This window comes from Delftia sp. Lp-1, from assembly GCF_020523835.1.
In the GTDB taxonomy this organism is placed as follows: domain Bacteria; phylum Pseudomonadota; class Gammaproteobacteria; order Burkholderiales; family Burkholderiaceae_C; genus Comamonas; species Comamonas acidovorans.
In genome coordinates this window covers 3627304-3681670 of sequence record NZ_JAJALJ010000001.1, presented here as the reverse complement: position 1 = coordinate 3681670, position 54367 = coordinate 3627304, and the positions used below count along the sequence as shown (strand labels likewise).

57 protein-coding genes and 1 pseudogene (2 of these 58 running past the window's edge) are annotated in these 54367 nt (G+C 66.4%); 33 read left to right on the top strand and 25 right to left on the bottom strand.

Translation table 11 applies throughout. The annotated features are described in order from the left end of the window. On the top strand, positions 1-586 hold the final stretch of the coding sequence (locus tag LGR64_RS16690; protein ID WP_230356138.1) for a uracil-xanthine permease family protein. Its footprint begins 788 nt before the window's first position; only the last 586 of its 1374 coding nucleotides appear in the window; the start codon falls outside the window, past its left edge; it ends in the stop codon at positions 584-586. Positions 587-691: 105 nt separating this feature from the next. On the opposite strand, the gene LGR64_RS16685 is transcribed toward LGR64_RS16690, so the two are convergent. From LGR64_RS16685 to LGR64_RS16675, 3 genes are read right to left on the bottom strand one after another with little or no spacing between them, the layout of a single operon-like run. Then, positions 692-1141, bottom strand: a complete 450-nt coding sequence (locus LGR64_RS16685; RefSeq protein ID WP_013803367.1) for an RNA-binding S4 domain-containing protein — start codon at positions 1139-1141, stop codon at positions 692-694. Between the two features lie 4 nt (positions 1142-1145). Continuing rightward, on the bottom strand, positions 1146-2633 hold the full coding sequence (locus LGR64_RS16680) for a sensor histidine kinase (protein WP_013803366.1): 1488 nt from the start codon (positions 2631-2633) through the stop codon (positions 1146-1148). Positions 2634-2663: 30 nt separating this feature from the next. Beyond that, on the bottom strand, positions 2664-3386 hold the full coding sequence (locus LGR64_RS16675) for a response regulator transcription factor (protein WP_043819580.1): 723 nt from the start codon (positions 3384-3386) through the stop codon (positions 2664-2666). 100 nt (positions 3387-3486) lie between these two features. Here LGR64_RS16675 and LGR64_RS16670 point away from each other — a divergent pair, with 100 nt between their 5' ends. The 7 genes from LGR64_RS16670 (at position 3487) to LGR64_RS16640 (ending at position 11756) form a co-directional block, all read left to right on the top strand. Then, on the top strand, positions 3487-4446 hold the full coding sequence (locus LGR64_RS16670) for a Bug family tripartite tricarboxylate transporter substrate binding protein (protein WP_013803365.1): 960 nt from the start codon (positions 3487-3489) through the stop codon (positions 4444-4446). 216 nt (positions 4447-4662) lie between these two features. Further along, positions 4663-5232, top strand: coding sequence for a tripartite tricarboxylate transporter TctB family protein (locus LGR64_RS16665; RefSeq protein ID WP_063326714.1), 570 nt, complete (start codon positions 4663-4665; stop codon positions 5230-5232). Continuing rightward, the gene (locus LGR64_RS16660; protein WP_141834074.1) at positions 5232-6746 is read left to right on the top strand and encodes a tripartite tricarboxylate transporter permease; all 1515 of its coding nucleotides are present in this window, start codon (positions 5232-5234) and stop codon (positions 6744-6746) included. Before LGR64_RS16665 ends, LGR64_RS16660 begins: the two co-directional genes overlap by 1 nt. Before the next feature lie 201 nt (positions 6747-6947). Beyond that, positions 6948-8261, top strand: coding sequence for an SGNH/GDSL hydrolase family protein (locus LGR64_RS16655; RefSeq protein ID WP_230356136.1), 1314 nt, complete (start codon positions 6948-6950; stop codon positions 8259-8261). Between the two features lie 271 nt (positions 8262-8532). Further along, positions 8533-8853 (top strand): ArsR/SmtB family transcription factor, encoded by a 321-nt coding sequence (locus tag LGR64_RS16650; RefSeq protein ID WP_013803351.1) that lies wholly within the window; start codon positions 8533-8535, stop codon positions 8851-8853. Positions 8854-8924: 71 nt separating this feature from the next. Further along, a complete protein-coding gene (locus LGR64_RS16645) occupies positions 8925-10457 on the top strand; it encodes a sigma-54 interaction domain-containing protein (RefSeq protein WP_071954838.1) in 1533 nt (510 codons plus the stop codon). A 120-nt stretch (positions 10458-10577) separates the two neighbouring features. Further along, positions 10578-11756, top strand: a complete 1179-nt coding sequence (locus tag LGR64_RS16640) for a DUF4272 domain-containing protein (protein WP_230356133.1) — start codon at positions 10578-10580, stop codon at positions 11754-11756. Positions 11757-11795: 39 nt separating this feature from the next. Here LGR64_RS16640 and LGR64_RS16635 read toward each other — a convergent pair whose 3' ends face one another. From LGR64_RS16635 to LGR64_RS16620, 4 genes are all read right to left on the bottom strand, one after another. After that, positions 11796-12476, bottom strand: coding sequence for a hypothetical protein (locus LGR64_RS16635; RefSeq protein ID WP_230356131.1), 681 nt, complete (start codon positions 12474-12476; stop codon positions 11796-11798). Positions 12477-12504: 28 nt separating this feature from the next. Continuing rightward, the gene (locus LGR64_RS16630; protein WP_141834063.1) at positions 12505-13248 is read right to left on the bottom strand and encodes a hypothetical protein; all 744 of its coding nucleotides are present in this window, start codon (positions 13246-13248) and stop codon (positions 12505-12507) included. A gap of 36 nt (positions 13249-13284) precedes the next feature. After that, positions 13285-13851 carry a hypothetical protein gene (locus LGR64_RS16625; RefSeq protein ID WP_230356129.1) on the bottom strand — a complete coding sequence of 189 codons (567 nt, stop codon included), beginning with the start codon at positions 13849-13851 and terminating at the stop codon, positions 13285-13287. 124 nt (positions 13852-13975) lie between these two features. Beyond that, positions 13976-14209, bottom strand: a complete 234-nt coding sequence (locus LGR64_RS16620) for a hypothetical protein (protein WP_096915757.1) — start codon at positions 14207-14209, stop codon at positions 13976-13978. Between the two features lie 73 nt (positions 14210-14282). Here LGR64_RS16620 and LGR64_RS16615 point away from each other — a divergent pair, with 73 nt between their 5' ends. Next, positions 14283-14948, top strand: coding sequence for a LexA family protein (locus LGR64_RS16615; protein WP_141834057.1), 666 nt, complete (start codon positions 14283-14285; stop codon positions 14946-14948). 119 nt (positions 14949-15067) lie between these two features. Here LGR64_RS16615 and LGR64_RS16610 read toward each other — a convergent pair whose 3' ends face one another. Continuing rightward, positions 15068-15811, bottom strand: a complete 744-nt coding sequence (locus LGR64_RS16610) for a hypothetical protein (RefSeq protein WP_230356128.1) — start codon at positions 15809-15811, stop codon at positions 15068-15070. A 184-nt stretch (positions 15812-15995) separates the two neighbouring features. Between LGR64_RS16610 and LGR64_RS16605 the strand changes: the two genes are divergently transcribed. The 3 genes from LGR64_RS16605 (at position 15996) to LGR64_RS16595 (ending at position 18284) form a co-directional block, all read left to right on the top strand. Further along, positions 15996-16655, top strand: a complete 660-nt coding sequence (locus LGR64_RS16605) for a S24 family peptidase (protein ID WP_034391612.1) — start codon at positions 15996-15998, stop codon at positions 16653-16655. Positions 16656-16979: 324 nt separating this feature from the next. After that, positions 16980-17603 carry an immunity protein Imm33 domain-containing protein gene (locus LGR64_RS16600; protein WP_141834054.1) on the top strand — a complete coding sequence of 208 codons (624 nt, stop codon included), beginning with the start codon at positions 16980-16982 and terminating at the stop codon, positions 17601-17603. Positions 17604-17999: 396 nt separating this feature from the next. Then, a complete protein-coding gene (locus LGR64_RS16595) occupies positions 18000-18284 on the top strand; it encodes a hypothetical protein (RefSeq protein WP_080736823.1) in 285 nt (94 codons plus the stop codon). Positions 18285-18379: 95 nt separating this feature from the next. On the opposite strand, the gene LGR64_RS16590 is transcribed toward LGR64_RS16595, so the two are convergent. The 3 genes from LGR64_RS16590 to LGR64_RS16580 all read right to left on the bottom strand — a co-directional run bounded on the left by LGR64_RS16590 (position 18380) and on the right by LGR64_RS16580 (position 21174). Then, complete coding sequence (locus LGR64_RS16590; protein ID WP_051940594.1) at positions 18380-19438, bottom strand: NAD-dependent epimerase/dehydratase family protein; 1059 nt, start codon at positions 19436-19438, stop codon at positions 18380-18382. A gap of 83 nt (positions 19439-19521) precedes the next feature. Beyond that, entirely contained in the window at positions 19522-20109 is a 588-nt protein-coding gene (locus tag LGR64_RS16585; protein WP_034391616.1) for a TetR/AcrR family transcriptional regulator, read from the bottom strand. Positions 20110-20190: 81 nt separating this feature from the next. Beyond that, positions 20191-21174, bottom strand: coding sequence for an aldo/keto reductase (locus tag LGR64_RS16580; RefSeq protein ID WP_034391617.1), 984 nt, complete (start codon positions 21172-21174; stop codon positions 20191-20193). 68 nt (positions 21175-21242) lie between these two features. Between LGR64_RS16580 and LGR64_RS16575 the strand changes: the two genes are divergently transcribed. Together LGR64_RS16575 and LGR64_RS16570 are read left to right on the top strand one after the other, a co-directional pair. Further along, the gene (locus LGR64_RS16575; protein WP_034391618.1) at positions 21243-21629 is read left to right on the top strand and encodes a MerR family transcriptional regulator; all 387 of its coding nucleotides are present in this window, start codon (positions 21243-21245) and stop codon (positions 21627-21629) included. A 336-nt stretch (positions 21630-21965) separates the two neighbouring features. Continuing rightward, positions 21966-22244, top strand: coding sequence for a hypothetical protein (locus LGR64_RS16570; protein ID WP_141834049.1), 279 nt, complete (start codon positions 21966-21968; stop codon positions 22242-22244). A 32-nt stretch (positions 22245-22276) separates the two neighbouring features. Here LGR64_RS16570 and LGR64_RS16565 read toward each other — a convergent pair whose 3' ends face one another. The 3 genes from LGR64_RS16565 to LGR64_RS16555 form a co-directional block, all read right to left on the bottom strand. Beyond that, entirely contained in the window at positions 22277-23380 is a 1104-nt protein-coding gene (locus LGR64_RS16565; protein ID WP_230356121.1) for a porin, read from the bottom strand. A gap of 118 nt (positions 23381-23498) precedes the next feature. Then, positions 23499-24344 (bottom strand): substrate-binding domain-containing protein, encoded by an 846-nt coding sequence (locus LGR64_RS16560; RefSeq protein WP_096915762.1) that lies wholly within the window; start codon positions 24342-24344, stop codon positions 23499-23501. Positions 24345-24398: 54 nt separating this feature from the next. Beyond that, positions 24399-25373 carry a Bug family tripartite tricarboxylate transporter substrate binding protein gene (locus LGR64_RS16555; RefSeq protein WP_034391632.1) on the bottom strand — a complete coding sequence of 325 codons (975 nt, stop codon included), beginning with the start codon at positions 25371-25373 and terminating at the stop codon, positions 24399-24401. A gap of 111 nt (positions 25374-25484) precedes the next feature. Between LGR64_RS16555 and LGR64_RS16550 the strand changes: the two genes are divergently transcribed. The 14 genes and pseudogenes from LGR64_RS16550 to LGR64_RS16485 all read left to right on the top strand — a co-directional run bounded on the left by LGR64_RS16550 (position 25485) and on the right by LGR64_RS16485 (position 39973). After that, positions 25485-26387: a LysR family transcriptional regulator gene (locus LGR64_RS16550; protein ID WP_141834044.1), complete on the top strand. Its 903-nt coding sequence runs from the start codon at positions 25485-25487 to the stop codon at positions 26385-26387. 484 nt (positions 26388-26871) lie between these two features. Continuing rightward, a complete protein-coding gene (locus tag LGR64_RS16545; RefSeq protein ID WP_224986483.1) occupies positions 26872-27357 on the top strand; it encodes a hypothetical protein in 486 nt (161 codons plus the stop codon). A gap of 35 nt (positions 27358-27392) precedes the next feature. Continuing rightward, a pseudogene (locus LGR64_RS16540) lies at positions 27393-27584 on the top strand (ABC transporter permease); the annotation flags it as partial. A gap of 213 nt (positions 27585-27797) precedes the next feature. Continuing rightward, positions 27798-28379, top strand: coding sequence for an FMN reductase (gene msuE, locus LGR64_RS16535; protein WP_230356119.1), 582 nt, complete (start codon positions 27798-27800; stop codon positions 28377-28379). Positions 28380-28424: 45 nt separating this feature from the next. Next, a complete protein-coding gene (locus LGR64_RS16530) occupies positions 28425-29408 on the top strand; it encodes a DUF1852 domain-containing protein (protein ID WP_141834038.1) in 984 nt (327 codons plus the stop codon). Between the two features lie 136 nt (positions 29409-29544). Beyond that, positions 29545-30570, top strand: coding sequence for a methionine synthase (locus LGR64_RS16525; protein ID WP_141834035.1), 1026 nt, complete (start codon positions 29545-29547; stop codon positions 30568-30570). A gap of 267 nt (positions 30571-30837) precedes the next feature. Further along, on the top strand, positions 30838-32031 hold the full coding sequence (locus tag LGR64_RS16520) for a substrate-binding domain-containing protein (RefSeq protein WP_141834032.1): 1194 nt from the start codon (positions 30838-30840) through the stop codon (positions 32029-32031). Positions 32032-32034: 3 nt separating this feature from the next. Further along, positions 32035-32817, top strand: coding sequence for an ABC transporter ATP-binding protein (locus tag LGR64_RS16515; RefSeq protein WP_099734193.1), 783 nt, complete (start codon positions 32035-32037; stop codon positions 32815-32817). Continuing rightward, complete coding sequence (locus LGR64_RS16510) at positions 32814-33563, top strand: branched-chain amino acid ABC transporter ATP-binding protein (protein ID WP_016454051.1); 750 nt, start codon at positions 32814-32816, stop codon at positions 33561-33563. Before LGR64_RS16515 ends, LGR64_RS16510 begins: the two co-directional genes overlap by 4 nt. Then, complete coding sequence (locus tag LGR64_RS16505; protein WP_141834029.1) at positions 33560-34543, top strand: branched-chain amino acid ABC transporter permease; 984 nt, start codon at positions 33560-33562, stop codon at positions 34541-34543. The genes LGR64_RS16510 and LGR64_RS16505 overlap by 4 nt, the downstream gene beginning before the upstream one ends. Positions 34544-34556: 13 nt before the next feature. Beyond that, entirely contained in the window at positions 34557-35624 is a 1068-nt protein-coding gene (locus LGR64_RS16500) for a branched-chain amino acid ABC transporter permease (RefSeq protein WP_141834026.1), read from the top strand. A gap of 77 nt (positions 35625-35701) precedes the next feature. Next, positions 35702-37894 carry a D-(-)-3-hydroxybutyrate oligomer hydrolase gene (locus LGR64_RS16495; RefSeq protein ID WP_230356206.1) on the top strand — a complete coding sequence of 731 codons (2193 nt, stop codon included), beginning with the start codon at positions 35702-35704 and terminating at the stop codon, positions 37892-37894. A gap of 65 nt (positions 37895-37959) precedes the next feature. Beyond that, on the top strand, positions 37960-38868 hold the full coding sequence (locus LGR64_RS16490) for an alpha/beta fold hydrolase (RefSeq protein ID WP_230356117.1): 909 nt from the start codon (positions 37960-37962) through the stop codon (positions 38866-38868). Positions 38869-38977: 109 nt separating this feature from the next. Next, complete coding sequence (locus LGR64_RS16485) at positions 38978-39973, top strand: rhodanese-like domain-containing protein (protein WP_012204475.1); 996 nt, start codon at positions 38978-38980, stop codon at positions 39971-39973. A gap of 24 nt (positions 39974-39997) precedes the next feature. On the opposite strand, the gene LGR64_RS16480 is transcribed toward LGR64_RS16485, so the two are convergent. From LGR64_RS16480 to hemH, 4 genes are all read right to left on the bottom strand, one after another. Next, a complete protein-coding gene (locus LGR64_RS16480; protein ID WP_012204476.1) occupies positions 39998-40171 on the bottom strand; it encodes a hypothetical protein in 174 nt (57 codons plus the stop codon). Positions 40172-40182: 11 nt separating this feature from the next. Next, positions 40183-41280: a YeeE/YedE thiosulfate transporter family protein gene (locus LGR64_RS16475; RefSeq protein ID WP_016454056.1), complete on the bottom strand. Its 1098-nt coding sequence runs from the start codon at positions 41278-41280 to the stop codon at positions 40183-40185. Between the two features lie 146 nt (positions 41281-41426). Then, positions 41427-42401, bottom strand: a complete 975-nt coding sequence (locus tag LGR64_RS16470; protein WP_230356116.1) for a sulfurtransferase — start codon at positions 42399-42401, stop codon at positions 41427-41429. Between the two features lie 146 nt (positions 42402-42547). Continuing rightward, positions 42548-43645, bottom strand: coding sequence for a ferrochelatase (gene hemH, locus LGR64_RS16465; protein WP_141834017.1), 1098 nt, complete (start codon positions 43643-43645; stop codon positions 42548-42550). Between the two features lie 91 nt (positions 43646-43736). On the opposite strand from hemH, the gene LGR64_RS16460 reads away from it, so the two are divergent. Genes LGR64_RS16460 through LGR64_RS16450 form a run of 3 tightly spaced genes read left to right on the top strand, consistent with a single transcriptional unit; the run spans position 43737 to position 45640 of the window. Beyond that, the gene (locus LGR64_RS16460; protein ID WP_141834014.1) at positions 43737-44507 is read left to right on the top strand and encodes an HAD family hydrolase; all 771 of its coding nucleotides are present in this window, start codon (positions 43737-43739) and stop codon (positions 44505-44507) included. Positions 44508-44537: 30 nt separating this feature from the next. Beyond that, entirely contained in the window at positions 44538-45371 is an 834-nt protein-coding gene (locus LGR64_RS16455) for a DUF2189 domain-containing protein (protein WP_141834011.1), read from the top strand. A 56-nt stretch (positions 45372-45427) separates the two neighbouring features. Beyond that, positions 45428-45640: a DUF2788 domain-containing protein gene (locus LGR64_RS16450; protein ID WP_046240878.1), complete on the top strand. Its 213-nt coding sequence runs from the start codon at positions 45428-45430 to the stop codon at positions 45638-45640. Positions 45641-45814: 174 nt separating this feature from the next. Here the strand turns inward: LGR64_RS16450 and LGR64_RS16445 are convergent, their stop codons facing one another. The 3 genes from LGR64_RS16445 to LGR64_RS16435 form a co-directional block, all read right to left on the bottom strand. Beyond that, positions 45815-46798: a tripartite tricarboxylate transporter substrate binding protein BugD gene (locus LGR64_RS16445; RefSeq protein ID WP_016454061.1), complete on the bottom strand. Its 984-nt coding sequence runs from the start codon at positions 46796-46798 to the stop codon at positions 45815-45817. A 132-nt stretch (positions 46799-46930) separates the two neighbouring features. Continuing rightward, a complete protein-coding gene (locus LGR64_RS16440) occupies positions 46931-47794 on the bottom strand; it encodes an NAD(P)-dependent oxidoreductase (protein ID WP_141834008.1) in 864 nt (287 codons plus the stop codon). A gap of 10 nt (positions 47795-47804) precedes the next feature. Then, a complete protein-coding gene (locus LGR64_RS16435; RefSeq protein ID WP_012204485.1) occupies positions 47805-48203 on the bottom strand; it encodes a carboxymuconolactone decarboxylase family protein in 399 nt (132 codons plus the stop codon). A 167-nt stretch (positions 48204-48370) separates the two neighbouring features. Here LGR64_RS16435 and LGR64_RS16430 point away from each other — a divergent pair, with 167 nt between their 5' ends. After that, entirely contained in the window at positions 48371-49054 is a 684-nt protein-coding gene (locus LGR64_RS16430; protein ID WP_012204486.1) for a GntR family transcriptional regulator, read from the top strand. 33 nt (positions 49055-49087) lie between these two features. On the opposite strand, the gene LGR64_RS16425 is transcribed toward LGR64_RS16430, so the two are convergent. The 4 genes from LGR64_RS16425 to hpnC form a co-directional block, all read right to left on the bottom strand. Continuing rightward, the gene (locus LGR64_RS16425) at positions 49088-50107 is read right to left on the bottom strand and encodes a Bug family tripartite tricarboxylate transporter substrate binding protein (RefSeq protein ID WP_097202878.1); all 1020 of its coding nucleotides are present in this window, start codon (positions 50105-50107) and stop codon (positions 49088-49090) included. A 123-nt stretch (positions 50108-50230) separates the two neighbouring features. Further along, on the bottom strand, positions 50231-51604 hold the full coding sequence (gene hpnE, locus LGR64_RS16420; RefSeq protein ID WP_141834005.1) for a hydroxysqualene dehydroxylase HpnE: 1374 nt from the start codon (positions 51602-51604) through the stop codon (positions 50231-50233). Continuing rightward, positions 51601-52446 carry a presqualene diphosphate synthase HpnD gene (hpnD, locus tag LGR64_RS16415; protein WP_012204489.1) on the bottom strand — a complete coding sequence of 282 codons (846 nt, stop codon included), beginning with the start codon at positions 52444-52446 and terminating at the stop codon, positions 51601-51603. The genes hpnE and hpnD overlap by 4 nt, the downstream gene beginning before the upstream one ends. A gap of 67 nt (positions 52447-52513) precedes the next feature. Next, on the bottom strand, positions 52514-53398 hold the full coding sequence (gene hpnC / locus LGR64_RS16410; protein WP_141834002.1) for a squalene synthase HpnC: 885 nt from the start codon (positions 53396-53398) through the stop codon (positions 52514-52516). Between the two features lie 174 nt (positions 53399-53572). On the opposite strand from hpnC, the gene LGR64_RS16405 reads away from it, so the two are divergent. Then, positions 53573-54367 carry the 5' portion of an efflux RND transporter periplasmic adaptor subunit gene (locus LGR64_RS16405; protein WP_141833999.1) on the top strand. The gene runs 438 nt beyond the window's last position, so 795 of the gene's 1233 nt are visible here — the first part of the coding sequence; it begins with the start codon at positions 53573-53575; the stop codon falls past the right edge of the window.

The window sequence follows — 54367 nt, the reverse complement described above, 5'->3', positions numbered from 1 at the left end:
GATCTATCTGGTGGTCATGGCGGAAACCACGGGCACCTGGTTTGCGGTCTCGGCCGTGATCAACCAGCCCATCACCAGCCGCCAGCTCGACCGTGGCGCCGTGGGCGAGGGCCTGAGCTGCAGCGTGGCCGCCCTGATAGGCGCCACGCCCGTCACCGGCTACTCCACCAATGCGGGCGTGATCTCGATCACCGGCGTGGCCAGCCGCATGGTTTTCATTGCAGCCGGCCTGGTGCTGGCCTGCCTGGGCTTCCTGGGCAAGTTCTCGGCGCTGATTGCGGCCATTCCCTCGCCCGTGATCGGCGGCATGTTCGCCGTGGTCTGCGTGACCATTGCCATGGCGGGCATCCGCATCCTGCGCCATGTGCGCCTGGACGAGCGCGCCATGCTGGTGGTGGGCGTGCCCATCATCTGCTCCTTCTTCGCCACGCTGGCTCCCAAGGACTGGGTCCAGACCCTGCCGGACATGCTGCAGTACCTGCTGGGCTCGGCCGTGACCGTGGGGGCCATGGCCGCCATGGTGATGAACCTCATCCTGCCGCGTGCGCAGGGGGACGACGCACCGGCCAAGGACCAGGTGGTCTGAACGCCGCAGGGGGCTGCGGCCGCAAACCCATGAGAAAAGGCCATGCGCAGTTGTTGCGCATGGCCTTTTTGCTGGAAGAGGCGTGAGGCGGCAGGGCCGCGGGATTCAGCGCCGGTCCAGGTCGTCGATGGATGCGCTCCAGCGGCTGTCCCAGTTGCCGCGCTCGCGCACCTGGTCGATCTGGCGGCGGTCGCGCTTGGTGGGGCGGCCGTCGTGCTGGTCGGCAATGCTGCTGGCGGGCTCGGGCGCCAGCCGGCGCTGCTCGGCCAGGCGCTCCCGCTCGGCCAGGCTTGCGGCGGTTTCTTCGTACAGGGCCTGGGCCACAGGCGCGGGGCCGCGCATGCCTGACAGGCCACGAATGACCACGGTGCGCGGAATCTGGCCCTGGCGCAGCACCACGGTGTCGCCGCAGCGCACCTCGCGCGCGGGCTTGACCAGGGCTCCGTTGACGGTGATGCGGCCCTTGCCGATCTCTTCTACCGCCAGGCTGCGCGTCTTGTAGAAACGCGCGCACCACAGCCATTTGTCCAGACGCATGGATTCGATATCGGTCATGGCGTTATTGTGCGCGCGGCGCGGGGTGCTTGCCAGTGGCCGGTTGCAGCGGAATCGCCACGTGCGCATGCAATCCGCAGACCAGGCCTTGCCGGTAGATGTTGCGCAGTTCGATGGCGCCGCCCAGCGTCTGCACGATCTCGTGGCAGATGGCCAGCCCCAGGCCCGAGCCGCTGCGCGCATTGCCGGCCGAGAACGGCTGGAACAGCCGCTGGGCCAGGTCGCTGTCTATGCCCGGCCCGCTGTCGCGCAGGCTGAGCACGGCCTGGCTGCCGGCCTGGTGCACGCTGATGTGCAGGCTGCCGGCCGCAGGCATATGGCGTATGGCGTTGTGCAGCAGGTTGCGCGTGAGCTCGCGCAGCATCCATTCATGGGCCGGCACGGGGCAGGGTTCGGTGTCTATGGAGAAGTCGATGTCCTGCTCGGCAATCAGCGGCGACAGTTCGATGGCCACGTCGCGCACCACTTCGTCCAGCAGGCTGGGGGCGGGCGATGCCGGCTCGGCGCTGTCTTCCTGCCGTAGCTGCTCGACCTTGGCCAGCGCCAGCATCTGGTTGGCCAGCCGCGTGGCGCGGTCCACGGTGGCGCCGATTTCCTCGAAGGCCTGCTCGGCCGGCACATCGCCGCGTTGGGCCGACTGCAGCTGGGCCTTGAGCACGGCCAGCGGTGTGCGCAATTGGTGCGATGCATCGCGCACAAAGCGCTTCTGGTCCGACAGCAGCTGGCGCAGCCGCAGCATGAGCTGGTTGATGGCCTCCAGCAGGGGCTGCAGTTCGCGCGGCGCAGCGGGGGCCGACAGCGGGCTCAGGTCGCCGCGCGGGCGCGAGCGCAGGTCGCTGCTGAGCTGTCGCACGGGCTGGGTGGCCCGTTGCACCACAAAGATCACGATCAGCGCCACGGCAGCCACCAGCAGGGCCTGGCGCGCCAGCGTGGTGCGCAGGATCTGCAGGGCCAGGGTCTCGCGCAGCTCCAGCGTCTCGGCCACCTGGATCACGGCCATGCCGCGCCCCTTGGCGCTGGCCACGGGCTGCAGCAGCACGGCCATGCGCACGGGCCGGCCGCGGAACTGGGCGTCATAGAAATCGACCAGGGCCGCGTAGGGCGGGCGCTGGGGGATGACGCCGTGCCACATGGGCAGCTCGCCAAAGCCCGACACCATTTCCCCGTCCAGCGTGGAGACGCGGTAGAACATGCGGCTCTGGTTGTCGGCCTCGAAGATCTCCAGCGCCGAGTAGGGAACGATGGCATGCAACTGGGCGGACTCGTCATAGCCCGTCACATCCAGCTGCTCGCTGATGCTCTTGGCCGAGGCCAGCAGCGTGCGGTCATAGGCCGTGTTCAGCGCAGCCAGCGTCTGGTGGTACAGGCTCCAGGTATTGAAGCCAATGAACAGAATGACGGGGACGAGAATGCCCGTCAGCAACTGGCGGCGCAGCGACCAGGGCTGGCGCGCGCGGGCGGGGGCGGGAAGGGGAAGACCGGGGTCGCGCATGGGCTTGCGGTGCAGGAATGCGGCAATGCGTCAGGCCGACTCGGCCTTGAGCAGATAGCCCAGGCCGCGCAGCGTGACCAGTTGCACGCCCGTGCCCGACAGCTTCTTGCGCAGCCGGTAGGCGACGACTTCCACGGCCTCGTACTGCACATCGGACTCGCCGGGAAACACCAGCGCGAACAGCCGCTCCTTGGCCACGGCATGGCCGGGGCGTGCCAGCAGGGCGTGCATCAGGGCCAGCTCGCGGGGCGTCAGCTCCATGATCTCGCCATCGCGGTGGATGGCGCCGCTGGCCTTGTCGTAGCGCAGCGCGCCCATGGCAATGGTCTCGGGCGGCGGCTTGGGCGCGAAGCTGTCGCTGCTGCGGCGCAGCAGGGCGCGCAGCCGGGCCTCCAGCTCGTCGAGGTCGAAGGGCTTGGCCAGGTAGTCGTCCGCGCCGGCGTTCAGGCCCAGCACGCGGTCGCCCACGGTGCCGCGCGCAGTCAGGATGAGCACGGGCGTGCGCAGGCCCTGGCCGCGCGCACGCTCCAGCACCTGCAGGCCGTCCAGGCCGGGCAGGCTCAAATCCAGCACCACGGCGTCGGGCTCGCGCACCAGCCACTGCGCCAGGGCCGAGGGGCCGTCGGCCGCCGTCTCCACCTGGATGCCGCGCCGGATCAGCGTGCGCTGCAGCGTGGTGCGCATGGCGTTGTCATCTTCTACGAGCAGCAATTGCATGGCCCGCACGTTAGCACCGGGCGCGATGCAGGCCATCGCGCCAAGAGCGATCTAGGGATTCCCCTAGGGGTTTGGACAGCCATTTGACAGGTAGCGAACCGATCATCGACAGCCTTACAACACAAGGAGTCAAACCATGCGTCGTGATACTTTTCTGAAGTCGCTGGCCGCACTGGCCGCCGCAGGCAGCCTGCCGCTGTCTGCTCAGGCTGCGGTCGCCGTCAAGATGATGCTGCCGGCCAACCCCGGCGGCGGCTGGGACACCACGGGCCGTGCCCTGGGCAAGGCTTTGCAGGACGCTGGTCAGGCTGCTTCCGTCACCTATGACAACAAGGGCGGCGCCGCCGGCGCCATCGGTCTCGCGCAGTTCGTCAACGGCAGCAAGGGAGATCCCAACGCCATGATGGTCATGGGCGCCGTCATGCTGGGCGGCATCATCACGGGCAAGCCGCCCGTGAACCTGACGCAGGCCACGCCGCTGGCGCGCCTGACCAGCGAATACAACGTGTTCGTGCTGCCCGCCAACTCGCCCTTCAAGAACATGGCCGAGGTGATCGCCCAGCTCAAGAAGGACCCGGGCTCCGTCAAGTGGGGCGGTGGCTCGCGCGGCTCCACCGAGCACATTGCGGCGGCCATGATCGCGCGTGAAGTCGGCGTCGATCCCTCCAAGATCAACTACGTGGCCTTCCGTGGAGGCGGCGAGGCCATCTCCGCCATCCTGGGCGGCAACGTCACCGTGGGCGGCAGCGGCTTCAGCGAGTTCGCCGAGTACATCAGCACCGGCAAGATGAAGCCCATCGGCGTGACCTCGGGCCAGCGCCTGAAGGGCGTGGACGTGCCCACGCTCAAGGAGCAGGGCATCAACGTCGAGATCGGCAACTGGCGCGGCGTGTACGGCGCGCCCGGCATCACCAAGCCCCAGCGCGACGCGCTGGTCGCCATGCTGGAGAAGGCCACCAAGAGCAAGGCCTGGGCCGAGGCTCTGCAGAAGAACGATTGGACGCCCGCGTGGCTGGCCGGCGATGCCTTCGGCGAGTTCGTGGACCAGGAGTTCGCGAGCCTGCGCGCCACCATGGTCAAGTCCGGCATGGTGTGATCGAACGGCTGCACCGGCCTCTTGCGGGGCCGGTGCGGCCACAGGCCCGCACTCCTGCGGGCCACGGCAGGCGCCAGTCGCAGCGCCTGCTTCAAGAAGCGGAAGATGCCCGCGCGCCGCGCCAGCGGCCCGCAGGCCCCGGCGGCTTAATTTTTTCCCCACGTCTGCAGCGGTGGCCGGCCCGGTCGCCGGCTCCGCTGCGGCCAGGAACTGACCATGTCCGAGTCCTCACAACCCAATCCACTTGCCACGGATGCCGCCCAGGCCGATGAGCCCAGCGGCTTTCCCTCGGTTCGCGCGCAGACCATCGTCGGCTCTGGCGTGCTGCTCGTCGCTGCAGGCCTGGCCTTCGGCGCGCTGCAGATTCCTTCCGACTCCGGCTACGGCGGCGTCGGCCCCAATTTCCTGCCCTGGCTGTGCGCCGTGGTGCTCGCGGTCTGCGGCGCCTGGCTGGTCTGGGAGGCGCGCACGGGCGGCTACCGCGAAGCCTCTGCCCCTGGCGGCCATCCACGCGCCGACATCGGCGCCTTCGTCTGGGTGTCGGCCGGCCTGATGGTCAACGCCGCACTGATCGGCACGGCGGGCTTCATCGTCAGCTGCACCATCTGCTACGTGCTGGCCGTGCAGGGCCTGCGCCGTGCTGGCGGCCAGGCCCAGGCGGGCGCACCCATCACCTGGGTCAAGGACGTGGTCACAGGGCTGCTCATCTCGGCGCCCGTGTTCTGGGCCTTCACGCAATTCCTGGCAATCAACCTGCCGGGCCTGACTGAGACGGGGTGGCTGTAATGGAAATCTTTGACGCACTGATGGCGGGCTTCGCCACCGCCATCACACCCGCCAACCTGCTGTGGGCTCTGGTCGGCTGCGCCCTGGGTACGGCCGTGGGCGTGCTGCCCGGCATCGGCCCGGCCGTGGCCGTGGCCATGCTGTTGCCCATTACCGCCAAGGTCGAGGTCACCGCCTCGATGATCTTCTTCGCGGGCATCTACTACGGCGCCATGTATGGCGGCTCCACCACCTCCATCCTGCTGAACACGCCCGGGGAGACCGCGAGCATGGTCACGGCCATGGAGGGCAACAAGATGGCCAAGAGCGGCCGCGCGGGTGCCGCGCTGGCCACCTCCGCCATCGGCTCCTTCGTGGCCGGTACCGTGGCCACCGTGGTCGTCACGCTGTTCGCGCCTTCGGTGGCCGACTTTGCCGTCAAGCTGGGCCCGCCCGAGTACTTCATGCTGATGGTGCTGGCCTTCACCACCGTCAGTGCCGTGCTCGGCCAAAGCGCGCTGCGCGGCATGACGGCCCTGTTCCTGGGGCTGGCGCTGGGCTGCATCGGCATGGACCAGATCTCGGGCGCTGCGCGCTACACCATGGGCAAGATGGAACTGCTGGACGGCGTGGACATCGTGCTCGTGGCCGTGGGCCTGTTCGCCGTGGCCGAGGTGCTGTATGCCGCCATGTACGAAGGCAAGGTCGTCGATACGCAAAACAGGATGGGCCGCGTGCACATGACCGGCAGCGACTGGAAGCGTTCGTGGCCCGCCTGGCTGCGCGGCACCGTCATCGGCACACCCTTCGGCTGCATCCCTGCCGGCGGCACCGAGATCCCCACCTTCCTGAGCTACGCCACCGAAAAGAAGCTGGCCAAGGGCGAGAACCGTACCGAGTTCGGCACCAAGGGCGCCATCGAAGGCGTGGCCGGCCCAGAGGCCGCCAACAACGCCACCGTGACCGCCGCGCTGATCCCGCTGCTGACCCTGGGCATTCCCACCAGCAACACCACGGCCGTGCTGCTGGGTGCATTCCAGAACTACGGCATCAACCCCGGCCCGCAGCTGTTCAGCTCGTCCGCCGCCCTGGTCTGGGCGCTGATCGCCTCGCTGTACATCGGCAACCTGATGCTGCTGGTGCTCAACCTGCCCATGGTGGGCCTGTGGGTCAAGCTGCTCAAGATCCCGCGTCCTCAGCTGTACGCAGGCATCCTGATCTTCGCCACCGTGGGTGCCTACGGCATGCGCCAGAGCGCGTTCGACCTGTTCCTGCTGTACGGCATCGGCGTGCTGGGCGTGATCATGCGCCGCTTCGACTTCCCCACCGCGCCCGTCGTGGTCGGCATGATCCTGGGCCCCCTGGCCGAGGCACAGATGCGCAATGCCGTGTCCATCGGCGAAGGCAGCTGGTGGATCTTCCTGCAGCGCCCCATGTCGCTGACGCTGATCATCATCGTGGCCTGCGTGCTCATCGTGCCGCGCGTGCTCAAGCGCCTGCAGCCCAAGCCCTCGCCGGAGGCGGCTGCAGGCTGATGCCAACCCGTTGCTAGCCGGCCCGGCGGTGTCACGCATGGCGCCCCGGGCCCCTGACAGCCCCTGCCTTCCGAGGCAGGGGCTTTTTTTTCGTCCGCTGGTTGATGCCTTCCATTCACAGATGGTGTTCCAGCAGACCGTCTAGTCCCACGCAGCCCTTGAATCCATGATCCCGCCATCGACAGACATCGGATTCCTTGCATGCAGCAACTCTTTCCATCGCTTTCCTCGGCCTCGGTCGCGGCCCTTCTGGCGCTTGTGATTTCCACGCCCGCCATGGCGGATCCGACGGTGCCGGCGGGTTCGGCTGAAGCCTCCAACTGGGCTGCCACCTGGCAGGCCAGCCCGCAGCCGGTCTGGGGGGCGGACTTCCTCTTTCCCACCAACCTGCCCGCTGTGCTGCAGGATCAGACCGTGCGCCAGGTGGCGCGCATCAGCCTGGGCGGGCCGCGCCTGCGCATCGTGCTGTCCAACGCCTATGGCGGCCAGCCTGTGACGGTGGGCAGGGCCACCGTGGTAAAGCCGTTGCCGGCGGGCGCCATTGACGCTGGCAGCCTGCAGGCCGTGACTTTTGGCGGCAGCGCGCAAGCCACCATTGCCGCAGGCGCATCCCTGGTCAGCGACCCTGTGGCATTGCCGCTGGCCTCGCTGTCGCAGGTGGCCGTGAGCCTGTACCTGCCCGGCGCCACGCCTGTGCAGAGTTTTCACTGGGATGGCCGCCAGACGGGCTGGATCGTGGCGGGCGACCAGTCCGCTGCTGCGGCGCTGCGGACTTCGGACCCTGGCGCAATCAGCAGCACGGCCCGCCCGCTGTTGGCGGGTATTCAGGTTGAGGCCAACCCCGCGTCGCCCGCGGCGCCCGTGGTAGCGGTGATGGGTGACTCCATCACCGACGGCGCCACGGCCAGCCTGGACCGGGACAGCCGCTGGCCGGACTTCCTGGCCGTGCGCCTTGCGCCGCACGGCGCGGCGGTGGTCAATGCCGGCATTTCGGGCGCGCGCCTGCTGTCGGATGGCATGGGCGAGCATGCGCTGGCGCGGCTCGAGCGTGATGTGTTGGCCCAGCCCGGTGTGCGCAGCCTCATCGTGCTGCTGGGCATCAACGATATTTCCTGGCCCGGCACGGCCTTTGCGCGGCAGGCGCCGCGTCCCACGCTGCAGGACATGGCAGAGGGCTATCGCCAATTGATTGCCAGGGCGCGCAGCCACGGCCTGCGCGTGATCGGCGCCACCTTGCCGCCCTTCGAGGGCGCCTTGCCAGGCACGCCGCTGGACGACTACTACCAGGCCGAAAAGGACGACCTGCGCCGGCAGGTGAATGCATGGATACGGTTGGGCGGTGCCTTCGATGCCGTCATCGACTTCGACGCCGTGCTGCGCGATGGCGCCCATCCTTCCCGCATGGCGGCGCGCTTCGACTCGGGCGACCGCCTGCATCCTGGCGACGAAGGCAATCGCGCCATGGCCGATGCGGTGGATCTGAACGCCATACTGCCGGGCCTGCTGCCGCGCTAGCTGTGAACCGGCAAGAGCTTGTTTGCAGATTTGAGCCTGGACATCGGAGCGATGGCTCCGATGCCGCTGTGCGGCCTGCCTTGGGCAAGTCATGCTGTCGGCCACGGTTGATTTCTGAGCGATGACACGGCGCCTTGCCGTAGATCAAGCCGAACCCGAGCCGGGCCGAGCCTGCGCTGCCGCCCTGCGGGCTATAAACTAGCCCGATGGGGCGGCGAGCATGCCGGCCCGCTCACCCGCCCACCCTCCATTACCAGGATGACAGACGCCTATGGACAGCCGCAATGACAGCATGGACCTGAGCGACGACAGCGTGTTCGAGAGCGCTGCGGAGCTGTTCCGTGCCATGGCGGCGCCCGTGCGCCTGAAGATCATCAGCGTGTTGTGCCATGGCGAGAAGAACGTGACCGAACTGCTCGCCGACATCACCACCACGCAACCCAACATGTCCCAGCACCTGAACACGCTGTACCAGGCCGGCGTGCTGGGCCGGCGTCGCGAAGGCGTCAGCATCTACTACTTCATCGCCAACGCGCAGGCGGCGCAGATGTGCCGCGCCATCTGCGCCCAGGTCGCCATCGCGCAGGGCTGAGCGCGGCAGACCCGCAAGCTGCAAAAAGGGATCTCAAGGGGACCCAAGGCGACTCCGCTAGGATGCCATCCATGCCGCCCACACCCACCCTGGTCCAGCCCCTGCCGCTCGATGCCGACGGCATCCTCGCGCTGGCAGCGCGCTCCATGTTCCAGCTGTTCTCCACCATGAGCCAGGGCATGTTCCTGGCCGACAGGGCAGGGCGCATCGTCTGGGTCAACGAGGGCTACCAGCGCTTCCTGCCCGACCTGGGCGTGGCCTCGGTGGACGACTTCCTGGGCCACATGGTCGAGGACGTCATCCCCAACACCCGCATGCGCCGCGTGCTGGAAACCGGCGAGCCCGTACTCATCGACCTGCTCACCAACCGCGCCGGCACCTTCGTGGTCAGCCGCATCCCGCTCAAGGACGATGCGGGCGCGGTCATCGGTGCCATCGGCATCGTGCTCTTCGACCAGCCGGAGACCACGCTGCAGCCCCTCATCAGCAAGTTCGCTGTTCTGCAGCGCGACCTGGACGAGGCCCGGCGCGAGCTGGCCGCCCAGCGCAACCGCAGCCTACGCGTGGCCGTGCAGGGCGAGCGCCGCGCCAAGTACAGCTTTGCCAGCTTTGTCGGCAGCAGCCCGGCGGCCGTGGAGGTCAAGCGCCAGGCGCGCCGCGCGGCCCAGTCGCTCAGCCCCGTGCTGCTGCTGGGCGAGACCGGCACCGGCAAGGAACTGCTGGCCCATGCCATCCACGCGGCATCGGCCCGCACCGGCGGCCCCTTCGTCACCGTCAACATCGCCGCCGTGCCGGACGCCTTGCTGGAGGCCGAATTCTTCGGCGTTGCCCCCGGCGCCTACACCGGCGCAGACCGCAAGCCGCGCGACGGCAAATTCAGGCTGGCCGACGGCGGCACGCTGTTCCTCGACGAAATCGGCGACATGCCCCTGAACCTGCAGGCCAAGCTGCTGCGCGCGCTGCAGGAGGGCGAGATCGAACCGCTGGGCTCCAACCAGCTCGTGCGCTTTGACGTGCGCGTGGTGGCTGCCACCTCGCGCGACCTGCCGCAGATGGTGCGCGATGGCCGCTTCAGGGAAGACCTTTTCTACCGCCTGCACGTGCTGCCCATCCGCGTGCCGCCGCTGCGCGAACGCAGGCGCGACATCCCGGCCCTGGTGGAAGTCCTCTCCGAAGAACTGGCCCTGCGCAACGACATGCCCCCGCCCGAACTCCTGCCCGACGCCCTGGCCCTGCTGGCCGGCCAGACCTGGCGCGGCAACATTCGCGAGCTGCGCAACGTGCTGGAGCAGGCCGCCATGCGCAGCGAAGACACCGCCATCAACGCAGAGCAACTGCGCGAAGTGCTGCGCTCATCCGGCGTGGAACCCGCCGCCCCCGCGCCCGGCCCCGAGACTGCACCCGCCCCGTCCCCTGCTCACAACAGCCCCGCCGACACCGACCTGCTTCGCCCCCTGGCCCAGCAGGTGGCCGAGCTGGAACGCAAGGCCATCACCGCCACCCTGGCCGCCAACAGCGGCAACAAACTGGCCACGGCGCGCCAGCTGGGCATCTCGCGGGCCACGCTGTATGACCGCATGGCGGTGCTGGAGCTGCAGGGCTGAGTCACCCGCCGCCTGCAAGCCGTACTGTGGCCAAGAGGCGGGGTGATTCCTGTCGCTCCCAATCCCGGAACTAACCCCGGAACCAAGCCCGGAACCAATCCCGGAACCAAGCCCGTGAACATGAAAAATCTCCTCACCCGCCTCAAGACCGCATTCAGCAAGCCCGCCCCCAAGCCCGCTCGCCAAGAGGAACACCCGCAAACCCAGCACCAGCCGCACGAACCCCAGTCGGATGCCGCAGAAGACGAAGTACTCATCAACGCCTACTGCACCGTCTGGGACCTTCCCGCGCTTGACTTTGCGCACACGCTGGCCGGGCGCCGCGATCTTGCGGACCCTGAGCTGGCGCCCCATCTTTCCGGCTTTGTCGGCTATGTGCTGGGGCGCGGCGATGGGCAGATGACGCGCAACCGCTACCACGCCATGCGCCACATCCAGCGTGTGCAGCAGCACCTGAGCCTGGGCATTGCGCCGGCCCAGCTCGACGCCTTTGCCGGCTGGGCGCAGCGCGCCAACGCCATCGCCTTTCTGACGGACGGCAGCATCCGCGATCCGCAGGGCCGCATACTGCTGGATGCCAACGGCGCCGAGCCTGATGACCAGGCTGCGCTGCCCTATCCGCAGCAGGCCTGGCATCGCAAGCAGCGCAGCGAGCAGGTGCTGGCGCAGCGCGGCTTCACGCCAGCGGCCAGCCTGCCACCGCTGATCTCCGAGCCCGAACTGCGCATGCGCGCACCCGACGAGATCGCCGCCCGCGCCTTTGCCCTGATCGCCGTGGCCGTGCGCGCCGAATCACTGAACGACGCACTGAACGGAGCACTGAACAGTGGCGAACCGCTCACGCCCGAGCAACTGTTCCAGCGCCTGCCAGCCGCCCAGGCCGCGCTCACCCCCAATGAGCGCGAATTCATGGCCACTGCCCGGCCCTCCGAAGAGGCCATCGCCAAGTTCGGCTGGCGCTACGAAGCCGCGTATTTGCTGGAATGGGCGCTGGGCCTGGTCGATGTGCTGCCGTTCCCCGGCGCCATCTGCGATGTGCCGCTCACCTCGCGCACCCTGCTGCAGGCGGGGGACCTGCAAGGCGCCCTGCATGCCGCACGCATGCGGCCCGACAGCGAAATCCTCGACGCCCTGGACCAGCACTACCGCCTGCACTGGATCGTGCGCCAGGCCCAGGTGCAACAGCAGCCCGCGCCAGCCGGGCTGAACGCCGACGTGCTCATGGAACGCCACCATGCGTTGAACTGGCTGGTGCGCTTCGAGGGCAATGACTGGGATGACGTGGATACGCCGACCTGAGGCGTGCTGCGCAGGGCGCCTGGCTGCCGCGGCCACAGCTCAACCCACGCCCAACTGCTCCAGCGTGATGCAGGCCAGCCACCTGCATCCGTCCGATGGCCATGCGGCGTCATCCGAGATGCAGCGCCCGGCGGCGTCCATCTGTATGCGGGTGACGTGGCGGTTGGCCCCGGGCCTTGAGCGGCGGGCGGGCATGGCCAGCAAGGCTTCGGGCAGCGGCTGCGCTGATGGATAGGGTTCGAGGCGCGTGAGATTTTTTGCAGAGCGCAGGCGCAGCGGTGATCGCTCCATGCCGATCACCCAGGTCCAGAAGAGCGCCGGGTAGCGAAACCTGTGACCTGGCATTTCCAGCAGCAGCATGGCGCTGCCGCCCCGCTGCATGGCTTGGGCACAACGCAGCGGAGCGAGGGCGGGGAAATTCTCAAGCTGCGCTTTCCAGCCGGGCAGCAGCAAAGCCAGAACCTGCGCCAGCTCTTGCGGGCCGGGCTGTGGCGTCAACTGCAGCGGCAACTGCACCTGCAGCCATGCCCGTTGCCGCAGCACGGCAGCGCATCGCCGCGCACACCACCAGGCGCCCAGCGGATCGGGCAGGCACTGGGCATCGGGAACCGTGGGCAGTGTGGCCCAGCGCGTCTTGCGCGTCTGTGTACCCACCTCGTAGCGCCATTGCGTATCGAAGCGCAGGCCGGGCATGAAGGTACGAATGGGAGACCTGGGCATGTGCATTGCGGCTGCAGATCCACTACCGTCAGTCCGGTGCGGGCCTGGCTGCAAGCGTGACCGTGCCAAGCCACTGGCATGGGTGCCAGGGGCCGCCCGCATCATGCAGGAGGCAGGTCCCGTCGGCTTGCACCTGGATCCGGGTGGCGTACCCGCTGGACCAGGGCAGGGTCGAGCCAAAGGGCAGGGCAAGCAAAGCCTTGGGAGGCGCCATGGCCTGCGTACCCGGTGACGGCAATGTGTCGAACGCAACGCAATCGTCGGTGCACGACAACGGCAGCTCCGGTTCGTACCCCACCACCCAGGCCCAGAAAATGCCCGGCTTGGGCCCTTCGCATTCCGGTGACTCCAGCATCAGCAAGGCACTGCCTCCCTGCTCGACTGCCTGGGCGCACAGCAAGGGCGTTCGGGCGCATTCAGCAGGTGCCTGCACGTCCCAATCGGGCAGCAGCACATCAAGGATCTGCGCCAGCTCCTCCACGCCGGGAAGCGGGGGCAGGTGAACGGGCAGCCGCAGGAACAACCAGTGGTGCTGCTCCAGAACCACGGCGCACCGGCGAACGCACCACCAGGTGCCATAAGGGTCGGCCGGGCCAGCAAGGTCGGAGGCCATAGGCAGCTGTGTCCAGCTGGTCTTGCCGGCTTCCGCACGCCTTCTGTATTGCCAGTGATCATCAAAGAGCAGGCCGCTGATGAGGCGTTGACCGGGACTACTTGGCTCCAGCGGAATTTCCCGCTCGTACTGCTCTGGCGTGAGATTGGAGTTCTGCATTTCTTCGGGTCAGGAAAGCCGGTCAGAAAAAGCCGGTCAGGAGAAGCTGCCGTTGACGGCAATGTCGTCGCTCAGTGGCTCCAGCGTGATGGCCGCCGTGCAGCGGTACCGGCTTGCGCGCGCATCCAGGCCATCCACATCACACAGCCCCTCGCCATCCACCGTCACCCTCAAGGCGTGATTCCATGCCAGGGGCGAGCCGAAGGGCCAGATCAGCAGCGCGCCAGGGCGCCCGGGCATGTCAAAGGCTGAAATGCGCTTGGCGCGCTGGAACCTCTCGTGCATTTCCACGCCGATCACCCAGGCCCAGAAAACGGCTTGCACGCCATCGCTTGAATCCTCGGCCTGCAGTTGCAGCAAAGAGCAGCCACCGGCAAGCAGCGCATCGGTGCTGCGCAGCAGCGGCGCCTGTGTCGAGGGGTCATCCAGCACCTTCACGTTCCAGTCCGCAAGCATTGCGCCCAGGGCCAGCGCCACATCGCCACATTCCGGCTGCGCAGGCAGGCCCGAGGGCAGATGCGCGGAACGCCAGGGCCTGCGATTGAGCACTGCAACGCACTGGCGCACGCACCACCAGGCCCGCTGTGGATCTGCTGCAGCCATGCCGCCTGCCCGGGTTGCCGGCAGTCGTGCCCAATAGGCTCGGCCTGAAGGCGTGAGCGCCGAGTAGGTCCACAGTCCGTCAAAGCGAAGCCCTCGGGTGAAGCGGTGGGTGAGGTGCGTGGTCTCAGCCACAGGACTTCTCATCATCGTGTGCCGAAGGCTGGGCACCGTACGGAGTCTTGATGCCGCAGCGGTCCCCGATGCGCATGAGCGCCATACCCAGGGATGTGCGCGGCTCTTTGGTCTTGCCCAATGCGAGGTCAGAAATCGTTGCTTGACCGCAGCCCACTTCGCGGGCGATCTGGCTTTGACTGACACCCTTCGCAGCAAGTCTGGCGAGGTAGTCTTTCCATTCCATAGTTTCATGCTATCGAAAAGTCGATTTTTTTACAATCGAATTTGACATATCGGTTTTCCGTAAGCTACGGAGCATGTCAACCGATTTCGGCCAACGCCTCAAAAGCGCTCGCAGTCTCGCGGGCCTCACCCAAGCGCAGCTGGGCCGCCAGGCGGGCATGGGGCAATCGACCATTGCTGACCTTGAGAGAAGCGGAAACGGCACCTCCAAAACAGCCACGCTCGCGTCCCTGTGCGGTGTCTCGGCCCTGTGGCTGGAATGCGGCAAGGGCCCCATGTCGGCCGGTGCCGCGGCGCTGCAGCGCCAACTGCCCCAGGGCACGCGTCGCTATCCCCTGCTTGGCCTGCAGCAGACAGGCTGCCGCAGCGCACAAGACGCCATGGACGATGCCGACGATGAGCAGTTCCTGGGCATCGAAGTCGCCAGCGACAACGCATCGCCCCGTGCGTTCTTCGTGCGACTGGAAGACAACGCCATGGCCCCGGAAATCCGGGAAGGGGACCGCGTGCTCATCGATCCCGCCCTGCCGCCGCGGCCCGGGGACTGCGTGCTGGCCACCGACTCCCGGCAACAGGCCATCTTGCGCAAGTACCGGGTGCGCGGCCTGGACAAGGCCGGTGCGGAAATCTTCGAACTGGTGCCGCTCAACGAAGACCATCCCACACTATCCAGCGATGAGCAGGCGCTGCAGTTGCGCGGCACCGTGGTGGAGCATCGCCGGCGGTTCCAGGCCCGATAGCAGGGCCGAGGCCTTGGCACCGCTGCGGCGGCCCTGGTGCTGCCGGCTGCCGCGCCCGTGATTCATGGATGGCGGCAAGCGACAAGCGGCTTGGGAAAATCTTCCGACGCGGGCAGGCATCAACACAGTGGGCGCCCCTGCAGGAGGCCGGCATGGCCGACTTGGTCGACTTGGCCTCGTTCTCCGAGTTGGCCGCGTTGGTCGTCTTGCGCGGGCGACAGCGTCACGGCGGCAAGGCAGCGGCACTCGCGCCACTGCCCGTCAATGCCATCCACATCGCAGCGCCCGTCGCTGTTCATCTGCACCCGCGCCGCATAGCCGCAGGCCCAGGGCATGCTCCAGCCAAAGGGAATGGTCAGCAGCGCGACAGGGCGGGGCGCGCGGCTTGCGGGCCATGGCTTCACCGGCGCGGGCCGCATCTTCTGATGCATCTCCACGCCAATCACCCAGGCCCAGAACGTGCTCTGCGGCCGCTGGTGCAGCGCCTCTGACTGCAGTTGCAGCACCGCTCCGCCCCCGGCCATCACTGCCTGGGTGCAGGACTGCATGGACATGTGCCCGGCCCCTGCGCTCAGTTGTACCTGCCAGCGCGGCATCAGCGCGTTCAGGGCCAGCGCCACATCTTCCGGCCCCGGCCGCAAAGGTATGTCTGAAGGCAGATTCACCGACTGCCACATCTCCCGCCGCAGCACGGCAGCGCAGCGCCGCACACACCACCAGGCGCCATGCGGATCAGCCCTGCCCGCATCAGGCTGCCCCAGCGGCAGCCGCGACCAACAGGCCCGGCCCGATGGCGCGCGGGCGGCGTACTTCCATTGCGCAGCGAAGCGCAGGCCAGGGGTGAAGTGGTGGGTGATGTGCATGGATGTAGGCGTCTGCGTCTAGTTGAAGCTTGTGCGGCCAAGTTGATCCAGAGTTTGGACAGCTTCACCGAAAGCGGTATGAGAAGTTTTAAGTTGAGCCATAGGCTGGCTCTTCAAAACTGGCGAATTCAAGTGAATTTGCACTAACTCTATCGTACCGAAATCGGTATAGCAAGACCAAAGAATGCTGCCCATGCGCAGCTTCGTGAACGCAACATTGGCCGAAAACGCTGCCCTGATGATCAAGGGCAAGGCGATCGGGCGCCTGCGTAGTGACATGAAGAATGCTGGATTCGACATCGGGCAGGGCACTTTGCAGCGCATCGTTGGCGGGGAAACCGGCGTGCGAATGGAGTCACTGCAGAAGTTTGCTGATTACTTCAGCGTGGACGTCGATACCTTGTTGCGAGGCCGTGTCGCGGAAGGTGAGGACTTCATCCAACTCGTCCGCCTGGATGCTGAAGCCGCGCCCGAACGCTCTCGAAAAACCAATCTTGTCGAGGAACTCGGGGCTCTCCAGTTCCGACGCGATTTTCTGCGTGCTATCGGCGTCAGCCCGGTGAACGCGGCCCTCGTCCATGTGGCAGGAACCAGCATGGAGCCCACGATCCGGGACGGTGCCGTGCTCTTGCTCAATCGTGCGGATCAAACGCCGCGCCGTGGCAGCGTCTATGCATTCGCGTGGGAAGGGCAGATGCTTGTGCGGCGCTTTCAGCGGGTGGGCGATGTTTGGCATGCCGTGGCCGACAACGCTGATAAGGGCGAGCACCCGGATATCGTCATTGCCGGGAAGGCTGAGGGCCTGGTGCAAGGGCGAGCCATATGGGTCGGGGCCAAGCTCTGAGTCTGTCCTGTCTTGATGGCTGAATCTTTCATCCGTCGCGGGAACTTGAATGCCTTGTGCATACGCTTGGAATGGGTCAGTCGCAGAGCCAAGCAATTGGGCTCTCCCTCGGAACTGATCCGCTGGCTTGGCCAGTCGTCTAGCTTCTGATCTGATATCGACCCATTTGGTGATGCTGATCTGTGGGTTGTGTGTGGCGGCTTTGCAGCGGTTGCCGACGTTCAAAGAACGGACATCGATGGCCGGTCCGGGCGCGTAGCCCCCGACGCGTGAGGCAGAATTCGGCCAACAGCAGACATTGTGTTCAGAAGATGAAGGATTGAAGTGCTTCAGAAACATGCAGCGATCGGCGATGAGGTGGTAACCGTTGCTTGTGCGGACAGCATGGCTGTTCACGCCGAATGGTTGCTCGACTGCCTGACTCGTCTCCACGGGTCTGGGCAAAGCGTAGGCGAGGAAGTGCGACTGCAGGTCGGTAGCATGCTCATGTCCTTTCGACGCCTGCCTTCAAATGAACTCGCGGTTTGCGTGCCAGATGTCGATGCGGACCCGTTCAAAGACGAGACGACCGATGTGAGCAACGCGCTGCAGGTCCTTTTCAATCAAATCTCATTAGCCAAGAAGATTGACGTCGAACCCGTTCCTACCACTTTTCAAGACAAGGTGGTCATCGACCAGGGATGCCTCAGTGCGGACAATTTGTTCATGGTGCGTAGCGCACCCAGTCCCACCGACGGCGATTCTGGCTGGTTCATCGGCCAGCAAGGGCCTCGCGAGCTGGCTCCAGCGCTCGAAGCCGTTTTCGCGTTTCAGTTGCTCAAGATGCGACCCGAGCTCGCGGCGGCATTGGTATTGCCTGAAGGCTTTCTGGTAATGGTCGACGCGGCCGGGATTTCGGTTGTAACCGATCCCGGCGACCAAACGCTCTTTACGTCGAACGACCGCTAACGAGCGACGCCAATGACCGCTTTGGGCAAGAGCGTTTGTCAGGAAAGGGTCGACAGCACTCATTCGCGGGCCGAGATAGCGGACTTCCTGCATCCCCAGTGACTGCCTGTTAGCGAGGGGCTGCTGCGGACCTGAAAACAGTCATTGGGGAAGTGACTGTTTTGGCGCTCTGAAAGAGCGCTATGACTAGGTGAGCGGTAGTTCGCCCAGCTGCAATAAGCGGCTGCAACCGCTGCAAAGCAGACATTGCTCATCGAGACTCGAACGTCAGCATAGGGGCGATCTGTGACAGTTGAAGATCAGCCATCCTCCAGACATTGAAGCTAGCTGTGGTCAATTTTGACGATCCGCCAAGCATCCTGTACGCTGTAAAGAGCCAAAACTAGAGGGCGCAACATGAGCGACTGGGACTTTCTACATGACATGCATAGCCAAGGCTACTCTGCAGATGAAATTGCAGAGGCTGCAGCAGTTGGATACGCGCCATGGCAGGTCAAGTACATCGATTTCGGGGATCAGCCAAGGAAGTCATCTTCAGAGAAAAAAGCTGTAGTACAACCTTCCCAAGCATCACCTGCCGCTCAGACAGCCAAAGCAATACAAGCCATGGAAATGCTTAGGCAGGCTGGAATCCTCACTCGGCCTCAGTTCCTAGCTTGCAAAGCTGCCATTCTCAAGTGACAAAAAGATGCCCTCAGAGCACCTTTATGCTTCATGTTAGTACCGAAGCAATCTGGGGGTGCGTGGAAATCAACAATCCGGCCGTATTGAATCGGCTAAGTCAGCTTACTCCTTGTCAGGTGCCCCTTTTCACCTCGGTCCTCGAGCGTTAGTTCCTCAAGCCCTTGCGCGCGCGAGATTTGCGGCTGGTAGCCCAGTTCGCGTCGAGCCTTGTCGATGTTCAACGTCACCTCAACGGCCGAGGGCGCCAGTGCCTGCCGGGTGACCGGCGGGCGCCACCGTCCGCCGGTCAGTGACGACAGACGTTCGCAGACGCTGGCCACGGCCCGTACCACCCAGCCCGGAACCTCCTTGGTCGGGACAGAGCGTCCTTGGCTTTGTAGCAATGCGCTGATGAACGCACGAAACTCCACGATGTCGTCATCTGTGATGAAGTAGCAGGCGCCCGTCTCGCCAGCGATCAGCGCGCGCTCGATACCGTGCACCAGATTACCGATGTGCGTCGTTGACGTGCGATAGCGGCCACCATCGATCCAGGCGAACTTCCCAGCATCCACAGCCTGCAGCAGTTGCGGAAGCGCGGTCGTGTCGTCGCGTCCCCAGATGAAGCGCGGGCGGACGATGACGACGTCTAGTCCGTGCCGCGCAGCGGCAATCGCCTCGCGTTCCGCCAGAGCTTTCGTGGCGGAGTAGCCGCCGACCGGTCTGGTGGGGATGGATCGGCTTTCTTCGGCGTCCACCAGTGGGCTTCCGTCTAGGAGCACTGACTCCGTGCTCAGGTGCACAGCCCGCCGCACGCCTGCTCGCGCAGCAGCTGCGAACACGTGGCGCGTACCTATGACGTTCGTCTGAAACTGTGCGTCCGTGGAGAGACCGTGGTCCGTATCCGCTGCGGCGTGAATCAGGGCATCGCAGCCCGCCATGCCGGTGGCTAGATTCTCCGACAGCAGATCTCCCTCGAACGGATTCGCCCCTGACGCGCGAATCGTGTCCTGTGCAGCGGGGCTGCGCGCCAGCGCGATGACTTCGACACCTTGCGAGACGAAGTGGCGGATCAGGTTGCGACCGACATAGCCGCTTCCCCCCGTCAGGAACAGGCGGGCTGGCAATCGTGCGGGATGCGATTCAGGCAATTTAGAGACAACAGCGTTCATGACTCGATACGTACTGACGTGGTTAGTCCGCGGGCCGTCTTGTCGGCCCGGGCGGGATGGGAATTGATATGGGGTAGAGCGCCTCAGCGGGGCCGCTGAGGTCTCACGAATGAATCAAGTGCGACAGGCCGGTCGACCAGCCCTTCGATCTCGCGCAGCAAGCGATCTCGCTCCGCCTTCGGGAATGTGTGGAAGTCCAAGCTCTCCAACAGCTTGAGCCCTTCCAGCGCCAAGTAGGCAAGCAGCGCGCCCCTTGGTTGCGCCGCGTCACTCTGTACTGCGTCGATGACGGCAGCCTGATTCGCCTGCATCGACTCGCGCAGACTTGCGTCCTGCACCAGCGCGGCGCTGAGGCTCAGGGCAACGGCACGTTGTGCTGTTGGCAGCGGAGCGGCGGCCGCGGCAATCCGCCCGCGGACAGTCCGGGAATCGATCTCGCCGAGACGCTCCGCCGCTTCGGAGTTGAAGGCGTTGTCCCGGACCAGTGCCCGCTGAACGAGCGCCTGGATCAGAGCCTGCTTGGACCGGTGGTCGTACAGCACGCTCGCCTTGCTAACGCCAGCTTCGGTGGCGACGGACTCCAGCGTCAGCTTCGCAGGCCCGTCCCGAGCCACAACGACTTCTGCCGCGTCCAGCAGCTTGTCCTGATCTATTACACGCGTGCGTCCCATAAGCAATCAATTTATTTCCGACTGGACGGATATTAATTGATTTTGGGGTGCAGCGTCAAAATGTGCGGCAGGCCGCCATGCTCAGAGCGAAACGCCCTGAACTGCCGCCGCCAGCGGCTCGATGGCCGACATCTCCTGCTCATCCAATGCTACGGAGGCAGCCGCCACGTTCTCGGTGAGGCGCGCTCTACGGCGCGTGCCGGGAATAGGCACGACTGTCACGTCGAACTGCCTGGCGCGAGTCTGCAGCCAGGCGAGCGCCAATTGCGCCGTCGAGATGCCACGGGCTTTGGCAAGCGCTTCCAACCTCGCCACCAGCCTCGAATTCGACGCCTGGTTGTCTGACTGGAAGCGCGGGAAGTGTCGGCGGAAATCGTCTGCTGCCAACTGCTTGCCGAACGTAGCGCCGGTCAGGATACCCCGCCCCAATGGGGCGAATGGCACGATCGCGACACCCAGCGATGCCGCCAGCGGTGCGATCTCTTGCTCGATCTGGCGGCTGAACACCGACCATTCAGACTGCATCGCGGCGATGGGGTGGACGGCATGCGCTGCACGCAACTCTTCAGCACTGACCTCGCACAAGCCGAGCGCCCGAACCTTACCGGCCTTCACCAGATCCGCCATCGCGCCCACCGAATCTTCCATGGGCACGTCAGGTGTGCGGCGGTGCATGTAGTAGAGGTCGATGGTGTCAATACCAAGACGCCGCAGCGATTGATCGACCGCATGCCGGATGTAGTCTGGGCGATTGCTGAGGCTCCAGTCATCGGGCCTCTCGACCGTACGCGTGTAGCCGAACTTGGTGGCGATCACCACGCGCTGCCGGTTGGCCTTCACAAACGGCGCGAGGAACGATTCGTTGGCGCCCAGACCGTACATGTCTGCGGTATCGAACAGCGTCACACCCAAGGCGAGCGCCCGTTCCAGTGTTGCTCGTGCCTCTTCGGTGTCAGTGGCGCCATAAAATTCGCTCATACCCATGCAGCCTAGACCCTGGATGCCCACGAGTGGGCCGTCTATGCCGAGATGAACGCAAGGGAGTTTTGTGGGAGGAGATTGCATGGCGTTGGATCCAGGTGGAAAAATCATTGTTATAAGCACGTAGTTAACTACGTGGTCAAGGAGACGGCATGCTGTTGTCGGAGTTTGCGAAGGAGGTGGGGTTGTCGCCCGAGACGGTCCGCTTCTATGTGGGGAAGGGCCTGCTGAAGCCGCGTCGCGGCGTGCTGGGTGGCAGCAACCCGTACCAAGTGTTCTCTGCCGATGACGTGACCGCGGTGCGGATGATTCAGCTGCAGAAATCGCTGGGCTATACGTTGAGCGAGATCTCGGCGCTCAACCGCGAGTACCGGCAGGGTGCAAAGTCCGCCGCACGCACGGGGCAGGTCCTGCGGCACCAGATAGACAAGTTGCAATCGCAGCGCGCAGCACTCGATGCAGCTCTCACCTTCTTGACCGAGAAGCTGGCATGGGTCGAAGCCGGCAAGCCTGGCGATGCGCCCCATTTCCCGTGCTGAGCCTCCTTGGTTTGGGGCCAGCACCATCTATTTCGGCATCAACGCGAGTTCAGCGGCGAAGCTGCTGCTTGGGAAGCACGACAGGGGCATCCGCTGTTCAAGACCCTCTCCGTGTCCATCCGGCTAAATGCCAACTGAAAGCAAGACTGTGGCTCCGCAGGCAGAAGGCACCAGTCTGGCAAATGCGCTCATAACGAGCTGAGCCCACTTTTGGGCACTTACCAATGTCCGCTTTGGGTCGAGAACCGTCGTCTGATTGTTTCCGCTGAACGTCGGCAACCAGCCTGAAGCCGTCGCTCGGAAGTCTTCGCGCAACAACTACCAGAAAGGCAGTTGATGAAAAACCTACTGCGAGGGGCAGCGATCACGGCGTTGCTGGCAACTCTGGGATGCAGCCAGTCACCGAGTGGGCGGTGGGAAGCGACGCAAAGCGTCGATGTTCTGCTGAAAAAAGGCGATCCACAGACAGTGGCATTTGTCCTCAACTCAGGGGACGTTTGCGCACTTGGCCAGCAGTGGAGCTTTGAAAAAGAGCTGCGTTACAAGGAAGTGATCTGCCCCCAAGGCAAGGGCTGGATCACTTCCGACACTCCGTTCAAAAAGCTGGGCGGCTGAGTTGGCAATGGGGCGAGCGCTCGCAGCGCCCCTCAGAAGCTATGCATCAACCCCGCAGTCACCCCCGTAGCCACATCCTTGTTCTGCCCGCCCTGAAACCCTCCACTCCAGTGCGTGCGGTCCAGTTCCGCATACAGCTTGCTGCGGCGTGAGAGCTTGTATTCCGCAAACAGCAGGGCACGGGTGTAGCCGTCTGCGGCGCGGCCGCTGCGTTCGCGTTCCACGCGGTACAGGGCGGCGGTCAGGTCCAGCGTGCTGTGGGCGGACCAGGTGGCGCCCAGCGAGTGCACGCGCTGCACGGTGCGGCTGGTGGTGGCGTTGGTCTGGCCGTCGCTGCGCGCGGTGTTCAGCGCCAGGCGCAGGTTGTCCCACTTGTAGGTTGCGCCCAGGGTGGCGGCTTTCAGCTCCCATTGGTCTGCGGTCTTGAAGCGCTGGTAGGCGCCGGAGACCGTCCAGTTTTTCGTGCCATAGGCCAAGCCCGCGCCGGCCGATGAGCGGGCGGAGCCGCCTTGCGCCGTCTCGCCAAAGCTGTACATGGCACGGGCGGTAAGGCCGCCGAAGCGGCCCGTGTACTTGACCGAGTTGTCCAGCCGGTACGAGCCGGTGGTGGCGCCCGCGCTGCCGTATTCCACGCCCAGGCCGTGGCTGCTCAGGGCCGCTGTGGCGATGTTGGGGTTGAAGGCGGCGAAGCGCATGCCCACGGGGTCCACGGGGCTGATGGCATCTGCCAGCAGGTTGGTCTGGCGGCCGGCCGTGACCTGGCCCCAGCTGCCGCCCAGGCCCACGATGGCTGCGCGGTCGAAGAATTTGCTGGAGTTGGCGGTGGTGCCGGTGTCCAGGTTCAGGCCGGTTTCCAGGTTGAACAGGGCGTACATGCCGCCGCCCAGGTCTTCGCGCCCGCGAAACCCGAAGCGGCTGGTGGTGTTGACGCCGCTGGACAGCGCGGCGCCCGAGGTGTTGCTGGCCGCGTTGGCGGCGGTGAGGCCGCTGGTGTAGCGCACGCCGGTATCGGCAATGCCGTAGAGCGTGATGCTGGATTGCGCAAGGGCCGACAGCGGTGCGGCGGCGAGGGTGATCAGCGCCAGGGTTTTGGTGTTCATGGGTGTGGCGATGGTGATGGGGCTGGGCAGCGGCATGCCGCAGCAGTGCCGTTGCAGCGCCGCTGAATGGAGGTCGAACCGGGGAGGGGTGAAGGCCCTCTCTGTGTCGAGGGCCTTGAGTGCCTTGAGGGCTTGAGGGCCCGGGGGCCTGCCGTCAGGGCTTGGCCGCCGGCTCCATGCCCGTGCTGCGCACGATGGGCGCGGCTGCGGGGGCTGCCAGGAAGCGGATCAGGTGGCGCGCCGTCTCAGGGCTCTTGGCGCCGGTGGCCACGCCTGCGGAGAAGAAGACGCGCTGCTGCACTTCATCAGGCAGGGGGCCGACGAATTCCAGCTCCTTGAACGGCAGCAGTTCGCTGACCTGCTGGAAGCCGATGTCCGCATCGCCACGCAGCACCACGGCGCCCACGCGCTCGCTGAGGATGCGGGTGGCCTTGCCCTTCATCTGCTCGGCCACGCCCAGGCGCGGGAACAGTTCGTTGGCCAGATAGGTGCCGCTGGCGCTGGCCGAGTAGGCAATGGTCTTGGCATCCAGCAGGGTCTGCTTGAGCGCGTCCACGGTGCTGATGTCGGGCTTGGGCGTGCCCTTGCGCACGCTCATGCCGATCATGGAGCGCGCCAGGTCCACGCGGCTGCCCGCCTCTACCTTGCCTTGGGCGGCCAGATTGTCCAAGGCTCCATCCGCAAGGATGACGATATCGAACTGCTCGCCGCGTGCCAGACGGCTGGGAATGGAGTCCTGCGCGTTGCCCATGGAGGCGCCGCGCGAGGTGACGACCTTGTGGCCCGTGGCCTGCTCGTACAGGGGTATCAGCTGGTCGTAGGCGGCAGAGAAGCCGCCCGAGGTGACCACGCGGATTTCATCTGCGGCGGCTGTGGAGGGCGTGGCAGCGCCCAGGGCCAGGCCCAGGCTGAGTGCGCCGCCCAGCAGCGCGCCCAGGGTGCGGCGGCGCAGGGTGGATGGCACGGAGGATGGCAGGGGGGTGGAAGGGATGGCGGTCATGGTTTGTCTCCTGGTTTTTTATGGTTGGGGAACGGCTAACGGCTGCAGAGGGGATCAATCAGCGGTGATTTTTCGCTCGCGGATGATGCGGCCCCACTTGGCGTGCTCGGCGGCGATGAACTGGCCCAGTTCCTCGCGGGTGCCCGGGGCGGCGGTCTGGCCGTGCTTGAGCAGGTTGTCGCGCACTTCGGGGGTGTTCAGCACCTTGACCAGCTCGGTGTTCCAGCGGTCCAGCAAGGGCTTGGGCGTCTTGGCGGATGCCACGAAGGCGTACCAGTTGGTGGCGTTGAAGCCGGGGAAGCTCTCGGCCACGGTGGGCACGTTGGGCAGGTAGGCCGGGCGCGTGAGGCCCGTGGTGGCCAGCGGGATCAGCTTGCCCGATTCGATGTGGGGCAGGGCTGTGGGCGGGGCTGCGTAGAAGGAGGTCACGCGGTTGCCCAGCACGTCCTGCAGGGCGGGCGCGCCGCCCTTGTAGGGCACGTGCAGGGTGTCGATCTTGGCGACATCGTTGAGCAGTTCACCGGCCAGGTGCGATGCGGAGCCGGGGCCGGTGGAGGCGAAGTCCAGCTTGCCGGGTTCGCGCTTGGCCTTGGCCACGTACTCGCCCAGGGTCTTGATGCCGGTGGCGGCAGGCACGACGAGCACGTTGGGAAAGTTCACGCCCATGGTGATGGGGGCCAGGTCTTTGAGCGGGTCGTAGCCGATCTTCATGAAGTGCGGCGCGATGGCCAGCGGGCCGATGGAGCCGAAGAGCAGCACCGAGCCGTCGGACGGGCCATTGGCCACCTGCGTGTGGGCCAGGTTGCCGCCTGCGCCGGGCTTGTTTTCCACGACCACGCTCTGGCCGATGTTCTCGCCCAGCTTCTTGGCGATGATGCGCGCCGCAATGTCGGCCGAGCCGCCTGCGGCGAAGCCGACCACCATGACCACGGGTTTCTTGGGGGGGAAGTCCTGGGCCTGGGCGGTGCCCACGGCCAGGGAAAGAAGGGCGGCCAGGGCGCCGCCTGCGATCAGTCTGCGTTGGTGCATGTCGTCTCCGTTTGTTGGTCTTGCCTGCCCGCAGGGGGCAGCGTTATCAAGGGCGCCATCCTATGCAGCGGGTGTTATTCTGTGAATTGCAACTTTTGGAAGGACTGTTGCGTGCAGCGCATCAAATTCGACATGGGGGAACTGATCGCCTTCGTGACCACGGCCGAGAAAGCCAGCTTTCGCCTGGCCGCAGAAGCGCTTTTCCTGTCGCCGCCTGCCTTGAGCCGGCGGGTGGAGCGGCTGGAGTCCGTGCTGGGCGCGCGGCTGCTGGAGCGCACCACGCGGCGTGTGGAACTGACCGAGGTGGGCCATGAATTCCTGCAGGAGGCGCGCAGGGCCCTGGCCGGCCTGGACGAGGCCGTGCAGCGCGTGGATGACCAGCTGAAGCTGCGCCGTGGCCGCGTGACGGTTGCCTGCGTGCCTTCGGTAGCCACCAATTTGCTGCCGCCAGTGCTGAAGACCTTTGCCGTGGAGCAGCCCGATGTGCAGGTGCATGTCATCGACGAGAGCGCGCAGCAGGTGGTGGAGGCCGTGCTGCGCGGGGATGCTGACTTTGGCCTGAGCTTCACGGGCAGCCAGGAGCCAGCGCTGCGCTTTGAGGCGCTCACGCGCGAACGCTATGTGCTGGCCATGCCGCGCAGCCACGCCTGGGCCGGGCGCAGCCAGGTGGAGTGGGCCGAGCTGGCGGGCAAGCGCCTGGTGTCCGTCTCCCACAAGAGCGGCAACCGCCTGCTGCTGGACCAGGTGATGGCCGGCCTGCCCGAGCAGCCCGTGGCCTGGCACGAGTGCAACCACGTCACAGGCGCCCTGGCCCTGGTGGAAGCCGGCCTGGGCCTGGCCGCCGTGCCCCAGCTGGCCCTGCGCCAGGACCACGCCCAAGTCTGCGGCGTACCCCTGACCGCGCCCGATGTGTGGCGCACGCTGGGCCTGCTGCAAAGGCGTGACCGCGTGCTGGGGCCTGTGGCGCAGGCGTTGCGGGAGTGCCTGGTGCAGGCACACATCCTTCAAGGCTGAGCTGCAGCACGCTTTGCATATGCGGCATATGCGGCATATGCGGCATATGCGGCATATCGGGCCTGCAATGCCGGCTCGTTCCTGGCTTCATTTGGCTGAATCAAGGGCGGCAAGCGCCTGTATGCCGGGATTTGCTGCGCCTATGGTGCTGGCCGTGGCAATTTTTTGCACTTTGGCGCATGAGATTTGACTGTGGGCGCAACGGCATCGCGTGCGGCCCCTGCAAACGCCCACATAACCTGAAAAATCCACAGGCGAGGCGTACGCCGGTCTACCGCTGTGGTTGTATTTGTTTCTGGAATTGCCTTGAATATGATGGACGGGAAATTCAAAATAAAGGAAAGAGTTATCGATTCCCTGAAGAGTATTCCTGGAGGAACTGATGTCGGGCTGTATTTTTTGAAATCCGATGAATGCAAGCCGCTCGGAGCGCCTGACTTAAATTTGAACATGGTTTCTTATAAAATCAAATGAATGATAAAAAATGCATGATTTAAAAAGAATTCGTGGGATGATCATTTGGGTAATACCGTTTTGCATCGGTCTCTTGTTGATGGGGTTGTGGGTTTTAGATGTTGGCTTGATTTCTGCAATAGAGGAAATTTCGGAGAGATCGGCGATGGTAAGAATAACTCCCGGAGCACCTCTGTCAATTTACATCATCATCATTTCAATCATTGTGGCTATTGGTTCAGTGCTTAAAGCCATTCCATGCGGTGCTTCGGTGGCGAAAATTATTGACCGCATTTTTTGCATGAGCAATATATTTGGAGCCTCCTTGATTGCTGTTTGTATTTTCGTGCTTACTCCGCTGCAATACTACGCTATGCCAAAAATGGGTTATGTGCGTTGCAATATCTTGGAAGATCACCCCAATATGTATTTCACTGATTGGGTCAAAAAACCAGAATGGTGCGTGCGTGGAAAAAGTAGGGAGTGGGTCAGGGAGCAGGCCGCGGTTGGCAGATAAGAAGAGGCTCTGAGCAAGCATTCAGTACTGGCCCCAGCAAGACGGGTGCGCTGGAGGCCTATGGCAAGCAGACCCAGGCCGGGTTGCTGATGGGGCTGGAGTACGCCACGGGCGGCAGCATGGCAGTGAGTGGTCGGAAGCTGGTGGTGACCGAGAAGGACGACCAGAGCAAGCTCGACTTGGGCAAGAGCCTGCTGGCCACGGCGTATTCCGATGACAAGGCCGATGGGTAAGAGGGGCGGGATCAAGCTTGAGCATGAGTGTGGCTCATGCATCTGTGAATTAAAACCATTTTACTTCATCGATTCGCATCCATACCATTCGCTCCCATTGTTCGTTTGCATTTGGGAAGCAGTCATGGTCAACACCACACCCTCGGATCGCATGGATGCCCGAGCCGGCTCCCGCGCTGAACTTGGCCATCTCGCGTGAGCGCAGCCATGTCACGTCCGCTCCGTCTGGTCGCCGTTTCCGGTGGACTGCAACGCCCCTCCAAATCTGCCGCCCTGGCAGAGCATCTGGCGGATCTGATCGCCGACGAAGTTCCGTGCGAACAACGCCTGGTGGAACTGGGCCAGCTCGCGCCGCAGCTTGCCGGCGCGGTGTGGCGCTCGCAGTTGCCCGAGAGGGTGGAGCGTGAGCTTGCGGCGGTGGAGCAGGCGGATGTGCTGGTGGTGGCCACACCGGTCTTTCGTGGCGCCTACACCGGGTTGTTCAAGCACTTCTTCGACTTCGTCCACCAGGACGCCTTGATCGACAAGCCCGTGCTGCTGGCGGCCACCGGTGGCAGCGAGCGCCATGCCCTGGTGATCGACCACCAGCTGCGGCCGCTGTTCAGCTTCTTCCAGGCGCGCACCCTGCCGCTGGGCGTCTACGCGACCGACAAGGATTTCGTGGACTACCGCCTGCACGACGAGGACCTGATACAGCGGGCCGCACTGGCGGTGCAACGGGCATTGCCGCTGGTCGAGCTGGTGCACCGCGCCAGGCCCTGCCTGGCCGAGGAAATGGCTGCGGCCTGAATCACCCCACGTTTTTTTATTTCTAAATCAGGTCATTGGATCACCATGAACGCAGAACTGCACTTCAGCCTCAAGAGCATCCGTTTCGATGAGAACTATCACCCATCGGACAGCACGCGCATTACCACCAACTTTGCCAATCTGGCCCGGGGAACGAGCCGGCAACAGAACCTGCGCCACACGCTGAGGATGATTGACAACCGCTTCAATAACCTGGCGCATTGGGACAATCCGACGGGAGACCGCTATTCAGTCGAGCTGGACATCATCTCCGTGGAGATGGGCATGGGTGCGGAGATGGGAAGTGGCGTATTTCCGTTGATCGAGATATTGAAGACCAGCATTCTCGACAGAAAATCGAACAAGCGCATAGCCGGTATCGCAGGGAATAATTTTTCTTCCTACGTGCGTGACTATGACTTCAGCGTTCTGCTGCCGGAGTACAACATCAACCGCCAGGAGTTCAGCACGCCGGACGATTTTGGCGACCTGCATGGCAAGCTGTTCAAGCAATTCGCCCGTTCGAGCACGTACAGGGAGCACTTCAACAAGCCCCCCGTCATCTGCATCAGCGCCTCTACCAGCAAGACCTATCAGCGCACCGGAAACCAGCATCCCGTACTGGGTGCCGAGTATCAGCAAAATGAGTTGTCATCTACGGACCGGTATTTCGGGAAGATGGGGATGCAGGTTCGATTTTTCATGCCGCCCAATAGCGTTGCACCCCTGGCCTTCTATTTTCAGGGCGACCTGCTGGCCGACTACACGAATCTTGAGTTGATCGGCACCATCAGCACCATGGAGACCTTCCAGAAGATTTACCGCCCCGAGATCTACAACGCCAATTGCGCGGCAGGAAAAATCTATCAGCCGACCCTGAAGAACCATGATTACTCGTTGACGCAGATTGTCTATGACCGTGAAGAGCGCAGCCAGCTGGCCGTCAAGCAGGGCAGGTTTGCGCAGGAGCATTTCATCAAGCCGTACAGGAATGTTCTTGAGCAATGGGCTGCCGATTGCGCGCTCTGACCGGCCAGACAGACAGACAGACAGACAGACAGACAGACAGACAGACAGACCATTTTTCATTCATTGCGCAGCGGCTTGGGACAACGGTCCTGAAGCACGCTGGCACCACCCCTCTTTGCCTTGAAGGAATTCTCCGATGTTTGAAACCTCTATCGCCGGCAGCCTGCCCAAGCCAGCCTGGCTGGCCGAAACCAACAAGCTCTGGCCCCAGTGGCAGGCCGAGGGCGATGCGCTTCGCCAGGCCAAGGCCGATGCAACCCTGCTGTGGATCAAGGCCCAGGAAGATGCAGGCCTGGACATCGTGTGCGACGGCGAGCAGTCGCGCCAGCATTTCGTGCATGGCTTTCTGGAGCAGGTGGAGGGCATCGACTTCGACAACAAGGTGAAGATGGGCATCCGCGACAACCGCTACGACGCGATGGTGCCGCAGGTGGTTGCCGCCCTGCGCCTGAAGGGCCGCGTGCATGCCTTCGAGGCGCAACTGGCGCGTGCGCACACCAGGAAGAAGCTGAAGTTCACGCTGCCCGGCCCGATGACCATCGTCGATACCGTGGCGGACCGCTTCTATGGAGACAAGGTCAAGATGGCCTTCGCCTTTGCCGAGCTGCTCAACCAGGAGGCCCTGGCGCTGCAGGCCGACGGCGTGGACATCATCCAGTTCGACGAGCCTGCCTTCAATGTCTACATGAAGGATGCCGCCGACTGGGGCGTGCAGGCGCTGGAGCGCGCAGCGCAGGGCCTGACCTGCACGACGGCCGTGCATATCTGCTACGGCTACGGGATCAAGGCCAATACGGATTGGAAGAGAACGCTGGGCGAGGAATGGCGCCAGTACGAGACGGTGTTTCCCGCGCTGGCCAGGAGCCGCATCGACCAGGTGAGCCTGGAATGCATCCACTCCCATGTGCCGCCCGACCTGATGAGGCTGCTGGCCGGAAAGGACGTGATGGTCGGCGTGATCGACGTGGCCAGCGACGTGGTCGAGACCCCCGAAGAGGTGGCCGACACCATCGGCCGGGCGCTGGAGTTCGTGCCGAAGGAGCGGCTGTTCCCCTGCACGAACTGCGGCCTGGCGCCCATGGGCCGGGACGTGGCGTGGCGCAAGCTGAAGGCGCTGGCAGAAGGCACGAAGCTGGCAAAGGAGCGGCTCGCCAAGGCCTGATGCCCTGCGTGGCCAAGCGCATGGGCAGAACCCTGAGGTGCAAGGGGTGCCAGGGGTTCATGGTTTGCCCTGTATCGGATTCAGGCAACTGTCTGAAGTCAAGACACTGAATCTGTTCAATGGTTGGGCAATCGCTGCCCGTGCTCTGCCCGCGCCCGCCATTGCGCCTGCTTGGCCCGCCTGGGCCTGCCTGGCACAAAGCATGCATGGTCCCTCCCCACAAAAGCAGCGGGCGCCAGCCCAGCCGCCAACCCAAGGAGACAAACCATGCAACGCCGCCCCTTCCTGCATTCCGCCCTCGCACTCTCCGCCATGGCCGCTGCGGCTCCTGCCGCCATGGCCCAGCAGGGCGAGATCCGCATTGCCCACGTCTACAGCAAGACCGGCGCGCTGGAGGCCTATGGCAAGCAGACCCAGGCCGGGCTGCTGATGGGGCTGGAGTACGCCACGGGCGGCAGCATGGCGGTGAATGGCAAAAAGCTGGTGGTGATCGAGAAGGACGACCAGGGCAAGCCCGACCTGGGCAAGAGCCTGCTGGCCACGGCGTATTCCGATGACAAGGCCGATCTGGCCGTGGGGCCCACGTCGTCCGGCGTGGCGCTGGCCATGCTGCCGGTGGCCGAGGAGTACAAGAAGATTTTGCTGGTGGAGCCGGCCGTGGCCGATTCGATCACGGGCGACAAGTGGAACAAGTACATCTTCCGCACGGGCCGCAATTCCAGCCAGGACGCCATCAGCAATGCAGTGGCCATCGACAAGGCGGGCGTGACGATTGCCACGCTGGCCCAGGACAACGCCTTCGGCCGCGACGGGGTGAAGGCCTTCAAGGACGCCATCAAGAAGGGCAAGCTGGCGCATGAGGAGTACCTGCCTGCAGCCACCACGGATTTCACGGCAGGGGCGCAGCGGCTGATCGACAAGCTCAAGGACCAGCCGGGCAGGAAGATCATCTGGATCGTGTGGGCCGGGGCGGGCAATCCGTTCAAGATCGCGGACATGGATCTCAAGCGCTACGGCATCGAGATCGCCACGGGCGGCAACATCCTGCCCGCCATGGCGGCCTACAAGAATCTGCCTGGCATGGAGGGTGCCACGTACTACTACTACGGCATTCCCAAGAACCCGGTGAACGAGGCGCTGGTGTCCATGCACTACAAGCAGTACAAGACGCCGCCGGATTTCTTCACGGCGGGCGGTTTCTCTGCGGCCATGGCCATCGTGACGGCGCTCAAGAAGACAGGTGGAGACACCAAGACCAACGGTCTGATCAAGGCCATGGAGGGCATGAGCTTCGACACGCCCAAGGGCACGATGACCTTCCGCAAGGAAGACCACCAGGCCCTGCAGAGCATGTACCACTTCAAGATCCGCGTGGACCCGGCGCTGGCCTGGGGCGTGCCCGAGCTGGTGCGCGAGATCAAGCCCGAGGAGATGCAGATCCCCATCCGCAACGGCCGCTGAGCAATGTTGCGCACAGAGGATCTGACCATCCGCTTCGGGGGTCATGTGGCAGTCAACGGCGTGAGCTGCTCTTTCGAGCCGGGCACGCTGACGGCCATCGTGGGCCCCAACGGGGCGGGCAAGACCACGTATTTCAACCTGATCTCGGGGCAGCTCAAGGCCACGGCCGGGCGCGTGCTGCTGGGCGGGCGCGAGCTGACGGGGCTGGCCCCTTCGGCGCGCACCCGCGCCGGGCTGGGGCGGGCGTTCCAGCTCACCAATCTGTTCCCTCACCTGAGCGTGCTGGAGAACGTGCGCCTGGCCGTGCAGGCGCGCGACGAGGGCCCGCACCGGCGCGGCCTGAACCTGTGGAGCATCTGGAGCGACCACCGGGCATTGACGCAGCGGGCGCTGCACATCCTCGACCAGGTGGCCCTGTCCGCCCGGCGCGACGAGGCCGTGGCCGCGCTGCCGCATGGCGACCAGCGCAAGCTGGAGGTGGCCTTGCTGATGGCGCTGGAACCCCAGGTCTATATGTTCGACGAGCCCACGGCGGGCATGAGCCATGACGAGGCGCCGGTGATCCTGGACCTGATACGCAAGCTCAAGCAGGACCGCAGCAAGATCATCCTGCTGGTGGAGCACAAGATGGATGTGGTGCGCGAGCTGGCCGACCGCATCATCGTGCTGACCAATGGCACGCTGGTGGCCGATGGGCCACCGGCCGAGGTGATTGCCTCGCCTGTGGTGCAGCAGGCCTACCTGGGTGTGATGCCGGAGCAGGGCGCCGTGAAGGAGGCCGCATGAGCGCTGCCGCCAACCTCAACCCAAACCCCAACCTGCTCGAACTGTCGGGCGTGCACACGCATATCGGGGCCTATCACATCCTGCATGGCGTGGACCTGGCCGTGCCGCGCGGGCAGCTGACCATGCTGCTGGGGCGCAACGGCGCGGGCAAGACGACCACGCTGCGCACCATCATGGGCCTGTGGCGGGCCAGCCAGGGGCGCATCGCCTTTGGCGGGGCCGACATCACGGCCCTGCCCACGCCCGCGATTGCGCGGCTGAACATTGCCTATGTGCCCGAGAACATGGGCATCTTCGCGGACCTGACGGTGCAGGAAAACCTGCTGCTGGCCGCGCGCGGCGCCTCGCGCGCCGACCGCATGGACGCGCAGCGGCTGCAGTGGATCTTCGGCATGTTCCCGGCCGTGGAGAAGTTCTGGAACCACCCGGCCGGCAAGCTGTCGGGCGGGCAAAAGCAGATGGTGGCGGTGGCGCGCGCCATCGTGGAGCCGCGTGATCTGCTGATCGTGGACGAGCCCAGCAAGGGCCTGGCACCGGCCATCATCGAGAACATGATCGCGGCCTTCGCGCAGCTGAAGGCGGGCGGCACGACGATTGTGCTGGTGGAGCAGAACCTGGGTTTTGCGCGCCGCCTGGGCGACCGCGTGGCGGTGATGGACAACGGCCGCGTGGTGCACGCGGGCGGCATGGCCGAGTTCTCGGCAGACGCGGCGTTGCAGCAGTCGCTGCTGGGGCTTTCGCTATGAACAAGCTGGATGTGGATTTCAAGCCGCTGCTGCTGGTGCCCGTGCTGGCCCTGGTGGCGCTGCCGCTGGTGGGCTCGGGCTCGACCTGGCTGACGCTGACGGTGGCGGGGCTGGCCATGGGGATGATCGTGTTCATCATCGCCTCGGGGCTGACGCTGGTGTTCGGGCTGATGGATGTGCTGAACTTCGGCCACGGCGTATTCATCGCGCTGGGCGCCTTCGTGGCCACCAGCGTGCTGGGCGCCATGGGCGACTGGACGGGGTCGGACCAGCTGTGGCGCAACCTGCTGGCCGTGCTGCCGGCCATGGTGGTGGCCATGCTGGTGGCGGGCGCCATCGGGCTGGCGTTCGAGCGCTTCATCGTGCGGCCCGTGTACGGCCAGCATCTCAAGCAGATCCTGATCACCATGGGCGGCATGATCATCGGCGAGGAACTGATCAAGCTCATCTGGGGCCCGCAGCAGATTCCGCTGCCGCTGCCCCAGGGCATGAAGGGCGCCTGGCTGCTGGGCGATGCCGCCGTGGAAAAGTACCGCGTGGTGGCCGTGCTGGTGGGGCTGGCGGTGTTTGCGCTGCTGGCCTGGACGCTGTCGCGCACCAAGATCGGCCTGCTGATCCGCGCGGGCGTGCAGGACCGCGAGATGGTGGAGGCCCTGGGCTACCGCGTGCGCCGCCTGTTCGTGGGCGTGTTCGTGGCGGGCTCGGCCCTGGCCGGGCTGGGCGGGGTGATGTGGGGCATGTACCAGCAGAGCGTGGTGCCGCAGATGGGCGCGCAGGTGAATGTGCTGATCTTCATCGTGATCATCATCGGCGGGCTGGGCAGCACGGGCGGGGCGCTGATCGGCGCGCTGCTGGTGGGGCTGATGGCCAACTACACGGGGTTCCTTGTGCCCAAGGTGGCGCTGTTTTCCAACATTGCGTTGATGGTGGCCATCCTGCTGTGGCGCCCGCAGGGCGTCTATCCCGTCGCGAACCGCTGAAGGAGTGATCGACATGCTCAACCGATTGCTTTCCGGCGACATGCCGCGCAGCCGCGTGCTGGCGGTGCTGCTGCTGTTGATTTTCCTGGGCCTGGCGGCGGCCCCCTTCGTGTTTCCGGGCGTGAAGGCGCTGAACGTGGCAGCCAAGGTGCTGATCTTCGTGGTGCTGGTGGCCAGCTTCGATCTGCTGCTGGGCTACACCGGCATCGTGAGCTTTGCACACACCATGTTCTTCGGCATTGGTGCCTATGGCGTGGCGATTGCATCGTCGCGCATGGGCGCGGGCTGGGGCGCGCTGGCGCTGGGCCTGGGCGCGGCGCTGCTGGTGTCGCTGCTGCTGTCGCTGGCCATCGGCCTGTTCTCGCTGCGCGTGCGGGCCATCTTCTTTGCCATGATCACGCTGGCCGTGGCGGCGGCGTTCCAGACGCTGGCCTCCCAACTGTCGGAATGGACGGGCGGGGAGGACGGGCTGAGCTTCAAGCTGCCCGAGTGGCTGTCGCCCAGCTTCGAGCCCTTCGAGAACGATGTGCTGGGCGTGCTGATCGACGGGCGCATCATCACCTACTACCTGCTGTTCGTGCTGGCTGTGGCGCTGGTGCTGGCGCTGCTGCGTATCGTCAATTCCCCGTTCGGCCGCGTGCTGCAGGCCATCCGCGAGAACGAGTTCCGTGCCGAGGCCATCGGCTACCGCGTGGTGGTGTACCGCACCCTGTCCAGCGTGCTGTCGGCCCTGTTCGCCTGTGTGGCCGGGGCCATGCTGGCGCTGTGGCTGCGCTATAACGGGCCCGATACCTCGCTGTCGTTCGAGATCATGATGGACTGCCTGCTGATCGTGGTGATCGGCGGCATGGGCACCATCTATGGCGCGGCGATCGGCTCGGTGCTGTTCCTCATTGCCCAGAGCTATCTGCAGGACCTGCTGCGCGTGGCCAGCGAGTCGGCCCAGGCGCTTCCCTGGCTGGCCGCGCTGCTGTCGCCCGACCGCTGGCTGCTGTGGTTGGGCTTGCTGTTTGTACTGTCCGTGTATTACTTTCCCACCGGGGTCGTGGGCCGTTTGCGTTCCCCCGCTGCCAAGGCTTGACCAGCCTGTGGCGCATTCGTGCATCAGAGAAATATCAAAAGGAGATGAGCATGTTCAAGCGTGAAGGTGTGGCATTGATGGATGGGCGAGACACAAGGCGGGCGCAGCCCTGGCGCTGGACGGCCACCGCCGTTGCGGCGGCCGCGCTGGCGGCCTGCGGCAGCGGCGAGCGAGATCCCAGCAACGACCTGCCCAAGGGCTTTACCGAGCTGGGTGCCACGGTGTATCCGGCCACGGCCACCGGCACGGGCGCCACGGCGGCCACGCAGGACTTGCTGACGGGCGGCCTGGGCAAGACGGGCCTGGGCGCCGCGGCCGCGCCCCTGTACGCGGACCCTGCCAATCCCACGGCGGCGGAGCTGCGGCGCAATGCGCTGTACTCCAACTACCGGGGCATCCTGGACCCCTCGGCGGGCGGCGGCTACGGCACGCTGTACGGCCCCAACATCACGGCAGACGGGCAGGTGACCACGGGCGAAGGGCTGATCCCCGGGCGCGAGTACCTGGCCGTGCTGGACGACGGCACGGGCCGCAAGCAGACCATGGTGGCGGTGCAGGTGCCGGACAGCTTTGACCGCAACCGGCCCTGCATCGTGCTGGGCCCGTCCTCTGGCTCGCGCGGCGTGTATGGCGCCATCGGCACGGCGGGCGAGTGGGGCCTGAAGAAGGGCTGCGCCGTGGCGCTGACCGATGCGGGCAAGGGCGTGGGCCTGCACAACCTGAGCGACGACACCGTCAACAAGCTGGACGGCACGCGCGCCACGCGCACGGATGCCGGCAGCCTGTCCTTCTTTGCCGCACGGCTGACCGATGCGGCGCGCGCCGCCTACAACGCGGCGTTTCCCAACCGCATTGCCATCAAGCACGCGCACTCCCAGCAGAATCCTGAAAAGGACTGGGGCAACGACACGCTGGCCGCGGCCCGCTATGCGCTGTACGTGCTCAATGCCCGCTATGGCACCACGCAGGACCCCGTGCCCTTCGGCAAGGACAACACGCTGGTGCTGGCGGGCTCGGCCTCCAACGGCGGCGCGGCCGTGCTGCGTGCGGCCGAGCTGGATGCGGACGGCCTGATCGACGGCGTGGTGGCCTCCGAACCCGTGACCGAGATGCCCACGCGCCAGGGCTACACCATTGCCGTGGGCAATGCGACCATGCCCAACCCGGGCCGCACGCTGGCCGAGTACACCACCTACGGCAACATCTACCAGCCCTGCGCGGCGCTGGCCCCCGATGCGGCGCTGACCGAGACATCCATCTTCAACTACATAGGCCTCACCGCCATGACGGCGCGGGCCGAGGCACGCTGCACCAGCCTGGCCGCCAAGGGCCTGGTCATCGGCGCCACCACGGCCGACCGCGCCGCCAATGCGCTGAGCAAGCTGCGCCTGTACGGCTGGACGCGTGACCACGACCGCATGCACAACGCCCACTACGCGCTGGGCAACGGCCCCATCCTGTCGGCCATGTACACCATGGCCTATGGCCGCTTTGGCGTGGATGCCAACCTGTGCCGCACCAGCTTTGCGGCCGCCAATGCCACGGGCGACGTGGTGCCCGCCACGGGGGCTGCGCTGGCCCAGAGCTTTGCCACGGCCAATGGCACGGCCAACGGCACGCCCGCCACGGTGGTCTACAACGACTCGGTGGGCGGGGCCAAGGCCTGGCAGTTTGCCGTGTCGCCCTCCACGCGCGTGGCCGACCTCGGCCTGGACAACGCGCTGTGCCAGCACGCGCTGGTGACGGGCTTCGACCCGGTGACCGGCTTCAATCTCTCCGAAAGCAGCGTGCCCACGCGTGCCCAGAGCGATGCCGTGCGCGCCGGCATCAACGAGGTGCTGCACACCGCCAAGCTGCGCGGCAAGCCCACCATCATCGTGGCGGGCCGCAGCGATGCGCTGGTGCCGGTCAACCACAATGCGCGCGCCTACACGGTGCTCAACCGGGGGCTGGACGGCAGCAACACGCGGCTGCGCTATATCGAGGTGGTGAATGCCCAGCACTTCGATGCCTTCCTGCCGTTCTCCGGCTTCGACACGCGCTTCGTGCCGCTGCATCCGTACTTCAACCAGGCCATGGATGCCGTGTGGGCCAACCTGCGCAGCAGCACCGCGCTGCCCGCCAGCCAGGTGGTGCGCACCACGCCGCGCGGCGGCCAGCCGGGCGCGGCACCCGCCATCACGGCGGCCCAGTTGCCGCCCTTCGTGGCGCGGCCCAGCACGGCCAACACCATCGAGGTCAGTGACGGGCTGATCCGCATCCCTGAGTGAGCCAGGCCCTGGAGCGGCCGGCGGCCAAGGCGGCCGGCCGCTCCTGCACAGCAGAGATTTCTCCCATGGCTTCCAAAGCATCTTCCTCATCCGCGCCCGTACCCGCTTCCTGCTACACGCAATGCGCGGGCTACGAGATCCACTACATGGACTGGCAGCCCGCGCCCGATGTGGCGCCAGCGGGCACCGTCGTCGCCTGGCACGGGCTGGCACGTACGGGGCGCGACATGGATGCACTGGCGCAGTTCCTGGCAGGCCAGGGCTGGCGCGTGATCTGCCCCGACACGCCGGGCCGGGGCCTGAGCCAGTGGAGCCGCGCGCCGCGCGAGGAATACCGGCTGGGCTTCTACGCCCGCATTGCGCGCGGGCTGTTCGATGCGCTGGGGCTGGAGCGCGCGCATTGGGTGGGCACGTCCATGGGCGGGGCGATTGGCACGGTCTGCGCCTCGGGCCTGTTCGAGCCGTCGCTGCGCGCACGCATTGCGACGCTGGTGCTCAATGACAATGCGCCGCAGCTGGCCGAGTCGGCGCTGGCGCGCATCAAGGCCTATGCGGGCCAGCCCCCGGCCTTCGACACCGTGGGCGAGCTGGAGGCCTTCTTTCGCCAGGCCTACCGGCCCTATGGCTGGCTCAGCGATGCCGAGTGGCGCAAGCTCACCGAAACCAGCGTGCGCCGCCTGCCCGATGGGCGCGTCACGCCGCACTACGACCCGGCCATGATCGAGCAGTTCACGGCCCATGACGACGACTACGGCATCTGGCCGCACTACGACGCCCTGCAGATCCCCGTGCTGCTGCTGCGGGGCGTGGACTCGGACCTGGTGCTGCCCGAGGTGGCTCGGGAAATGACCACGCGCGGCCCCGGTGCGCGCGGCCTGCTGCACTGGCAGGAGGTGCCCGGCTGCGGCCATGCGCCGGCGCTGAACGTGCCCGCGCACTGGCAATGGGTGCTGGAGCATCTGCAGCGCGGCTGAGCATCAACCCGGGCCGGGCGCGGATGTTGCTGCCGCGCTAGCATTTGCGACGGGTGCAGCCTCGCCTTCTTTTCGGGTGCGGGCACCGTCTGGGCAAGAGAGGCCTGACATGGGTTTTCTGGTGGAGCTGATCCGCGAGTACGGCTTCGGCATCGTCTTTCTCAATGTGTTCGTCGAGCAGCTGGGTGCGCCGATTCCGGCCTACCCGGTGCTTGTCGTGACCGGGGCGCTGGAAGGCGCTGACTGGGTGCGCCTGCTGTGGCTGGTGGCCGTGGCCGTGAGCGCGGCGCTGATTGCCGACCTGTTCTGGTACCAGGCCGGCAAGGCCTACGGCCACCGGGTGCTGGGGCGCATCTGCCGCATCTCGCTGTCGCCCGATGCCTGCATCCGCCAGACCGAGACCGTCTACGGCCGCTGGGGTGCAAGGTCGCTGCTGGTGGCCAAGTTCGTGCCGGGGTTTGCCTCCATCGCCAGCGCGCTGGCCGGCGTGATGGGCACGCCGCTGCGCAGCTTCGTGCTGTATGACGGGCTGGGCGCGCTGATCTGGGTGGGCTCGGCCGTGTACCTGGGCTCGCTGTTCAGCTCCACGGTGGAAGACCTGCTGGGCGTGCTCACGGCGCTGGGCCAGTGGGGCCTGTTGCTGCTGGGCGTGGCGCTGGGGCTGTTCATCGTGCGCAAGTGGTGGCAGCGCCATCGCATGGTGCGTTCATTGCGCATGCCGCGCATGTCGGTGCGCGAACTGGCGGGCCTGCATGCCCAGGGCATGGAGCCCACGGTGATCGATGTGCGCGCCCTGCCGCAGTACCGCCAGGGCCATATCCCCGGCGCCCAGTCCTGGGAACTGCGCCCGCGCGATGGCGGCGAGTCGCATGCGCACCTGCTGCCCCAGCACGACCATCCCCACGGGCTGGTGATCTACTGCGACTGCCCCAACGAGATATCCGCCGCCCGCCTGGCGCGCCAGCTGCAGCGCGCCGGCTTTGCCAATGTGCGCCCGCTGGTGGGCGGCCTCAAGGCCTGGCAGGCGGCTGGCTTCGACGTGGAAACCGCGCCGCTGCCCGTGACGGCCAGCGCGGACGAGGGGCCGGCGCCCAGCGTGCCCTGACCTTGGCCTTGACCTTGCCTTGACCTACTTGCCCGCCGGCATCGAGCAGTGCCCGCCTTGCGTGGCCTTGCCCGAGCCGGCCGCAATCAGCGGCGCCTCGAAGCGCAGGTCCACGGGGGGCGAGTGCAGGTGGTCCCAGGCCAGGAAGAGGACGAGCACGGCCCAGAAGACCGCGCGCAGGGTGTTTTGCTGTGTCATGGCGGGTCCTGTCAGAAATTGAAGTGGCGGCGGATGCGCAGGCCGAAGATGGTGCCGGCAAACGCCAGCGGCACCCAGATCCAGCCGTGGATGCTGCCCGTGGAGATGCCCGAGAGCATGGCGCCCACATTGCAGCCGAAGGCCAGGCGCGAGCTGTAGCCCAGCACCAGGCCGGCCACCAGGGCCACCATCCATTGCGTGCCCGTGAGCGGCTTGGCATTGACGGGCTTGGCGGCAGCCACCCACAGGGCGCCGCCCAGGATGCCGATGTTGGTGATGCTGGTCACGTCCAGCAGCACGGTCTCGTGCAGGCGCGCGGCGTTGCCGGGCTGGCTCCAGAACCAGTTGCCGGCCAGGTCCACGGCGCCTGTGGCATTGGCGATCTTGGCGGCCCACAGGCCGAAGCCGTAGACCACGCCCCAGGGCTGGCCCGCAATGATGAGGTTGAGCGTGGCCAGCACGGCCAGCAGCACCGCGCCCACCACCCACTTGCGCACGAACAGCGGCTTGGCCGGGCGCTTGAGCGCCACATTGGCGCCACGCACATACCAGGCCACGCCCAGCGCAACCACGGCCAGCGCCGCCAGCGTGGCCAGCAGGGCAGGGGCCCAGCCCCAGGCCGTGACCAGGCCCACGGGCTGGGTGTTGCCCAGGTCCAGCCACCAGCCCAGGTGCAGGCTGCCCAGGAAGCTGCCAATGGCGAACACGGGCAGGATGGCCGCATTCATGGGAATGCCCATGCCGGCCTTGTACAGCGTGCCGCTGCCGCAACCGTCCGCGATCTGCATGCACAGGCCGAAGACGAAGGCGCCCACCAGCAGGCTGATGCTGGGCGGGCCCAGGGCGGCCGTGAGTTCAGGATAGTGGCCCAGCAGCGGCATGGCCAGCGCGGCGGCCAGCGCCAGCAGCAGCAACTGGCCGAAGACGCCGCTGGCGTCCTTGTCCTCGATCAGCATGCGCCAGCCCGTGGTGAAGCCGAAGCGCTTGCCGGCCAGCACCGCGCCCAGGCCCAGGCCCACGGCGAACAGCGCGGCCTGGCGCACCGAGACGCTCCACAGCAGCCAGCCAAAGAAAACGGCCAGGATGGCCGCAAGAGGAAGTCGTTTCATATCATTTTTCTCCATGGCGCGGCACTTTGCTACCGGCACACTCCAAAGCCAGAGACGCCGGGCAAGAGCCGCCTCGCGGCGGGTGCGCCCAGCCGATGGCGTCGTCCCCCTTCAAGGGGGAAGGCGCAAAGCGCCTCAGGGGGTGTTTACTTGAACTTTTTTTCCCACCACTGCTTGGCGTCGTAGGCCAGGGATTCGGCGCGGCCGGGCTGGTTGGCCATGGGCGGCGCATCGGCCTGCTGCGTCCAGTCCACCATGGAGCCCGCATACAGCTTGACGCCCGGCAGGCCCGCGACTTCGGACAGGCCGAACCAGTCGGTGGCTGCCCAGTGGCCGGTGTTGCAGAAGGCCACCATGTCCTGGCCCTGCTCGCGCTTGACCTTGGCCGCGATCTGCTTGGCCGTGGCTGTATCGACAAAGGTGGAGGTGCCGGGCACGAACCACTGGTTGAAGTCCAGCTGCTGCGCGCCGGGCAGGGTGCCCGAGAGCTTGGCGGCGGGCGCGCGCGTCTTGCCTTGGTAGAAGGCGTCGGGGCGCGAGTCCACCAGGGCGGCGTTGCTGAGCTTGACGTGCTGGCCCACGTCCTCGCGCGTGGCGATCAGGCTGGTGTCGAGCTGGGGCTGGTAGCTGCTGCGGGCCACTTTGACGGCCTCGTTGTCCTGCGGGAGCTTTTGCTCGTTCCAGGCCTTCATGCCGCCGTTGAGCACGGACAGCTCCTTGAGGCCCAGCAGCTTGAGCGTCCAGTACACGCGCGCTGCCGCGCCGAAGTCGGTGGCGTCCGCGCCCGTGGAGACCACGATGGCGTGGGTGGCCGGCGTCAGCCCCAGGGACTGCACGAGTTCGGTGAGCTTGGGCAGCTCGGGCAGTTCACCGGGGTTGGTCGCGGGGCCGCGCCATTTGCCGTAGGGGGCGTTGAGCGCGCCGGGAATGTGGCGCTCGCCATAGGCCTTGGGATCGCGGATGTCGATGATGCGCACGGCGTCCTGGCCGGCGGCTGCCTGCACGCCGGCAGGGGTGAGCAGGGGCTCGGCGGCGTGGGCCGTGCCGATGGCGGTGCAGGCAAGGCCCAGCGCCAGCAGCGGGGCCGCCAGGCGCAGAGCGGGGGAAAAGGTCTTGGTCATGATGGCTGGGGCCGGTCATGGAAGACCGGCGGAACAAGCAACTGGAGTGCAATTGTCCCGCTTGCAGCATCTATATACAAAGACGCTTATGCATTCTGCTCATGAGGCAGGGTTATATGGCGCAGTGCAGAAGATGCAGAACGGCCTCAGCGCTGTGCGCCCACGGCCTTGGCGCGCTCCAGGCTGGCGTCCAGTTCGGCCTGCGGCGCCTTCTGCGTGGGCCAGCCCTGCATATGCTGCTGGGCGATGCGGCTCAGCGCCGTGATCCAGGGCGCGCTGTCGTTGAGGCAGGCAATGAACTCGAACTGCTCGCCACCGGCATGCATGAAGGCCTCGCGCGCTTCCTGGCTGATTTCCTCCAGCGTTTCCAGGCAGTCGCTGGTGAAGCCGGGGCAGACCACGTCCACCCGTTTGGTGCCGCTGCGTGCCAACTCGATCAGCGAAGGCTCGGTATAGGGCTCCAGCCATTTGGCCTTGCCAAAGCGCGACTGGAAGGTCACCAGGTATTGCGAGGGCGACAGGCCCAGGCGCTCGGCCAGCAGGCGGGCGGTCTTGCGCGATTCGCAGTGGTAGGGGTCGCCCAGGTGCAGCGTGCGCTCGGGCACGCCATGAAAGCTCATGACCAGCTTTTCGCCACGGCCGTTGCCGCGCCAGTGGGCCTCGATGCGCTGGGCCAGCGCGTCGATGTAGGAAGCGTCGTCGTGGTAGCGGTTGACGAAGCGCAGCTCGGGAATATGGCGCTGGGTGCGGGCCCAGTCGTAGACCGCGTCGAACACGCTGGCCGTGGTCGTGCCCGAGTACTGCGGGTACAGCGGCAGGATGAGGATGCGCGTGGCGCCCTCGGCCTTGAGGGCATCGAGCACGCTGGGGATGGAGGGGTTGCCGTAGCGCATGGCATGGCGCACCAGCACGTTGTGCCCGGCCTCGCCCAGCCAGCCGCGCAGCAGCAGGGCCTGGCGCGCGCTCCAGTGCTGCAGGGGGGAGCCGTCCTTCTCATGCCAGACGGTGGCGTACTTGGCCGCTGACTTGGCCGGCCGCGTGCGCAGGATGATGCCGTGCAGGATGGGCAGCCAGGCAATCCTGGGGATCTCGACCACGCGGTCGTCGCCCAGGAACTGCGCCAGGTAGCGGCGCACGGCCGGAGCCGTGGGCGCATCGGGCGTTCCAAGGTTGCACAGCAGCACGGCGGTGCGCTGGGGTTGGTCGTGGCGGAATGGAGGTTCTGGCGCGAAGCGGGAAGGCATGGGGCCGATTGTGGCAGGACGGAGCCGCCTGCCACGCGAGTCGGATGACCCGGCTGCTGCCGGCAACGGCTGCCTTCGCTATGCTCGAACCATGTCCCAAGCCACCATCGCCCCCCTCGCCGAATCCTCTCTTGACCCTGCATTGGCCGCCTTGCAGCAGCTGCGCCGCAGCGGCCGCATCCGCGCCATTTCCATCGACCTGGACGACACGCTGTGGCCCGTATGGCCAGCCATCTCGCGCGCCGAACAGGTGCTGCTGGACTGGCTGCACGCCCATGCGCCCACCACGGCCGCAGCGCTGCGCGACGTGGCCACCCTGCGCGCCATCCGCGTGCAGATCGAGCGCGATCGTCCCGACCTGGCCCATGACCTGAGCGGCCTGCGTCGCGAGTCCATCCGCCTGGCGCTGCAGCGCAATGGCGACGACGGCGCGCTGGCCGAGCCGGCCTTCGATCTTTTCTTTGCCGAGCGCCAGCGCGTGGACCTGTACGAGGACGCGCTGCCCGCCCTGCAGTTCCTGGCTGCGCGCTGGCCCGTGGTGGCCTTGAGCAATGGCAACGCCAGCGTGCATGTGGTGGGCATCGGCGAGCATTTCCATGCCGCGCTGAGCGCCAGCAAGGCCGGCATGGCCAAGCCCGATGTGCGCTTTTTCCACGCGGCGGCGGCAGCGGCAGGCGTGGCGCCTGACGAGGTGCTGCACATTGGCGACGACGCGCGACTCGACGCGCTGGGCGCCATGGATGCGGGTATGCACGCAGTCTGGCTCAACCGCACGGGCGTAGCATGGCCTCACGAGGGGTCCACGCCCCACGTCACGGTGGCCAGCCTTGCGCAGTTGTGCCAGGGGCTGGCTGACAGCTGACCCTGCCTGCCCGCGAAGCCGCGCCATGCCATGCCCACCAGCCACAGCACCGCTTTCTTCCACACCCCCGTCCTCCCCGCCGTGCGCAGCATCGGCTGGAAACACCCCCTGAGCTGGCTGGCGCGTGGCGCGCGCGACATGGCCAGGGCACCCTGGCTGAGCCTGGCACATGGCCTGGTCTTGACCTTGATCGGGTTTTTGATCTTGACGCTGGGGCACAATCGCTTTTGGCTGATGGCCGGGGCCCTGTCGGGGTTCCTGATCGTCGGCCCTGTCGTGGCAACCAGCCTCTACGCCATCAGCCGTGCGCTGGAGCGTGGCGAGCGCGCCGACCTGTCCCTGGTGCGCAGCACCTGGATGCGCTGGCAAAGCGGCCACGCGTCCAAGGCCGAGGGGCAGGGCGGCTACTGGTGCCTGGTGCAGTTCGGGCTGCTGCTGTCGCTGGCGGCCACGGGCTGGGTGCTGGTGTCGGCCTCGCTGATCACGGTGCTCTCGCCCGTGCGCATCGCCACTCCGGCGGATTTCGTGCAGCACGTGGTGCTGGCCCGCGACGGGCAGTTGTTTGCGATATGGCTGGCGCTGGGCAGTTTTCTGGCAGCGCCTATTTTTGCGTCCAGCGTGGTGGCCATGCCGCTGATGCTGGACAGGCGGGTGACGGTGCGCCAGGCCGTGCTGACCAGTTGGTTGGCCGTGCTGGCCAACCCTGTGCCTCTGGCACTGTGGGCCGCCCTCATTGTGTTGTTGACCCTGCTGGGCCTGGGCAGCTGGCTGCTGGGACTGGTGGCCGTGATGCCCCTGCTGGGGCACGCGAGCTGGCACGCGTACCGCGATCTGGTCGATGCGTCGGCCTTCCCGGCGCGTTGAGCCGGGCGGGCCCGGACCGGCCGGGCCTGCAGGGGAGGATGTAGGACGGTGTTGTCGTGATATTCGGGTATACAGAAGAACAGATCGCCCATTTCTTCCTCACCTATGGCGTGGGGGCCTTCATCCTCTTCATGGTGTTCATCATCCTGCAGCTGGCGCGCCAGTCCAAGGCAGGAAAGTTCGGCACCTTCGTGATCTTCCTGGGCCTGGGCGTGGGCTTTGTCGGCTACATCGCCAAGATCGTCATCCAGTGGTGGATGGAGAGATGATCGTCACCCCCTGAGCCGCTGCGCGGCTTCCCCCTCTCTCGCTTCGCGGGAGGGGGACGACACCCTCGCGGCGGGGCGGCCCTTGCTCGGTGTCCCAGGCTTTGGGCTGCGTCGGGTTTTTGTGCCCTGCTCAGCGCGCCTATCTTGCTGGCCTGCCTGCTCCTTGCTGCGCCTCTATTCCGCCTTGGCCCCCGCAGCCTTGATCACCGGGTCCCAGCGCTTGATTTCTGCGGCGGTGTGCTGGCGCAGGGCGTCGGGGGTGAGGCGGTCTGCGGGCGGGATGATGACGCTCATGTCCGTGAAGCGCTTGACCAGGGCGGGTTCGGCCAGGGCGGTACGCAGGGATTTGTTGAGGCGCTCGATGACAGCTTGGGGCGTGCCTCGCGGGGCGTAGAGACCGTGCCATACGGCAAGCTCGAAGCCGGGCTGGCCTGCCTGCGCGAAGGTGGGCACATCGGGCAGGGAGGGCAGGCGTTCGCGCGTGGCGACGGCGTAGCCCTTGAGCATGCCCGCCTGTATGTGCGGGCCGGTGGCCACGGGCTGGTCGCAGATGACATCGACATTGCCTGCCACCAGGTCCTGCAGGGCCGGGCCCGTGCCACGGTAGGGCACCAGGGTGGCCTCGGTGGAGGTGGTCTGCAGCAGCAGCATGGCGCACAGGTGGGAGGTGGCGCCTACGCCGGCATGCGAGAAGCGCACTTCGCCCGGTTTGGCCTTCATGTGGGCGATGAAGTCCGCCAGCGTGGCGGGCGCAAAGCCTTTGCTGCGCACCAGGATCATGGGCACGTCGCCTGCCAGCGCGATGGGTTCCAGGTCGCGCCTCACATCGAAAGCGAGCTTGCTGTAGAGCGCGGGCGCAGTGGCAATGCCCATGTTGTGCAGCAGCAGGGTGTGGCCGTCGGCCTGGGCACGTGTGACGCGGCTGGTGCCGATGGTGCCACCGGCGCCGCCCAGGTTCTCGACGATGACCTGCTGGCCCAGGTCGCGCGTCATGGCTTCGGCCAGCACGCGGGCCAGCACGTCGGTGGAGCCTCCGGCCGCGTAGGGAACGACGATGGTGACGGGCTTGTTGGGGAAGGCCTGGGCGGCAAGGCTGGCCGCTGCCAGCGCGGCGGCGAGAAGGGTCTGGGCGAGGGGATTGCGGATGAGGGGGCGCATGGGTTTGTCTCCTGGAGGCGCGTGCAGGGGCCGCCGGCTCTGTGCGGCCGGTTGTCGGTGGCGTGTTTGGTGGCGTGGGGCAGGAAGGCAAGGGCCGCATGCGGCCCTTGACGACGGCGAGACGGCGCAGGCTCAGGCCGGGGCCACGTACCTGTACAGCTCGGTGTGGTCGGCGGCGGGTCCCAGGGACTTGGAAGCCTCGGCCGCCATGGCGCTGACCTGTTCGGCCAATGCCATGGGCGTGTGCATGGCCTGGCCCAGCGACAGGGCGATGCCCACGTCCTTGGCCTGCAGCGCCAGCGAGAAGCCCGAGTTGAAGGCGCCGTTCAGCATGAACTGGTGGGCCTTGTTTTCGGTGGTGTTGTTCTTGCCGGTGGAGGCATTGATCACGTCCACGATGGTGGCCGGCGCAATGCCGAAGGCCGCGCCTGCATGGATGGCCTCGGCCGTGGCGATGAGGGCCGCTGCCGAGACATAGTTGTTCAGCGCCTTGAGCGCATGGCCTGCGCCCACGGGACCGACATGGGTGATGGCCTGGCCCATGCGTTGCAGCAAGGGCAGGTGCTGGGCGAGCAGGTCCGCATCGCCACCGACCATGATGGACAGCGTGCCCGCAATGGCGCGCTTGACGCCGCCGGAGACCGGCGCATCCAGCAGCCCGATGCCGCGCTCGCCCAGCAGGCCGGCCAGTGCCCGCGTGCGGTTGGGGTCGGCCGAGCTCATGTCGATGATGCAGGCGCCGGGCGGCAGGTGCGGTGCCAGTTCGCCGACCACGGCATCGACGATGCGGGAGTCGGGCAGCATGGTGAAGACCACGCTGCAGCCGGCAAAGTCGGCCGCGCCGGATGCCACGGCCACGCCCGCATGCTCCTGCGCGAATCGTGCTGTGGCGGCGGGCACGGCGTCCCGGATGACCAGGGCGTGCCCTGCGGCGTGCAGCAGGTGGGCCATGGGCTGGCCCATCATTCCGAGGCCGATGAATCCTATGGTGGTCATGCTGCGTGCCTCAGATATCCATCTCTTTGAAGACTTCCGAAGCCACGCGGAAGGAGTCGATGGCGGCCGGCACGCCGCAGTAGATGGCGGTCTGCAGGAAGACCTCCTTGACCTCTTCCTTGGTCAGGCCGTTGTTGATGGCGCCGCGCACATGCAGCTTGAGTTCATGCGGGCGGTTCAGCGCCGTGATCATGGCCAGGTTCAGGAAGGAGCGCGTCCTGCGGTCCAGGCCCGGGCGGTTCCAGACATCGCCCCAGCAGTACTGGGTGACCAGTTCCTGCATGTCGATGTTGAAGTCCGTGGCGTTCTGGATGGACGCATCGACATACTCGGCGCCCAGCACCTCGCGGCGCGTGGACAGGCCCTGGTCGAAGAGGGCAGGGTTCTTGGGTGCATAGGCTCGGGTCATGAAAACTCCTGATGGAAGGCGGTGAAGATGTCTTTCGGTGGAGTGGATTTAATCAGATTGTCAGACAATCCTACTTGATGAAAATCGGGATTGCCTGCCGGGCCAGGTGTGTGTATGACAATCCGTCAGTCCGTCCGGCCCCTGGATTGGCGGGTAGGATTCGTCCCATGAACCAGATGCTGCGTGTCCCCCGCGAAGAAACGTCGCTGCGCCTGCGCACGACGCAGACCCTGCGCACGGCCATCCTCGATGGCGTGTTTGCGCCGGGCCAGAAGCTGTCCGAGCGCGAGCTGTGCGAGAGCCTTGATGTGAGCCGTTCGTGCCTGCGCGAGTCGCTGCAGCACCTGCAGGCCGAGGGGCTGATCACCATCGTTCCGCACCGCGGCCCCGAGGTCACGGACATCTCGGTGCAGGAAGTGCGCGATATCTACGAGGTGCGGGCCAGCCTGGAGGGGCTGGCCAGCCGGGGCTTTGCGCTGCATGCCTCGGCAGGCCAGCGCGCCGCGCTGCGCGCCAAGCTTGGCGAGCTGGCCGTGCCCGCCGTGGCCAGCGACAAGGTGGCCCTGCTGGCGATCAAGAACCAGTTCTACGACATCCTGATCGAGGGCTGCGGCAATCTGGTGGCCGGCCAGATGCTGCGGCAGCTGAACAACCGCGTGACGGTGCTGCGGCGCATCTCCATGTCCCAGCCCGGGCGCCTGCCGCAGACGCTGGCCGAGCTGGATGCCATCGTGGCGGCAATAGAGCAGGGCGATGCGGACCAGGCCGCGCGCCTGAGCGCCGAGCATGTGCAAAAGGCCAGCCAGGGCGTGTTGCGCGCCATGGCCGAGAAGGCTGGCCCGGCCAGCTGATGCCGGAGCCTGTGCCTGGGTCTGAGCCTGCGCTCAGTCCGGCTTGACCTGGGCGCGCTTGAGCACCTTTTGCCAGCGCGTCTGCTCGGTGGCAATGAACTGCGCGAACTGCTGGGGCGTGCTGCCGATGGGCTCGGCCGCATCGCCCTGCAGGCGCTTGAGCGCGTCGGGCGCCTTGACGGCCTTGGCGCATTCGGCAGCCAGCTTGTCCACGTGGGCTCGGGTCATGCTGGAGGGGGCGAGCATGCCGTACCACTGCGTCATCTCGAAACCCGGGAAGCCCTGCTCGGCCACGGTTGGCACATCGGGCAACTGGGGCAGGCGCTGGGTCGATCCCGTGGCGATGCAGCGCACCTTGCCTGCCTTGATGAAGGGCAGCAGGGCGGCGGCGCCCACGGAGGCAGCGTCCAGCCGGCCCGACATCAGGTCCGTCATCATCGGCCCCGTGCCGCGATAGGGCACGTGCAGCATGAAGATCTCGGCCGTCATCTTCAGGTACTCGAAGGCCAGGTGCCCGGCGCTGCCATTGCCGGCCGAGCCGTAGCTGAGCTGGCCGGGCTTCTTCCTGGCGTAGGCGATGAGTTCGCGCAGGTTCTTGACCGGCACATCGGGGTGGACCACGTACAGGCTGGGCACCTTGGCCAGCAGGCTGACGGGCTGGAAGTCCTTGTTCGCGTCGTAGGGCAGCTTGTCGAAGATGTAGGGATTGACGGCCAGCGTGCCGATGTGGCCCAGGATGACGGTGCTCTGGTCATCGGCGCGCGCCACTTCCTGCATGGCGATGTTGCCGGCCGCGCCGGGCTTGTTGTCCACGAAGACGTTCTGGCCCAGGGTCTTGGACAGCTCGGCGGCCGTGGAGCGTGCCACGATTTCCGAGCTGCCGCCCGGCGCAAAGGGCACGACAAAGCGGATGGGACGCGTGGGCCAGGCGTCCTGCGCCAGCGCGGCCGCAGGCAACAGGCCCGACAGGGCCATGGCGCCCGTGCCGGCCAGCAGTTGGCGGCGGCCGAGCGGGGGCAGGTCTGCGTGGTGAAGAAAGTCGCGCGAAGGCATGTCTGGTCTCCTGGCTATCGTTGTAGTGAATGGGCAGCGGATGCGGCGCCAGCGATGGTGGCGCCGGCGGCTGTCAATCTGCTGTCAAACCAGGGTCTGCAGGCTACGGAGATACCCGGGGGATCAGGCTTTTCCCTCGGCTCCCAGGGCCTGGCCGATGGCCTCGGCCGCCTGCATGCCGCTGCGCACGGCGCCTTCGATGGTGGCCGGATACGGTCCATCCACATGGTCGCCGCAGGCCCACAGGCCGTGGCCCAACTCCATGCCGGGGCGCTGTAGCTGCGGCAGGCAGGCGAAGGTGGCGCGCTTGTCGATCACGGTGCGCAGCGCAACCAGTCCATGCCAGCCCAACTGCGCCCGGGCCTGGGCCAGCACCTGGGCCTGCAGGGTTTCGCGGTCCGATGCGCTGTCGCTGATGACGAAGGCCATCAGGCCCTGAGGGCCGCCGAGTTGCCCACGGTCGAAAACGAATTGCGCAGGCGCATCGGGCGTGGAGCGCAGCGCCAGCCAGGGCGCGCCCGGGGGCAATGTGTGCGAGGCGTCAAAGGCCTGCGCATAGACGGTGGCAATGGGGCGGTGCTGCAGGTCCTGGGCCAGCTGCGCCCAGCGCTGCAGGGCTATGCCGTCGCGTGCAGGCAGGCTGTCGTGCTCGGCAGCGGTGAGTGCCAGGCGCGCCGCCTCGGGCGCGGGGCAGGCCAGCAGCACGGCGTCGAAGGGCGCGTCTTCGCCCTGGGCTGCGCCCAGCGTCCAGTGCGGGCCCTGGGGCTGCAGTTCGGCTACGCGGCTGCCCAGGCGCACGGCGTGGCCGCGCTCTTGCAGCCACTGCGCGGCCGGCGCCGGGAACAGGCTGCCCAGGTCACGGCGCGGCACCAGGAAATGCGAGCCGCCACGGCCGCTGAACAGCGCATCGCGCAGCACGCGAAGGAACACCGTGCCGCTGGCCAGGTGAATGGGCGTGTTGAGCGCCGAGATGCACAGCGGGTCGATGAACTCGCTGACCAGGCGCTGCGGCAGGCCGGCGCACAGGTCGGCCACGGTGGCCTGCGGCGCGCAGCGAAAGCCCGCCAGCCGCCAGCGCACGGCGCGCGCCAGCAGGGCTGCACGCTCGCCCAGGCTCCAGCCGCGTGCGGTGGCAATGCCGGCCAGCGCATCCAGCGGCGCAGGCCAGTCGGGAAAGCGCAGGCCGCTGCCATCGATATAGGGCAGGGCCATGGGCTGGCGGTGCAGGGCCTGTTCAGGGTCCACGCCCACCTCGCGCATGAGTCGCAGGCTTTCGGTGTAGGCGCCGATGAGGATGTGCTGGCCGTTGTCCACGCGCAGCGGGCCCTGTGGCGTGTCGAGGTCCATGCCGCGCGCACGGCCGCCGGGCTCGCGTGCGGCCTCGTGCAGGGTGATGTGCCAGCCGCTGCGCGCCAGCATGAGGGCGGCCGCGAAGCCGGCCCAGCCTCCGCCGAGGATGGCGGCGCGCGGCGTGTCCTTGGCGCTGTCTCTGCTCACCGCGCCATGCGCCCCAGCGCCTGCATCTTCCAGGCCAGCCACAGCTTGCGCAGCGGCGGCAGGCTGATGCGCTGGTGCAGCACGCGGAAGTCGTCGGCCTCGATCTCGCGCAGCAGGGTGCGGTAGATGCTGGCCATCATCAGGCCGGGCTTTTGCGTGCGGCGGTCGGCCGCGGGCAGCAGGGCCAGGGCCTCGTCGTAGAGGCGGTGGGCGCGCTCGGCCTGAAAGCGCATCAGCGCGGTAAAGCGGTCGGAGTACTCGCGCTTGGTGATCTCATGCGCCTTGACGTCGAACTGCTGCAGCTCGCTGATGGGCAGGTAGATGCGTCCGCGCATGGCGTCCTCGCCCACGTCGCGGATGATGTTGGTCAGCTGGAAGGCCAGGCCCATCTTGTGGGCGTAGGCCGTGGTTTCTTCCTGTGTCTGGCCAAAGATGCGCGCGGCCACTTCACCGACCACGCCTGCGACCAGGTGGCAGTAGCGCGTCAGGCCCTGGAAGTCCAGGTAGCGGGTCTGCTCCAGGTCCATGCGGCAGCCGTCGATGACCGCCTGCAGGTGGCGCTCCTCGATGCCGTAGACCGGGGCGTGCGGCATGAGTGCCCGCATCACGGGATGGGAGGGCTTGCCTGCAAAGGCCTGGTGCACTTCGTTTTGCCACCAGCCGAGCTTGGTGGCGGCCACGCCGGGGTCGGAGACTTCGTCCACCACGTCGTCCACTTCGCGGCAGAACGCATAAAAGGCGGTGATGGCCGCACGGCGCTCGCGCGGCAGGAAGAGGAAGGCGTAATAAAAGCTGCTGCCCGAGGCGGCAGCCTTGTCTTGGACGTACTGATCCGGATTCATATGGGGCCGGATTGTCCCATGGACGGCTGGGAGCCAAAGCCTGGGTGTCGCAACGGCCGGCCCGCCATCACATGCGCAGGGCGCGCCACAGCAGCAGCGGGGCATCGGCCTTGCCGACGGTGGGGCGGCGGTAGAGGCTGGCGCCCTGTAGCGCATCGACCTTGTCCAGGATGCGCAGCCCGCCCTGCACCACCAGACGCAGTTCCCAGCCGATGCGGCCCGGCAGGCGGTGCACCAGCGGTGCGCCGGACTGCATCAGTGCGCGCGCCCAGGCCGACTGCTCGGCCAGCAGTGCGCGCACGGCAGGGGTCAGTGCAGCGGGCTCGGCGCGCAGGTCTTCACGCCGCACGCCATGGGCGGCGCAGTCGGCATCGGTCAGGTAGTGGCGCTGGCGTGGCAGGTCCACGCTGAAGTCCTGCCAGAAATTGATCAGTTGCAGGGCGGTGCAGATGGCGTCGCTGCGGGCCAGCGATTCGGCATCGTCCACCCCGTACAGATGCAGCAGCAGCCGGCCCACGGGGTTGGCCGAGCGGCGGCAGTAGTCAAGCAGCTCCGCGCGGTCGGCGTAGGTGGTGCCGGACTCGGTCTTGCGCACGTCCTGCGCGAAGGCGCTGAGCAGGTCGTCCATCAGCGCCAGCGGCAGCTGGTGGGCGCGTACTTGCGGCGCCAGCCCTGCAAAGACAAGAGGCCAGGCTGTGCGGGCGAGCATGGAGGCCTCGCCTTCGGTGCCCAGCGCCATCAGGTCGGCACGGTAGGCGGCCAGCGCGGCCAGGCGCTCGGACGGCGTGGCGTCGCCCTCGTCGGCCAGATCGTCTGCAGTGCGTGCGAAGTGGTAGAGCGCGGCAATCGGCGGGCGCAAGCGGGGCGGGCACAGCCAGGACGCCACGGGAAAGTTCTCGTAGTGCGTGACCGGGGCGGGGGAGGCGGGCAGGGTGGGAGCGGTGGACTTCACGGTGGCCGATTGTCGATGCTGCGCGCAAGGCCATGCATTTCACTTGACGGGCTCAAGGGCTTCTCCTAAATTACTAACCCGTCAGTCAGTAAACGGCGCCAGCCAGCTGCCGCGGCATGTTGCCCGGATCTTGCAGCCCGCAGCCGCTTTTCGCACCAGCCCTCCCGGATCCACATGCCCGACTTGCCATCGAACCCTGCCGCGCCCGCTTTGCCGCGCCATCTTCTTCTTGCCCCTCTGTGCCTGGCCGCTGCGCTGGCGCTGGGCGCCTGCTCCAAGGCCGAGCCGCCGCCCGAGCCGGTGCGCGCCGTCAAGCTGCTCACCGTAGGCGTGGGCGCGCTGGACACGCAGCTGGAGTACGCGGGCGAGGTGCGCGCGCGCATAGAGTCGCGCCTGGGCTTTCGCGTGGCCGGCAAGCTCGTTCGCCGCGAGGTGGAGCTGGGCCAGCACGTGCAGGCAGGCCAGTTGCTGGCACGGCTCGATGCCAGCGACTACCGGCTGGGAGCTGACGCCGCGCGCGCCCAGGTGGCGGCCGCGACCACGCAGCGCGATCTTGCCGCTGCCGATGTGAGGCGTTACTCGCAGCTGAAGGCACAGAACTTCATCAGCGGTGCGGAGCTGGAGCGGCGCGAGGCCACGCTCAAGTCCGCCCAGGCCACGCTGGACCAGGCCAAGGCACAGCTGGCATCGCAGAGCAATCAGGAGTCCTACGCGCAGTTGCTGGCCGATGTGCCCGGCGTGGTGACCGGCATAGACGCCGAGCCCGGCCAGGTGGTGTCGGCTGGCTCGCCCGTGGTGCGCATTGCCCAGGACGGCCCGCGCGACGTGGTGTTCGTGGTGCCGGAGGACAAGCGCGGCGCCATCCGCGTGGGCCAGAAGGTGAATGTGCGCCCGTGGTCGGCCGGCATGCAGCCGCTGCAGGGCCAGGTGCGCGAGGTGGCAGCCAGTGCCGATCCCGTCACGCGCACC

What these genes read in the sequence shown, in the direction of transcription:
- LGR64_RS16620 (WP_096915757.1), bottom strand. Translation starts at nt 14,209, where the DNA reads ATGGAATGGAAAGACTACCTCGCCAGACTTGCTGCGAAGGGTGTCAGT.
- LGR64_RS16625 (WP_230356129.1), bottom strand. Translation starts at nt 13,851, where the DNA reads ATGGCTGCAGCAGATCCACAGCGGGCCTGGTGGTGCGTGCGCCAGTGC.
- LGR64_RS16665 (WP_063326714.1), top strand. Translation starts at nt 4,663, where the DNA reads ATGTCCGAGTCCTCACAACCCAATCCACTTGCCACGGATGCCGCCCAG.
- LGR64_RS16650 (WP_013803351.1), top strand. Translation starts at nt 8,533, where the DNA reads ATGGACAGCCGCAATGACAGCATGGACCTGAGCGACGACAGCGTGTTC.
- LGR64_RS16560 (WP_096915762.1), bottom strand. Translation starts at nt 24,344, where the DNA reads ATGACCGCCATCCCTTCCACCCCCCTGCCATCCTCCGTGCCATCCACC.
- LGR64_RS16655 (WP_230356136.1), top strand. Translation starts at nt 6,948, where the DNA reads ATGCAGCAACTCTTTCCATCGCTTTCCTCGGCCTCGGTCGCGGCCCTT.
- LGR64_RS16430 (WP_012204486.1), top strand. Translation starts at nt 48,371, where the DNA reads ATGAACCAGATGCTGCGTGTCCCCCGCGAAGAAACGTCGCTGCGCCTG.
- LGR64_RS16475 (WP_016454056.1), bottom strand. Translation starts at nt 41,280, where the DNA reads ATGAAACGACTTCCTCTTGCGGCCATCCTGGCCGTTTTCTTTGGCTGG.
- LGR64_RS16615 (WP_141834057.1), top strand. Translation starts at nt 14,283, where the DNA reads ATGTCAACCGATTTCGGCCAACGCCTCAAAAGCGCTCGCAGTCTCGCG.
- LGR64_RS16515 (WP_099734193.1), top strand. Translation starts at nt 32,035, where the DNA reads ATGTTGCGCACAGAGGATCTGACCATCCGCTTCGGGGGTCATGTGGCA.
- LGR64_RS16630 (WP_141834063.1), bottom strand. Translation starts at nt 13,248, where the DNA reads ATGCAGAACTCCAATCTCACGCCAGAGCAGTACGAGCGGGAAATTCCG.
- LGR64_RS16435 (WP_012204485.1), bottom strand. Translation starts at nt 48,203, where the DNA reads ATGACCCGAGCCTATGCACCCAAGAACCCTGCCCTCTTCGACCAGGGC.
- LGR64_RS16595 (WP_080736823.1), top strand. Translation starts at nt 18,000, where the DNA reads ATGAGCGACTGGGACTTTCTACATGACATGCATAGCCAAGGCTACTCT.
- LGR64_RS16605 (WP_034391612.1), top strand. Translation starts at nt 15,996, where the DNA reads ATGCTGCCCATGCGCAGCTTCGTGAACGCAACATTGGCCGAAAACGCT.
- LGR64_RS16570 (WP_141834049.1), top strand. Translation starts at nt 21,966, where the DNA reads ATGAAAAACCTACTGCGAGGGGCAGCGATCACGGCGTTGCTGGCAACT.
- LGR64_RS16640 (WP_230356133.1), top strand. Translation starts at nt 10,578, where the DNA reads ATGAAAAATCTCCTCACCCGCCTCAAGACCGCATTCAGCAAGCCCGCC.
- LGR64_RS16670 (WP_013803365.1), top strand. Translation starts at nt 3,487, where the DNA reads ATGCGTCGTGATACTTTTCTGAAGTCGCTGGCCGCACTGGCCGCCGCA.
- LGR64_RS16585 (WP_034391616.1), bottom strand. Translation starts at nt 20,109, where the DNA reads ATGGGACGCACGCGTGTAATAGATCAGGACAAGCTGCTGGACGCGGCA.
- LGR64_RS16565 (WP_230356121.1), bottom strand. Translation starts at nt 23,380, where the DNA reads ATGCCGCTGCCCAGCCCCATCACCATCGCCACACCCATGAACACCAAA.
- LGR64_RS16580 (WP_034391617.1), bottom strand. Translation starts at nt 21,174, where the DNA reads ATGCAATCTCCTCCCACAAAACTCCCTTGCGTTCATCTCGGCATAGAC.
- LGR64_RS16610 (WP_230356128.1), bottom strand. Translation starts at nt 15,811, where the DNA reads ATGCACATCACCCACCACTTCACCCCTGGCCTGCGCTTCGCTGCGCAA.
- LGR64_RS16675 (WP_043819580.1), bottom strand. Translation starts at nt 3,386, where the DNA reads ATGGCCTGCATCGCGCCCGGTGCTAACGTGCGGGCCATGCAATTGCTG.
- LGR64_RS16520 (WP_141834032.1), top strand. Translation starts at nt 30,838, where the DNA reads ATGCAACGCCGCCCCTTCCTGCATTCCGCCCTCGCACTCTCCGCCATG.
- LGR64_RS16680 (WP_013803366.1), bottom strand. Translation starts at nt 2,633, where the DNA reads ATGCGCGACCCCGGTCTTCCCCTTCCCGCCCCCGCCCGCGCGCGCCAG.
- LGR64_RS16460 (WP_141834014.1), top strand. Translation starts at nt 43,737, where the DNA reads ATGTCCCAAGCCACCATCGCCCCCCTCGCCGAATCCTCTCTTGACCCT.
- LGR64_RS16495 (WP_230356206.1), top strand. Translation starts at nt 35,702, where the DNA reads ATGGATGGGCGAGACACAAGGCGGGCGCAGCCCTGGCGCTGGACGGCC.
- hemH (WP_141834017.1), bottom strand. Translation starts at nt 43,645, where the DNA reads ATGCCTTCCCGCTTCGCGCCAGAACCTCCATTCCGCCACGACCAACCC.
- LGR64_RS16525 (WP_141834035.1), top strand. Translation starts at nt 29,545, where the DNA reads ATGTTTGAAACCTCTATCGCCGGCAGCCTGCCCAAGCCAGCCTGGCTG.
- LGR64_RS16510 (WP_016454051.1), top strand. Translation starts at nt 32,814, where the DNA reads ATGAGCGCTGCCGCCAACCTCAACCCAAACCCCAACCTGCTCGAACTG.
- LGR64_RS16645 (WP_071954838.1), top strand. Translation starts at nt 8,925, where the DNA reads ATGCCGCCCACACCCACCCTGGTCCAGCCCCTGCCGCTCGATGCCGAC.
- LGR64_RS16445 (WP_016454061.1), bottom strand. Translation starts at nt 46,798, where the DNA reads ATGCGCCCCCTCATCCGCAATCCCCTCGCCCAGACCCTTCTCGCCGCC.
- LGR64_RS16635 (WP_230356131.1), bottom strand. Translation starts at nt 12,476, where the DNA reads ATGCCCAGGTCTCCCATTCGTACCTTCATGCCCGGCCTGCGCTTCGAT.
- LGR64_RS16440 (WP_141834008.1), bottom strand. Translation starts at nt 47,794, where the DNA reads ATGACCACCATAGGATTCATCGGCCTCGGAATGATGGGCCAGCCCATG.
- LGR64_RS16530 (WP_141834038.1), top strand. Translation starts at nt 28,425, where the DNA reads ATGAACGCAGAACTGCACTTCAGCCTCAAGAGCATCCGTTTCGATGAG.
- LGR64_RS16545 (WP_224986483.1), top strand. Translation starts at nt 26,872, where the DNA reads ATGCATGATTTAAAAAGAATTCGTGGGATGATCATTTGGGTAATACCG.
- LGR64_RS16490 (WP_230356117.1), top strand. Translation starts at nt 37,960, where the DNA reads ATGGCTTCCAAAGCATCTTCCTCATCCGCGCCCGTACCCGCTTCCTGC.
- LGR64_RS16455 (WP_141834011.1), top strand. Translation starts at nt 44,538, where the DNA reads ATGCCCACCAGCCACAGCACCGCTTTCTTCCACACCCCCGTCCTCCCC.
- LGR64_RS16555 (WP_034391632.1), bottom strand. Translation starts at nt 25,373, where the DNA reads ATGCACCAACGCAGACTGATCGCAGGCGGCGCCCTGGCCGCCCTTCTT.
- LGR64_RS16485 (WP_012204475.1), top strand. Translation starts at nt 38,978, where the DNA reads ATGGGTTTTCTGGTGGAGCTGATCCGCGAGTACGGCTTCGGCATCGTC.
- hpnD (WP_012204489.1), bottom strand. Translation starts at nt 52,446, where the DNA reads ATGAATCCGGATCAGTACGTCCAAGACAAGGCTGCCGCCTCGGGCAGC.
- LGR64_RS16575 (WP_034391618.1), top strand. Translation starts at nt 21,243, where the DNA reads ATGCTGTTGTCGGAGTTTGCGAAGGAGGTGGGGTTGTCGCCCGAGACG.
- LGR64_RS16505 (WP_141834029.1), top strand. Translation starts at nt 33,560, where the DNA reads ATGAACAAGCTGGATGTGGATTTCAAGCCGCTGCTGCTGGTGCCCGTG.
- msuE (WP_230356119.1), top strand. Translation starts at nt 27,798, where the DNA reads ATGTCACGTCCGCTCCGTCTGGTCGCCGTTTCCGGTGGACTGCAACGC.
- LGR64_RS16685 (WP_013803367.1), bottom strand. Translation starts at nt 1,141, where the DNA reads ATGACCGATATCGAATCCATGCGTCTGGACAAATGGCTGTGGTGCGCG.
- LGR64_RS16660 (WP_141834074.1), top strand. Translation starts at nt 5,232, where the DNA reads ATGGAAATCTTTGACGCACTGATGGCGGGCTTCGCCACCGCCATCACA.
- LGR64_RS16425 (WP_097202878.1), bottom strand. Translation starts at nt 50,107, where the DNA reads ATGCCTTCGCGCGACTTTCTTCACCACGCAGACCTGCCCCCGCTCGGC.
- LGR64_RS16590 (WP_051940594.1), bottom strand. Translation starts at nt 19,438, where the DNA reads ATGAACGCTGTTGTCTCTAAATTGCCTGAATCGCATCCCGCACGATTG.
- LGR64_RS16500 (WP_141834026.1), top strand. Translation starts at nt 34,557, where the DNA reads ATGCTCAACCGATTGCTTTCCGGCGACATGCCGCGCAGCCGCGTGCTG.
- LGR64_RS16480 (WP_012204476.1), bottom strand. Translation starts at nt 40,171, where the DNA reads ATGACACAGCAAAACACCCTGCGCGCGGTCTTCTGGGCCGTGCTCGTC.
- LGR64_RS16470 (WP_230356116.1), bottom strand. Translation starts at nt 42,401, where the DNA reads ATGACCAAGACCTTTTCCCCCGCTCTGCGCCTGGCGGCCCCGCTGCTG.